Annotated in this window: 48 protein-coding genes, 1 tRNA gene and 1 pseudogene; 28 read left to right on the plus strand and 22 right to left on the minus strand. The window is 60.4% G+C overall.

Going from position 1 to position 50,433, the window contains the following annotated elements; translation table 11 throughout:
• From ACIQWP_RS29930 to ACIQWP_RS29945, 4 genes and pseudogenes are all read right to left on the minus strand, one after another.
• A pseudogene (locus tag ACIQWP_RS29930) lies at positions 1-93 on the minus strand (electron transfer flavoprotein subunit beta/FixA family protein); the annotation flags it as partial.
• A 196-nt stretch (positions 94-289) separates the two neighbouring features.
• The gene (locus tag ACIQWP_RS29935) at positions 290-868 is read right to left on the minus strand and encodes a cob(I)yrinic acid a,c-diamide adenosyltransferase (protein ID WP_402795634.1); all 579 of its coding nucleotides are present in this window, start codon (positions 866-868) and stop codon (positions 290-292) included.
• Positions 869-1,003: 135 nt separating this feature from the next.
• Positions 1,004-1,207, minus strand: coding sequence for a twin transmembrane helix small protein (locus ACIQWP_RS29940; RefSeq protein ID WP_047630776.1), 204 nt, complete (start codon positions 1,205-1,207; stop codon positions 1,004-1,006).
• Positions 1,208-1,330: 123 nt separating this feature from the next.
• Positions 1,331-2,164, minus strand: coding sequence for an SDR family oxidoreductase (locus ACIQWP_RS29945; protein WP_402795637.1), 834 nt, complete (start codon positions 2,162-2,164; stop codon positions 1,331-1,333).
• 98 nt (positions 2,165-2,262) lie between these two features.
• On the opposite strand from ACIQWP_RS29945, the gene ACIQWP_RS29950 reads away from it, so the two are divergent.
• Positions 2,263-3,213 (plus strand): YihY/virulence factor BrkB family protein, encoded by a 951-nt coding sequence (locus tag ACIQWP_RS29950; RefSeq protein WP_402795640.1) that lies wholly within the window; start codon positions 2,263-2,265, stop codon positions 3,211-3,213.
• Here the strand turns inward: ACIQWP_RS29950 and gluQRS are convergent.
• Positions 3,178-4,059, minus strand: a complete 882-nt coding sequence (gluQRS, locus tag ACIQWP_RS29955; RefSeq protein WP_402795642.1) for a tRNA glutamyl-Q(34) synthetase GluQRS — start codon at positions 4,057-4,059, stop codon at positions 3,178-3,180. The two genes, ACIQWP_RS29950 and gluQRS, sit on opposite strands and share 36 nt — an antisense overlap.
• Positions 4,060-4,102: 43 nt before the next feature.
• Between gluQRS and ACIQWP_RS29960 the strand changes: the two genes are divergently transcribed.
• From ACIQWP_RS29960 to ACIQWP_RS29970, 3 genes are all read left to right on the plus strand, one after another.
• Positions 4,103-4,747: a DNA-3-methyladenine glycosylase family protein gene (locus tag ACIQWP_RS29960; RefSeq protein ID WP_402795645.1), complete on the plus strand. Its 645-nt coding sequence runs from the start codon at positions 4,103-4,105 to the stop codon at positions 4,745-4,747.
• A 111-nt stretch (positions 4,748-4,858) separates the two neighbouring features.
• Complete coding sequence (locus ACIQWP_RS29965) at positions 4,859-5,416, plus strand: HNH endonuclease (RefSeq protein WP_015341304.1); 558 nt, start codon at positions 4,859-4,861, stop codon at positions 5,414-5,416.
• Between the two features lie 356 nt (positions 5,417-5,772).
• Entirely contained in the window at positions 5,773-7,554 is a 1,782-nt protein-coding gene (locus tag ACIQWP_RS29970) for a methyl-accepting chemotaxis protein (RefSeq protein ID WP_402795647.1), read from the plus strand.
• Positions 7,555-7,667: 113 nt separating this feature from the next.
• On the opposite strand, the gene ACIQWP_RS29975 is transcribed toward ACIQWP_RS29970, so the two are convergent.
• The 8 genes from ACIQWP_RS29975 to ACIQWP_RS30010 form a co-directional block, all read right to left on the minus strand.
• On the minus strand, positions 7,668-8,180 hold the full coding sequence (locus tag ACIQWP_RS29975; protein ID WP_402795649.1) for a disulfide bond formation protein B: 513 nt from the start codon (positions 8,178-8,180) through the stop codon (positions 7,668-7,670).
• Positions 8,181-8,196: 16 nt separating this feature from the next.
• The gene (locus ACIQWP_RS29980) at positions 8,197-8,790 is read right to left on the minus strand and encodes a YqaA family protein (RefSeq protein WP_402795652.1); all 594 of its coding nucleotides are present in this window, start codon (positions 8,788-8,790) and stop codon (positions 8,197-8,199) included.
• 187 nt (positions 8,791-8,977) lie between these two features.
• Positions 8,978-9,388: a hypothetical protein gene (locus tag ACIQWP_RS29985; RefSeq protein ID WP_402795654.1), complete on the minus strand. Its 411-nt coding sequence runs from the start codon at positions 9,386-9,388 to the stop codon at positions 8,978-8,980.
• Between the two features lie 287 nt (positions 9,389-9,675).
• Positions 9,676-10,671: an OmpA family protein gene (locus tag ACIQWP_RS29990; RefSeq protein ID WP_402795657.1), complete on the minus strand. Its 996-nt coding sequence runs from the start codon at positions 10,669-10,671 to the stop codon at positions 9,676-9,678.
• Between the two features lie 240 nt (positions 10,672-10,911).
• Positions 10,912-11,268 (minus strand): DUF6693 family protein, encoded by a 357-nt coding sequence (locus ACIQWP_RS29995; RefSeq protein WP_402795659.1) that lies wholly within the window; start codon positions 11,266-11,268, stop codon positions 10,912-10,914.
• Positions 11,269-11,600: 332 nt separating this feature from the next.
• On the minus strand, positions 11,601-12,083 hold the full coding sequence (locus ACIQWP_RS30000; RefSeq protein WP_402795661.1) for a hypothetical protein: 483 nt from the start codon (positions 12,081-12,083) through the stop codon (positions 11,601-11,603).
• A 219-nt stretch (positions 12,084-12,302) separates the two neighbouring features.
• Positions 12,303-12,387: transfer RNA gene (locus ACIQWP_RS30005), tRNA-Leu, on the minus strand.
• A gap of 144 nt (positions 12,388-12,531) precedes the next feature.
• A complete protein-coding gene (locus ACIQWP_RS30010) occupies positions 12,532-13,830 on the minus strand; it encodes an MFS transporter (RefSeq protein ID WP_402795665.1) in 1,299 nt (432 codons plus the stop codon).
• A 235-nt stretch (positions 13,831-14,065) separates the two neighbouring features.
• Here ACIQWP_RS30010 and ACIQWP_RS30015 point away from each other — a divergent pair, with 235 nt between their 5' ends.
• Positions 14,066-14,653, plus strand: coding sequence for a TetR/AcrR family transcriptional regulator (locus ACIQWP_RS30015; protein ID WP_402795667.1), 588 nt, complete (start codon positions 14,066-14,068; stop codon positions 14,651-14,653).
• A 103-nt stretch (positions 14,654-14,756) separates the two neighbouring features.
• Here ACIQWP_RS30015 and ACIQWP_RS30020 read toward each other — a convergent pair whose 3' ends face one another.
• The gene (locus ACIQWP_RS30020) at positions 14,757-15,551 is read right to left on the minus strand and encodes a class I SAM-dependent methyltransferase (protein ID WP_402795669.1); all 795 of its coding nucleotides are present in this window, start codon (positions 15,549-15,551) and stop codon (positions 14,757-14,759) included.
• 319 nt (positions 15,552-15,870) lie between these two features.
• Positions 15,871-16,851, minus strand: coding sequence for an aldo/keto reductase (locus tag ACIQWP_RS30025; protein WP_402795672.1), 981 nt, complete (start codon positions 16,849-16,851; stop codon positions 15,871-15,873).
• 246 nt (positions 16,852-17,097) lie between these two features.
• Here ACIQWP_RS30025 and lepB point away from each other — a divergent pair, with 246 nt between their 5' ends.
• Positions 17,098-18,042: a signal peptidase I gene (gene lepB / locus ACIQWP_RS30030; RefSeq protein ID WP_402795675.1), complete on the plus strand. Its 945-nt coding sequence runs from the start codon at positions 17,098-17,100 to the stop codon at positions 18,040-18,042.
• Between the two features lie 102 nt (positions 18,043-18,144).
• Positions 18,145-19,794 (plus strand): AMP-binding protein, encoded by a 1,650-nt coding sequence (locus ACIQWP_RS30035; protein WP_402795677.1) that lies wholly within the window; start codon positions 18,145-18,147, stop codon positions 19,792-19,794.
• On the opposite strand, the gene ACIQWP_RS30040 is transcribed toward ACIQWP_RS30035, so the two are convergent.
• The gene (locus tag ACIQWP_RS30040; RefSeq protein ID WP_402795680.1) at positions 19,781-21,052 is read right to left on the minus strand and encodes a GNAT family N-acetyltransferase; all 1,272 of its coding nucleotides are present in this window, start codon (positions 21,050-21,052) and stop codon (positions 19,781-19,783) included. The genes ACIQWP_RS30035 and ACIQWP_RS30040 overlap by 14 nt on opposite strands.
• Before the next feature lie 2 nt (positions 21,053-21,054).
• Positions 21,055-22,470 (minus strand): polysaccharide biosynthesis C-terminal domain-containing protein, encoded by a 1,416-nt coding sequence (locus ACIQWP_RS30045; RefSeq protein WP_402795682.1) that lies wholly within the window; start codon positions 22,468-22,470, stop codon positions 21,055-21,057.
• A 250-nt stretch (positions 22,471-22,720) separates the two neighbouring features.
• Between ACIQWP_RS30045 and ACIQWP_RS30050 the strand changes: the two genes are divergently transcribed.
• Positions 22,721-23,350, plus strand: coding sequence for a glutathione S-transferase family protein (locus ACIQWP_RS30050; protein ID WP_402795685.1), 630 nt, complete (start codon positions 22,721-22,723; stop codon positions 23,348-23,350).
• A gap of 113 nt (positions 23,351-23,463) precedes the next feature.
• On the opposite strand, the gene secA is transcribed toward ACIQWP_RS30050, so the two are convergent.
• A complete protein-coding gene (secA, locus tag ACIQWP_RS30055) occupies positions 23,464-26,184 on the minus strand; it encodes a preprotein translocase subunit SecA (protein WP_402795688.1) in 2,721 nt (906 codons plus the stop codon).
• A gap of 244 nt (positions 26,185-26,428) precedes the next feature.
• On the opposite strand from secA, the gene ACIQWP_RS30060 reads away from it, so the two are divergent.
• The 4 genes from ACIQWP_RS30060 (at position 26,429) to mutT (ending at position 29,966) form a co-directional block, all read left to right on the plus strand.
• Positions 26,429-27,352: a peptidylprolyl isomerase gene (locus ACIQWP_RS30060; protein ID WP_402795690.1), complete on the plus strand. Its 924-nt coding sequence runs from the start codon at positions 26,429-26,431 to the stop codon at positions 27,350-27,352.
• Between the two features lie 172 nt (positions 27,353-27,524).
• Positions 27,525-28,766, plus strand: coding sequence for a bifunctional glutamate N-acetyltransferase/amino-acid acetyltransferase ArgJ (argJ, locus tag ACIQWP_RS30065; protein ID WP_402795693.1), 1,242 nt, complete (start codon positions 27,525-27,527; stop codon positions 28,764-28,766).
• Entirely contained in the window at positions 28,747-29,556 is an 810-nt protein-coding gene (locus ACIQWP_RS30070; protein WP_402795696.1) for a GNAT family N-acetyltransferase, read from the plus strand. Before argJ ends, ACIQWP_RS30070 begins: the two co-directional genes overlap by 20 nt.
• On the plus strand, positions 29,553-29,966 hold the full coding sequence (mutT, locus tag ACIQWP_RS30075) for an 8-oxo-dGTP diphosphatase MutT (protein WP_402795699.1): 414 nt from the start codon (positions 29,553-29,555) through the stop codon (positions 29,964-29,966). Before ACIQWP_RS30070 ends, mutT begins: the two co-directional genes overlap by 4 nt.
• Before the next feature lie 57 nt (positions 29,967-30,023).
• On the opposite strand, the gene ACIQWP_RS30080 is transcribed toward mutT, so the two are convergent.
• Positions 30,024-30,350, minus strand: coding sequence for a hypothetical protein (locus ACIQWP_RS30080; protein WP_402795701.1), 327 nt, complete (start codon positions 30,348-30,350; stop codon positions 30,024-30,026).
• A 372-nt stretch (positions 30,351-30,722) separates the two neighbouring features.
• Between ACIQWP_RS30080 and ACIQWP_RS30085 the strand changes: the two genes are divergently transcribed.
• Together ACIQWP_RS30085 and ACIQWP_RS30090 are read left to right on the plus strand one after the other, a co-directional pair.
• Positions 30,723-31,043: a hypothetical protein gene (locus ACIQWP_RS30085; protein WP_402795703.1), complete on the plus strand. Its 321-nt coding sequence runs from the start codon at positions 30,723-30,725 to the stop codon at positions 31,041-31,043.
• A gap of 88 nt (positions 31,044-31,131) precedes the next feature.
• Complete coding sequence (locus ACIQWP_RS30090; RefSeq protein WP_402795705.1) at positions 31,132-31,311, plus strand: Flp family type IVb pilin; 180 nt, start codon at positions 31,132-31,134, stop codon at positions 31,309-31,311.
• Between the two features lie 96 nt (positions 31,312-31,407).
• Here the strand turns inward: ACIQWP_RS30090 and ACIQWP_RS30095 are convergent, their stop codons facing one another.
• Positions 31,408-32,292 (minus strand): class I SAM-dependent methyltransferase, encoded by an 885-nt coding sequence (locus tag ACIQWP_RS30095; RefSeq protein ID WP_402795708.1) that lies wholly within the window; start codon positions 32,290-32,292, stop codon positions 31,408-31,410.
• A 196-nt stretch (positions 32,293-32,488) separates the two neighbouring features.
• Between ACIQWP_RS30095 and ACIQWP_RS30100 the strand changes: the two genes are divergently transcribed.
• Genes ACIQWP_RS30100 through ACIQWP_RS30120 form a run of 5 tightly spaced genes read left to right on the plus strand, consistent with a single transcriptional unit; the run spans position 32,489 to position 35,446 of the window.
• Positions 32,489-33,265, plus strand: a complete 777-nt coding sequence (locus ACIQWP_RS30100) for a ComF family protein (protein ID WP_402795711.1) — start codon at positions 32,489-32,491, stop codon at positions 33,263-33,265.
• Between the two features lie 29 nt (positions 33,266-33,294).
• Positions 33,295-33,552: a glutaredoxin 3 gene (gene grxC / locus ACIQWP_RS30105; protein WP_075857084.1), complete on the plus strand. Its 258-nt coding sequence runs from the start codon at positions 33,295-33,297 to the stop codon at positions 33,550-33,552.
• 24 nt (positions 33,553-33,576) lie between these two features.
• Complete coding sequence (locus ACIQWP_RS30110) at positions 33,577-34,434, plus strand: carbon-nitrogen hydrolase family protein (RefSeq protein WP_402795715.1); 858 nt, start codon at positions 33,577-33,579, stop codon at positions 34,432-34,434.
• Positions 34,431-34,859: a DUF1178 family protein gene (locus ACIQWP_RS30115; RefSeq protein ID WP_402795718.1), complete on the plus strand. Its 429-nt coding sequence runs from the start codon at positions 34,431-34,433 to the stop codon at positions 34,857-34,859. Before ACIQWP_RS30110 ends, ACIQWP_RS30115 begins: the two co-directional genes overlap by 4 nt.
• Entirely contained in the window at positions 34,859-35,446 is a 588-nt protein-coding gene (locus ACIQWP_RS30120; RefSeq protein WP_402795720.1) for a DUF3291 domain-containing protein, read from the plus strand. The genes ACIQWP_RS30115 and ACIQWP_RS30120 overlap by 1 nt, the downstream gene beginning before the upstream one ends.
• A 21-nt stretch (positions 35,447-35,467) precedes the next feature.
• Here the strand turns inward: ACIQWP_RS30120 and ubiG are convergent, their stop codons facing one another.
• Entirely contained in the window at positions 35,468-36,220 is a 753-nt protein-coding gene (gene ubiG, locus ACIQWP_RS30125) for a bifunctional 2-polyprenyl-6-hydroxyphenol methylase/3-demethylubiquinol 3-O-methyltransferase UbiG (RefSeq protein WP_402795723.1), read from the minus strand.
• Positions 36,221-36,480: 260 nt separating this feature from the next.
• Between ubiG and ACIQWP_RS30130 the strand changes: the two genes are divergently transcribed.
• The 9 genes from ACIQWP_RS30130 (at position 36,481) to ACIQWP_RS30170 (ending at position 48,028) form a co-directional block, all read left to right on the plus strand.
• A complete protein-coding gene (locus ACIQWP_RS30130; protein WP_402795726.1) occupies positions 36,481-37,107 on the plus strand; it encodes a hypothetical protein in 627 nt (208 codons plus the stop codon).
• Between the two features lie 172 nt (positions 37,108-37,279).
• Positions 37,280-38,554 carry an aspartate kinase gene (locus tag ACIQWP_RS30135; protein WP_402795729.1) on the plus strand — a complete coding sequence of 425 codons (1,275 nt, stop codon included), beginning with the start codon at positions 37,280-37,282 and terminating at the stop codon, positions 38,552-38,554.
• 100 nt (positions 38,555-38,654) lie between these two features.
• Positions 38,655-40,922 carry a phosphoenolpyruvate--protein phosphotransferase gene (gene ptsP / locus ACIQWP_RS30140; protein WP_402795731.1) on the plus strand — a complete coding sequence of 756 codons (2,268 nt, stop codon included), beginning with the start codon at positions 38,655-38,657 and terminating at the stop codon, positions 40,920-40,922.
• A 90-nt stretch (positions 40,923-41,012) separates the two neighbouring features.
• Positions 41,013-42,092, plus strand: a complete 1,080-nt coding sequence (gene prfA / locus ACIQWP_RS30145; RefSeq protein ID WP_402795733.1) for a peptide chain release factor 1 — start codon at positions 41,013-41,015, stop codon at positions 42,090-42,092.
• A complete protein-coding gene (gene prmC / locus ACIQWP_RS30150) occupies positions 42,089-42,964 on the plus strand; it encodes a peptide chain release factor N(5)-glutamine methyltransferase (protein WP_402795736.1) in 876 nt (291 codons plus the stop codon). The genes prfA and prmC overlap by 4 nt, the downstream gene beginning before the upstream one ends.
• A 345-nt stretch (positions 42,965-43,309) precedes the next feature.
• Positions 43,310-44,011 carry a DUF4167 domain-containing protein gene (locus tag ACIQWP_RS30155; RefSeq protein ID WP_402795738.1) on the plus strand — a complete coding sequence of 234 codons (702 nt, stop codon included), beginning with the start codon at positions 43,310-43,312 and terminating at the stop codon, positions 44,009-44,011.
• Between the two features lie 219 nt (positions 44,012-44,230).
• Positions 44,231-44,560: an HIT family protein gene (locus tag ACIQWP_RS30160; RefSeq protein ID WP_402795741.1), complete on the plus strand. Its 330-nt coding sequence runs from the start codon at positions 44,231-44,233 to the stop codon at positions 44,558-44,560.
• 232 nt (positions 44,561-44,792) lie between these two features.
• Entirely contained in the window at positions 44,793-47,393 is a 2,601-nt protein-coding gene (clpB, locus tag ACIQWP_RS30165) for an ATP-dependent chaperone ClpB (protein WP_402795744.1), read from the plus strand.
• 128 nt (positions 47,394-47,521) lie between these two features.
• Entirely contained in the window at positions 47,522-48,028 is a 507-nt protein-coding gene (locus ACIQWP_RS30170; protein WP_402795746.1) for an AAA family ATPase, read from the plus strand.
• Between the two features lie 43 nt (positions 48,029-48,071).
• On the opposite strand, the gene ACIQWP_RS30175 is transcribed toward ACIQWP_RS30170, so the two are convergent.
• Complete coding sequence (locus tag ACIQWP_RS30175; RefSeq protein WP_402795749.1) at positions 48,072-50,012, minus strand: M23 family metallopeptidase; 1,941 nt, start codon at positions 50,010-50,012, stop codon at positions 48,072-48,074.
• Positions 50,013-50,433: the final 421 nt, after the last annotated feature.

Here is a 50,433-nt window from a genome sequence, read left to right on the forward strand (position 1 = left end):
CACGTTCGAAAGCTCAACGCCAGAACCATCCGGCTTCACGCGGATCTTCACGTTGTAGTCAACTACCCGCTTAACTGGCACGAGAATCTTCATGGAATCCTTCCTTCAACATGACCGCCCGAGAACATGCGCTGCTTAGCGCCATTCCATTTGTCGAATGGCGACATGGATACGCGTTTTTCCCCCAATTACAACGCTTCCGGGCCGCCTAGATGCGAATTGCTTGAAAGGCATAAATAACGTTTACGTCAACGTCAATAACCTTGCCTCGGATAAGTGAAATGCGCTGCTATCGATTCTTGCCGGGGACCCAGAGCACATCGGCGCGCCCGCGGTCATTGGCATGGCGCGCGGCGACAAAGAGGAAATCGGAGAGCCGGTTAATGTATTTCAGCGCCGCCGGGCTGACGCGTTCGCCCTTACTGCGCGACAGCGCCACCATCAGGCGCTCGGCGCGGCGCGCAATCGTGCGGGCGAGATGCAGATGGGCGGAAGCCGGGCTGCCGGCCGGAAGCACGAAGGACCTCAGCGGCTCGAGATCGGCGTTGAGCCGGTCGATAGCGTGTTCGAGGCGTTCGACCTGGTGATCGATGATGCGCAGGGGTTCGTAGGCCGGTGGCTCATCCGTTTCAGGGGTCGAGAGATCGGCGCCGAGATCGAAGAGATCGTTCTGGATGCGCATCAGCATGGCATCGAGATCGGCCATCCCGGCCAAGTGCAGCCGGGCGACGCCGATGGCGGAATTGGTTTCGTCGACGGTGCCGTAGCTTTCGACGCGCAGGTCGTGTTTCAGCCGCCTTGGGCCGGCGGCAAGGCCCGTGGTGCCGTCATCGCCGGTCTTGGTATAGATCTTGTTGAGCTTGACCATCGAGTTCCTGTGGCTAGAGCCTTTCGCTTTCCTTAGGATCGCGAAACGCTCTTTCCCTTTGTTTTACGCAATCCCGGACGGAAAACCGCTGCGCACTTTTCCTGGAATTGCTCTACTTCCTAAAATCATCCGGCTCTAGGCCGGGCGGCCGCCGCCCGTCAGCCAGAGCGTCAGCATGATCAAGATGACCGCCACTGCCTGCAGCAGGACGCGCAGCTGCATCAGCCGGTTCGAAAGGTTCGGATTGTCGCCTTTCATCATGTTCAGCAAGCCGCGAACGAGTACGATCGCGACGAGGCCCATGACAATGATGGCGGCAACATAAGTAACGGTCGACATGGCTCCTCCATCCTTGTCTCTAGAGCAGTTCAGTCTTTCCTGGGATCTCTGAGCCGCTCAGTCTCATTCATTCTTCGGCAATTCCCGGACGGAAAAGCGCTACGCACTTTTCCTAGGATTGCTTTAGTCCAGCCGGCGCATCAGACGATAGAAAAGGTTAGCCGGCAATAGCCTCTTCAAGAGCACACCCTGCTTGGCGGGCGTCGTTACCAGATAATGTGGGCGCGGATTTCTCACGTTCAAAGCCGATTTTAGCACATCATAGACCGCTTCTGGTCCCAATTTATGTTTACTGATCGGGCCCGATCCATCAAGCCGCCTGAGCTGCCTGCGATATTCGACCGCATGCGCCGAGCCTTCGAGGTCGATATGCTCGTTGATCTTGGCGAGCGCATTGGCGGTAAACTTGGTTGCAATCGGGCCGGGCTCGATGAGGCTCACGTGGATGCCGCTGTCCTGCAGCTCCATCCTGAGCGTGATCGTCAACCCCTCGATCGCGAATTTGGAGGCCGTGTAGGCGCCGCGGAAGCGATAGGGGACGAGCCCGAGGATGGACGAGCAATTGACGATGCGGCCATGTCCCTGCTTGCGCATGAGTGGAATGATCTGGCGCGTCAGCTCGTGCCAGCCGAAGAAATTTGTCTCGAACTGCTCGCGCAGCACATCGGTTGAGAGGTCTTCGACGGCGCCCGGCTGGCCGTAAGCGCCGTTGTTGAACAGGGCGTCGATTCTGTCGCCAGTGCGTTCGCGCAGCGTTGCCACGACGGCGGAAATCGTCTCCGGCCGCGTGTAATCCAAGAGCAGCGCTTCGATGCCGTCGGCTTCAAGCGAGGCGAGGTCCTGCTCCTTGCGGACGGTTGCAAAAACGCGCCATCCGTCAGCCTTCAACGCCCGGGCGCAGTAGGCGCCGATTCCGGACGAGCAACCAGTCAGCAGGATAATGCGTTGTTCCGTCATAGGATGTTTCCTGTACAAACAGAAACTCGTTTCCCATATTCGGGGACCCGATACAATCGACAACCGGCGGATGAAGGCCGACGTCAAGCGGAGATGGAATGCCGACAGTCCTGCGGACGGTTTACAAGGTGATTTACGACGCGGTGTTTCATTTCGTCGAGGACGACGGGTTTGCCATGGCAAGCCACGTGGCGCTTTCGACGTTGCTGGCGGTATTCCCCTTTCTGATCTTCGGCACGGCGCTCGCAAGCTTTCTCGGTGCCAGCCAATTCTCGTCCACGGCCGTGCATCTGATCTTCGATACCTGGCCGGAGGCGATCGCCAAGCCTTTGGCGGATCAGGTCGTACAGGTGCTGACGATCCCGCGCGGGGGGCTTTTGACGATCTCGGTGCTGGCCGCCGCCTACTTTGCCTCGAACGGCGTCGAGGCACTGCGGATATCGCTGAACCGAGCCTATCGCGTGCTGGAGACGCGGCCCTGGTATTTCAATCGTCTCGCCAGCCTCGGCTATGTGCTGATCGCCGTACTGATCTTCGCTATCCTCAGCATCCTGCTCGTCGCGGTGCCCCTGGCGCTCAACTACACCAGGCAGTGGTTGCCGGCGCTCGCCGATATCCTCGAGATTGTCTTCAGCTGGCGAATCTATGGCACGATTTTTCTGCTGCTGGCCGGGCTGATGATCCTGCATCTGTGGCTGGCGGCCGGGCGACGACGGTTGTTGGATGTTATTCCGGGCGTGGTGCTGACGCTGGTCTTCTGGTCGGTCGGCGCGTTGCTCTTTGCCTACTATCTGTCGACCTTCGCCAACTATACCGCCACCTATGCCGGTCTGGCCTCCGTGATGATCGTGCTGATCTTCCTCTACATGCTGGCGGTGATCTTCATCATGGGGGCGGAGATCAACGCGGCGCTGATGAAATTCCGCGTGCGGCGGCTGTTGTTCGGCAAGGCGGCAAGCCGTCCTGCTGCCGAAGCGCCGGCGGAAAAACAATCTTCCGAATCAAGGGGCGAATCAGAGGCCGATGCGGCGGCGAAGCTCCGCCGGTGACAGGCCTCGACTGCGCCATTCGGCAATGCCGGTGTCGCCCAGGCTCTTCGATAGCTTCCTGCCGTCGCTGCCGAGCAGGAGGCGGTGGTGATGGTAGAGCGGCTCCGGCAGGTCGAGCAGCGTCTGCAGCAGGCGATGGATCGACGTGGTGTGGAAAAGGTCGAGCCCGCGCACGATATGGGTGATGCCTTGCACGGCGTCGTCGACGACGACAGAAAGATGGTAGCTTGAGGGCGCATCGGAGCGCGACAGCACGACATCGCCCCAGGCGGCGGCATAGGCCGGAATGGTGCCCGTCTCGCCGTCACCGCTTTCCCGCCAGTGGAGCGGTCCGCCCGCGGCAGCCAGCGCCCTTTCCATGTCGAGACGCCAGGCGTGTTTCATGCCTGATGCCAGCCGCCGCCGTCGTTCGGCATCGCTTCGTTCGCGATCGTCGAAGGGATAGAGCGGCGTGCCGTCCGGGTCGCGCGGCCATGACTTGCCATCCGCCTCGAAGGCGGCGACGCGAGCCTTGACCTCGCCGCGCGTCAGGAAGGCGGGGTAGACGAGGCCGCGCTCGATCAGCGCCTGCAAGGCGGCTTGATAGGCCGGAAAATGCTCGGACTGCCGGCGCACCGGCTCGTGCCAGCTGAGGCCAAGCCAGGAAAGATCGGTGTAGATGCCCGTTTCGAAATCGGGTGTACAGCGGGTCTGGTCTATGTCTTCGATGCGCAGCAGGAAATCGCCGCCGGTTCTTGCCGCCATGTCGTGATTGAGGATCGCCGACAGCGCATGGCCGAGATGTAGCGGGCCGTTGGGGCTCGGAGCAAAGCGGAATTTCGGCTTTTGACGGGGAATCTCGATCATGCTTTCTTCTGCCACGAATTTGAACCGGGGACTACGAGACGTCATGCAGATCATTCGCGACGGACGCGATATCGAACGGGGACTGGCCGTATTGTTGGAGATCGATCCGCGCCTGCGGCCGGTTGCCGCAGAGGCGGGTGTCTTGCCCTTGCGGCTGCGCGAGCCGGGCTTCGAGGGGCTTGCCCACATCATCGTTTCGCAGGTCGTCTCCCGCGCCAGCGCCGATGCAATCTGGGGTAAGATGATCGCCGGGATGGGAGATGTGACCGCCGAGGGCTATGCCGGCCTGCAGCCGGAGGCATGGCGTACATTCGGCCTGTCGCGAATCAAGCACGACACTTTGGCGCGTGTGGCCGAAGCCGTTGCCGGCGGCAGCCTCGATCTGCACGCGCTCAGCGCCGAATCACCTGACAAGGCGCTTGCCGAGCTGACTGGAATCAAGGGAATCGGGCCATGGACGGCCGAGGTCTACCTGATGTTCTGCGGCGGTCACGCAGATGTGTTTCCGGCCGGCGACGTGGCGCTGCAGGCAGCCGTCGGCATGGCTTTCGGCCATGAAGTCAGGCCCTTGGCCAAGGCAGTTGCCCGGGAAGCCGCGGTTTGGGCGCCCTGGCGCTCGGTCGCGGCCCGGCTTTTCTGGGCCTATTATGCGGTGAAAACACGCCGCGATGCGCTGCCTATCGTTTAATCGGCTGCCTCCCCGAAATTGCCTTTATGCACTGAATTTATTGGACTTCACAATCCTGTAACAACCGGCCTAATATACAGGTGCAGATGCCGAATCGATCAGGAGGGTTCCTTGACGATTGCAGTCTCCCCGCAGTCCCTGCCGGCGCTCGTCCTGAACGCTGACTACAGACCGCTGAGTTACTATCCCTTGTCGCTCTGGTCCTGGCAGGACGCGATCAAGGCGGTTTTTCTTGACCGTGTGAACATCATCGCAGAATACGATCAGTGCGTGTCCTCACCGAGCTTCTCGATGCGGCTGCCGAGTGTCGTATGCCTGAAGACATATGTGCAGCCGTCCCGCAATCCCGCCTTTACCCGCTTCAACGTCTTCCTGCGCGACAAGTTCGAGTGCCAATATTGCGGCTCCCATGACGACCTGACTTTCGACCATGTCATCCCGCGCGCCCATGGCGGCGAGACGACCTGGGAGAACGTGGTGGCCGCCTGTTCGCCGTGCAACTTACGCAAGGGCAGCAAGCTGCCGAAGCAGGCCGGCATGTTCCCGGCGCAGAAGCCATACCAGCCGACCGTGCAGGATCTGCACAATAACGGCCGCCTGTTCCCGCCGAACTATCTGCACGACAGCTGGCTCGACTATCTCTACTGGGATTCGGAACTGCAGCCTTAAGGGATTGCGGTTTCTTGCTGTCACGGTTCGCCGTAAGCGCGGCGCCCGTTTCTGCCCTTTCCAGGACATCTTTCCCATAAGGGAGGGATCGGCAAGCTGCGTACCCAGCCGCCCCAACCAACATCGCGCCTGTAGAGCCGACACCTGACAAGGACCGCCAGGAATTCTCGCGGGCCCCGGCGCGGCTCGCGGCCCGAGGGTGATTGGACCTGTGCTATTTCCAATGCCCGCTGGTTTCCGACGATGGTCTTCACCGCAGAATAGTTTGCTGCAGTGCAGGAAATGGGGCGAGAAATTAAAGACAATTTAAAGACCGATTGAGCAATCTCTGGCCTTCTTAAGCCGGGGCCCCTCGAATGCAAATCAGTTCTCTCTTTGGTGACGACTCAGCGGTCTTGAAAGCCTTCAGCCGTTCGCAGGCAATCATCTCGTTCAAGCCGGATGGAACGATCGTTGAAGCCAACGAAAACTTCTGCAAGGCAGTCGGCTATGGTCGCGAGGAGATCATCGGCAAGCATCACCGGATCTTCGTCGACCCGAAGGAAGCAGCATCCGCCGAGTATCGGGCCTTCTGGGCGCGACTGGCAAAGGGCGAATACGACCAGCGCCAGTACAGACGCCTGACCAAATCCGGAGACGAAATCTGGATCGAGGCCTCCTACAATCCCGTGGTCCGTGGTGGCAGGGTAGTGAAGATCGTCAAGATCGCCACGGATATCACGAATAGCAAGCGCGAGGCCTTGGACAGCAGAGGCAAGCTGAATGCGTTGTCGCGCGCCCAGGCGATTATCGAGTTTACGCCCGAGGGCAAGATTGTCGCGGCGAACCAGAATTTTCTCGACACGCTCGGCTATTCGCTGACGGACATCGTTGGAAAACATCATCGTATATTCTGCGAGAAGGAGTACGCGGCTTCCTCGGAATACGCACAATTCTGGCCGCGACTGGCGGCCGGCGAATTCTTCAGCGACGAATTCAAGCGTCTGACGAAAGATGGCAGCGCGGTCTATATCCAGGCGACCTACAACCCTATCCTCGACGCGGACGGTAAAGTCATGAAGGTCGTGAAATTCGCGACTGACGTGACCGGGCGGGTGCGTGCCTTGCAGGAAGTCGGCGCAGGTCTCGAGCGGCTTTCCGATTGCAACATCCGCATCACGATCGACAAGCCGTTTGTCCCGGAATTCGAGCATCTTCGGCACGACTTCAACGAATCGCTTGCGAAATTTCAGGAGACGCTGGAGCAGGTGCTGACACAGACGGCGATGCTTTCGGCAAAGAGCGGCGAAATGACCGATAGCGCCGGAGCCATTGCGCATCGTTCCGAACAGCAGGCGGCCGCCCTGGAGCAAACATCGGCGGCGCTGGAGCAGATCACCGTCACGGTGCGGCAGTCGACCGTCCGCACGACGGATGCCCGCAAGCTGGTGAGCGATGCGCGCAATGCCGCATCCCAATCGGTCAAGGTTGTCACCTCGACCGTGGAGGCAATGGATCGCATCGAGGCGGCATCCGGGGAGATTTCCAACATCATCGGTGTCATCGACGAAATCGCATTCCAGACGAACCTTCTTGCCTTGAACGCCGGCGTGGAAGCCGCCCGTGCCGGTGATGCCGGCAAGGGCTTTGCAGTCGTCGCCCAAGAGGTCCGGGAACTGGCCCAGCGCTCGGCGAAGGCGGCCAAGGAAATCTCCGGCCTGATCGGCAATTCAACCCGGGAAGTCAAAGAGGGCGTTCGTCTCGTAGGCGAAACCGGCGACGCGTTGCGTCATATCGAGGGCTTCGTGCAGTCGATCGACGTCAATGTCGAAGCCATCGCTCTCGCCTCGTCGGAGCAATCCACCAGTCTGGCTGAGATCAACGATGCGGTGAACTCGCTCGACCAGATGACCCAGCAAAATGCCGGGATGGTGAGCAGCATGAGTGCAAATGCCGATGCGCTTGCGACCGGCGCGGCGGAGCTGGAGCAACTTGTGAAGCGCTTCAAGCTTAACCGCCGCAAGTGGATACGCGAGCCTGGTTCAGATGCTGCACGGCGCGGCGCGGAAGCTCGCGGTTATGGAAAGAACAAGATCTATCTGCCTGTATCGGCGGGGAGCAGCGGGGCTGCTGCCGAGGATGTCGACGCTGCGGCCTAGTCGTGGATCTCGAACGACAATCTCCGCTTTTGCGGAGGAGGAACAATCTCCCCCTTGCGGGGGAGATCTAGCGAAAGCGCTGGAGCGGCATCAGCGTCGGGCCAAATCGAGAATCAGGCTGCCTTCTTTGCGCCGACAAAAGCAATCGCTGCGAGGATCACGCTGGCGATCACATTCCATCCGGCCATCGACAGGCCGAGGATGCGAAGGGCTGCTTCCGTGCAGGATGGGCCCTTGATGCTATTGAGCTGGCCGAGCAGGTCGCCGGCATTCTGCGTAACGCTGCTTGCCGTCGTCGAGCAGGTGGTCGGGCCTTCCCAGAAGTGCCATTCGACGCCGGCGTGATAGACGCCGATGCCGCCGCCGACCACCATCATCAGGCCGGCGATGATGAGGAGGCCGCGCGTGATCCAGGAGGGCAGGCCGGCGACCGCCGTCAGCACGGCGATGATGGCGACCGGGATGCCGTAATAATAGGGCTGGCGCTGATCCAGGCAGAGCGCGCAAGGGATATAGCCGCCAATATACTGGAAGCCGAGCGCCGAGCCGATGACGACGATCATGCCGAGCGTCAGCAGGGCGCCATAGCCGAGGCCGGCGCGGGAGGAAGGCGTAGTCGTGGACATGCTGGGGGCTCCTTGGTCAACTTGCCAGGGCAAAATGGAAGACGGCATAAAGGGCGATGAGGATGGCGGCGGCCGCCATGGTGAGCTGACCGAGGCGCTTCTCGATGAAATGGCGGATGGATTCGCCATAGCGGCGCAGCAGGAAGGCCAGGAAGAAGAAGCGGGCGCCGCGTGCGACGATAGCCGAGACGATAAACAGGCCGAGATCGATATGGGCGACACCGGAGAGGATCGTCACCACCTTGATCGGCGGCAGATGCGCCAGGCCTGACGTCACCAGCAGCAGCAGAACCCATTCATAGGTGATGCCGGCGCTCATCTGGTTGAAGGCGTCGAGCTTGCCGTAGAATTCCAGGATCGGTTTCGCAATGGTCTCAAAGGCGTAGTAGCCGAGCGCCCAGCCGGCGATGCCGCCGAGCACGGAGGCAACCGTCGCCGTCAGTGCATAGCGCCAGGCGCGCTCGGGTTTCGCGAGCGACATCGGCAGGAACAGCACGTCGGCCGGAACGAGGAAGACCGAGCTTTCGACGAAGGCGATAACAGCCAACCAGATTTCCGCCGATTTGCGGCCGGCAAGCGACATGGTCCAGTCGTAAAGTCTACGAAGCATGAGGGCCCCTTTTTGCTGCGTCGCAAACCTTTAGGGGGCAGGATTATGGCTGTAAATGGTCGCAGGCCGACGGAAGTCGCACAAAATCAAAATTTTTCGTGATGCGGGTTGGATTTGATGTCGGGAGACATGCTTCGCCGACTGGCTGTGTAATGCCGTGCCTCGACGGGTTGCCGGCAACTGAACCTCAGCCATGCGTCGCAGTCGATATAGACGGCAACATGATGTAGGGGTTGCTGGGATCGTAAGAAACCTTGGGTGTCCCCCTGTTTCCTGTGATCAAGTTCGGAAGCAGGTGCCCTTGAGATCCGAACATATAATCTCCTCCGGCACACAGATGCGCGAGAGCCCGATAATCGAAAAGCTTGAAACGATCGTCTGCCAGAAATGCGGCTTGCTTGTACTTGTCGCCGGTAAGCTTTCCATAACCCGAAGTTTTCAGAAATCGATTCCCGACGGCGGTATTGACCTTGGCGCCGTCACACATGGTGCCGATGATGCCGCCCAACTTATAGATTCTGAGGATCTCCGCGTCTGCGTCTGGCATAGGTTTCATGGCTTCCGACAGATACCAATTCGTCGACGGGTCATTGGTCATCGTTTTTCGCCAGAATGCGGGAATACTATCTGCAAGACAGCCCCAGGCTGAAAGGGCCAATACGAGACCAAAAACGAAGATACGCTTGACTATTCCGACCACACGACGCCTCCCCAGGATTGCAGGTGCCAGATATAGATCAACCTTTTATCGAAGGAAAGTACGGCACTGCGGATGCCTTCCGGGCCATCCATTCACACAGAGTTCGTAGTTGCGACAGACGCCGCAAGCCAAAGAAAAAGGCGGCCGCAGCCGCCTTTGCCTTTATCATGTGCCTTGAGCGCAACTTACTGCCGATGAAGCTCCACGCGGCGGTTCTTGGCTCGCCCATCTTCGGTGTCATTGGCTGCGACAGGCGATTGCAGGCCTTCGCCGCTCGCCTTCAGACGATCCTGCGAAACGCCATAGGTGCCGACCAGATCGGCCACGACCGCGTCAGCGCGTGCCTTCGACAGTTTCAGGTTGAAATCCGCGCCGCCGATGTTGTCGGTATAGCCGACCACTGAGAGTTTCTCGCTCGGCTGATCCTTGAGGAACTTGCCGATCTCGTCGAGGCTCGGACGCGAATCCGGCTTGATCACCGACTTGTTGAAGTCGAAGTGGATGCCGTAGAGCAGCACCTTGCCCGAGCTATCGAGCGCCTTGTTGATATCGGACGCGGTGACCAGAACCATCTGGTTTTTCAGCTCGCCGACCTGAAGGGAGTCGAGACGGACATAGACCTGGCCCTTGACCGCTTCGAATTCCGGCACATAGCCGTCCTCGAATTCAATGACATAGAGCGCGATGTAGGTCTTGACGCCGCCGTCTTCCTTCACGGCAGCTACATAGCGGGCTTCGTCGGGGCTATAGCCGAAAAGCTGACCGCCGGGGCCCTTTTCTCCAAAGACCTGCTCCAGCCTGTCGGTCTCTTCCTGCTTTGCCTGAAACAGTATCTTGTAGCCGGCGGACTGCAGGTCGTTCAGATAATTACGGAACACTTCGGCCGATGAAGGCCCGGCCGGGACGGAATAGACATTTTGCGTCAGGCGGCCTTCCAGGGCCTCCTTGCTGGCAAAATCCGACTTGTCTGGGTCGTCCTCGTTCTTGGTCCATTTTCCCGTCGGCAAAGTATATTCCGCGAAGTTGCGCCCATCGCATAGCTCGATCGACGACCCTTCAAAACGCTTGATGCCGGGAAGATCCTTGCAGCCCGCCTTATCGGCGGCAGAAGCAGAGGACGAAAAGGATAGCGCCGTCAACGCGATGGCCGCGAAGACTCCGCCCAGGAATTTCGATGTCATGGATACCCCCACAGATGACATGCCAACGTCGCATCGGCGACCCAAAAGCGCCGGTCAGCCGATGCAGCGGTTGCTTGATGAAAAGCTAAAATTCATTTCGCATTACGCGAAATAGAGCGCTCTGCAAATTTGGCGAGTGGGGCCTGAAACTATTTCGGAGCGGGTTACGCGGGGGTGCCTCCGGCGCTCATCGTTGATGCTTTCTACCCGGGTTCTGAAGCATCCCGAGGGGAGTTCGCGTCAATAATACTCGACGCGCGTTTCGTTTAGGACGACGCGGATCACGCGATAGGCATAGAGGAAGCTGGCAAGGCCGAGGGTCACGATAATCAGAAGGACCCAGAGAATGACGTGTCCTATCGAGTGGCCGACGTTGAAAGTGCAGTTGAGGCGGCCGATCGACCGGCCGGAGCCATCCAGCAGCTCGGTTTTGTTCAACACTGCGCGGTTGAGGTAGTAGGGGAAGACGATCAGCGCGAGGCCGAGCGTGACGATCGTCAATATGACCCAGAGGACGACGCTGCCGATCGATTCAGCCACGCTGAACGAGCATTTAAGTCGGCCGATGCGGGTGGAAGTGGTGGCAATCTCAGACAATTTATTTGCCTTTCAAAGATATTTGCGGTGCTTGGGTCTGGTTCCGTGAAGGCCAGAGCAATCGTATTCCAAAATGGTTGCGACTATGGCTTCCGGGTTTGTTGGAGCGAAATCAATAAATAATCTTACTTTGAGAGCTCTCACCGTCGATGATCGTTGTAGGATCAGGATTGACGCTGAGAAGAGATCCGATGGACAGCTGTTGATTATCGAGTGTCAACAATGATTGTAGGCCCCGCGGGATCGGAGCCGACCTTACGCGGCTTGCCAACGCATTGGAGACGGAGGAGGTTCATCCTCACCGCGATCTCTCCGGCACTGGCATAAATCAATCATTCAATCGGCGGACGAATGTCCCACTCGAAGTCATGATGGGCTTGGGCCCAAGTGGTGTTGTCGATCGGTGGAAGGATTTCGCGGGTCTGGCCGCCAGCCTTCTGAATAACGTCAAACACTTCTTGCGGCGTATTGCTGACGCGGATACCAAATTTTCCGATAAGGAAAGCCGATTGAACCCCGTCTCTTATCTCGCTTTTCATTAGCTGCAGCGGCCCAGAAGCAAGTTCTCCGGCAAAATACACCGGCCATTTGATGGCTGTGCTAAGGAAGCTGAGGGGCTTCGCCCTCTCGGCATTTGCCAAATCTCTCAATTCCTCAGCCGTCTCGATGGTGTACACAAAATCAAACTTGGTTTGAACTTTTCCCTTGGCTGGGGCATCGGTCGGCAATTCGATCGGCGGTATTCTTCGACGCACGAACAGGATATCCGAAACATTGATGACTTTAGGCCCGTGTGGATAGCCGTTGACTTCCATATGTTCAATTCCCCGTGGTTGATCTCGTTGCCCATGAATTGCAACCTAAGATTCTAAAGTTCTTGGGGAAAGTAAATAGCGATTTCGCAAATGATTGCGGCAGTCGTCGGTGCATCGAAAATTCTGCCCGCGATACTGTGCCTTAGCGCACTGTTGCCCAATCCCGGGATGCCTCAGGCGATCAAATATAAGCTAAAGTTTAGAGTATCTGCTTGATTGTGGTGCCCCATGCCGGAGTCGAACCAGCACTTCTTTCGAAACTCGATTTTGAGTCGAGCGCGTCTACCAATTCCGCCAATGGGGCAACGGGGTACTGACGAGGCGGCTGTCTAGCATGTGATCGGCTGATGGCGCAAGCCGGGGGCGGCAGATATTGCGAGTGTTTCCGCAGGGTTGCGGTTCGGCCCATGGCGCGGGTTGGCGCCATGGGTTTTTTGTCGCTTGCGGCTCAGTGAGCCATGGCCGGGCCTTTGGTGGTCGAGCCGGATTTTTGCAGGGTGATCGCCAGGATCGCGGCGAGCAGGCAGAAGGCGCCGGCGACGAAGAAGGCGGGTAGGTAGGTGTTGAGCTCCGTGCGGGTGAGGCCGGCGCCATAGGCGGCGGTGGCCGCACCCAGTTGGTGGCCGGCAAAGACCCAGCCGAAGACGAGGCCGGCCTTTTCGCGGCCAAAGCGGTCGGCGGCGATCTTGACGGTCGGCGGCACGGTGGCGATCCAGTCGAGGCCGTAGAAGACGGCGAAGATCGACAGGCCATAGAAGGTGAAGTCGCTGAAGGGCAGGTAGACCAGCGACAGGCCGCGCAGGCCGTAATACCAGAAGAGCAGCCAGCGATTGTCGAAGCGGTCGGAGAGCCAGCCGGAGCCGATCGTGCCGAAGAAGTCGAAGATGCCCATGACGGCAAGCACGCTGGCGGCCGCAACCGGCACGATGCCGAAATCGCCGCAGAGCGTGACGAAATGCGTCTGGATCAGGCCGTTGGTCGACAGGCCGCAGATGAAGAAGGTGGCAAAGAGGATCCAGAAGGTGGAGGTCGTCGATACTTCCCGCAGGATCGATATCGGCGAGGCGAGCGCGGCCTTCAGGTTCTTGGTGGCCGGGGGCGGCGGCGTGACGTGGATCTCGCCGACCAGCGGCAGGTTGACGTCCGAGGGGCGGTCCCGCATCAGAAGCAGCACGATGAGGGCTGCAACGACGATCATGCCGCAGACGAAGATTACGGTGGTGCGCCAGCCGTAACGCGTCGTCAGCTCGGCCATCAGCGGCAGGAAGACCAGCTGGCCAGTGGCGGAGCTGGCCGACAGCATGCCGATGACGAGGCCGCGGTGCTTGGTGAACCAGCGCGTCGAAACGGTCGCCGCCAGTACCATGGCGGTGAGGCCGGTGCCGAAGCCGACGATGATGCCCCAGCACAAAAGCAACTGCCAGACCTCAGTCATGAACAGCGAGCCGATGAAGCCGACGCTGATGGTGCCGAGCGCGAAGACGATGACCTTGCGAACGCCGAAATAATTCATGAAGGCGGCTGCGAAGGGGCCCATCAGACCGAAGAGCAACAGCCGGACGGCGAGCGCCGAGGAGATGGAGGAGGTGCTCCAGCCGAACTCATCCTCCAGCGGCTTGATGAGCACGCCGGGTGCGCCCATGGCGCCGGCCGTGACCAGCATGGTGAGGAAGGTGGCGCCGACGACGACCCATCCGTAATGGATATTGCGCCGGGCAAGCGTCGAAGCAAGAGCAGTGGAAACCATGAGGTGCGTTCCATAAAGTTTGCGTGTCTTGGCGTCCCGATCGAGAAGGCTTTAAAGGTGCTCGGTCGCGGCCGGCCAGAGGTACCGTATCCGCTTATAGCTCCCTGCCGCTCTCCCGGCTTGAACGTTTGTGTAAAGGTATTTACATGATTGTTATCATATTTGTTGCATATTGATGATGGTCATCATATAAATTGTCAATACAGATTTATTGATGCTGTGATGGAGTTTTTTGATGAGAGTGAGCCGGGAAAAATTCGCCGAAAACCGCGAGAAGATCCTTGCCGTGGCAGGAGAGCTCTTTCGCGAGAAGGGTTTTGACGGCATCGGCGTCGCTGACATCATGAAGGCGGCCGGCCTGACGCATGGCGGCTTCTACGGCCATTTCGAATCGAAGGACGAGCTGGCCTGCGAGGCGAGCAAGGCGCTGGTGGCGCGCTCGCTGGAGCGCTGGAAGGAAGTGGCGGCAAGCTCGGCGGAGCAGCCGCTCGAAGCGCTGCTCGCCCATTATCTCTCGCACCGCAACGTCGTCGAGCATGCGACAGGCTGCGTTTTCGCGGCGCTGACGCAGGAAGTCAGCCGCCATGGTCCGGAAATGCAGTCCACCTTCACCGGCGGGCTGATGGGGCTGGTGGAAGTGCTTGAGGAGATCGTTCCCGGCGAAACGGCGGAGGACCGCCGTCGCCGGGCCTTTGCCAGCCTCTCGGCCATGGTCGGCGCCGTCATCCTGGCGCGGGCGATGGACAATGCCGAACTGTCGCAGGAATTCCTGTCGGCGACCCGGCAGGAGCTGACGCCCCAGCCGGGTAACGAAAACGGCTGATCTAGAGCGGTTCAGTTCTTCATGGAATCTCTGAGCCGCTCTATCTCTTTGTTTTCACGCAACTCCGGACGGAAAACCGCTGCGCACCTTTCCTGGATTTGCTCTAGTCCCGGAATGCCAGCAGCCCGTTCGCCTCGACGATTTCCTTGAACTTGCCGTCCGGCGCGACAGCCAGCAGTTCCGCGCGAAGCGCCGCTTCGAAATCGGCTGCCTTGTCGCCGAGCGCCTGCGGCGAAGTCGACGACATCGAGAAGATGCGGCCGACGATCTCTTCGATATCCCTGGTATATTCCGTAACGATGCCGATGCGTTCGAGATTGCGGAAGGGCGAGGCCAGCAGCATGGCCTCGTGCGGTGCCCATTCCTTGCTCCTGCGCATCTGTCGCTCCGCACGGCGCTCGGGCGAATAGGTTTCCATCAGCGGCTCAAGGATACCGCGCCAGTTCGGTTCCGCCAGAACGCCCTTGTCGTGAAAGAGGACGACGGCGCCGCCCGGCTCGATCAGCTTATCAAGCGCTTGAAGCGTTGCCGGCCTGTCCATCCAGTGGAACGAGCGGCCCATGATGCACAGATGCAGCCTGCCGATATCGGCGCCGAGATCATAGGAGGAGCCCTGACGGATATTGATATCGACTCCGGCCTGCTTCGCGCCGGCCTCGACTTCGGCGAGCATTTCCGGCTCCGGGTCCATGGCGGTAACGGCCGCGCCTTGCAGCCGAGCGAAGGCGATGCCGAGCTGGCCGGGGCCGCAGCCGAGATCGAGCACATGATCGTCGCGCTTCAGGCCGCTGCGCTCGGCAACGCGGTCAATCAGCCTGTCCGGATAGGGGATGCGATAACGCAGGTAATAGGCCGCGGTCGATTGAAAGCGCCGCGCTTCGAAGGGGACTGTGATCATGAGACATCATCCTCGGGGGTAAGGAACCTCGCCCTGTTAAGCCTCAACTGTGACCGGTTCGTGAAGTCACTTTTGCGCGATTTGTGGTGAGGTCAGTTGCATGGGCTCAGAGTTCGGAATTGCCCCTCACCCTAGCCCTCTCCCCGCTCGCGGGGAGAGGGGACGATAGAGCAAAACACTCGCGTTCGCCGTGCGGATGGGACGCGGATTGGCCAGGAAAAGCCCCCTCTCCCCGCCAGCGGGGAGAGGGTTGGGGTGAGGGGCCAAGCACACAGGTGCGGCATCGTCGGCTATAGCTGACCAGCTCCAAAATCTCCGTTTACTTAAACCCGGCAATCCCGTGCGGGACATAGGGCGATTCCAGCGCCTCGATTTCCTCCGGCGTCAGTTTGACCTCCAGCGAGGCGACGGCGTCGGTGATGTGGCCGGGCTTGGAGGCGCCGATGATCGGCGCGGTGACGGCGCTCTTCTGCAGGAGCCAGGCGGTCGCGACCTGGGCGCGCGGGATGCCGCGTGCCTTGGCCACAGCGCCGACGGCATCGACGATCTTGCGGTCGGCTTCGAGCGCCTGGGTGTAGAGCGTCTTGCCGAATTCGTCGGATTGCGAACGGGCCGTCGCCTCGTCCCAGTCGCGGGTGAGCCGGCCGCGGGCAAGCGGGCTCCAGGGGATGACGGCGATCTTCTGGTCCTCGCAGAAGGGCAGCATTTCGCGCTCCTCCTCCCGGTAGAGCAGGTTCAGGTGGTCCTGCATGCTGACGAATTCCGTCCAGCCGTTGAGGCGTGAGGTGTAGATCGCCTTGGCGAACTGCCAGGCATACATGGAGGAGGCGCCGATGTAGCGTGCCTTGCCGGCCTTGACGACATCGTGCAGGGCTTCCATCGTCTCCTCGATCGGCGTCGTATAGTCCCAGCGATGGATCTGGTAGAGGTCGACATAGTCGGTGCCGAGGCGGCGCAGGCTGTTGTCGATCTCGTCGAAGATCGCCTTGCGCGACAGGCCGGCGCCGTTCGGACCGGGACGCATGCGGTTGAAGACCTTGGTGGCGAGCACGATATCGTCGCGGCGGGCGAAATCCTTGATAGCGCGGCCGACGATTTCCTCCGACGAGCCGTTGGAATAGGTGTTGGCCGTGTCGAGGAAGTTGATACCGGCCTCGATCGCCTGCCGCAGCAGCGGGCGGGCACCCTCTTCGTTCAAGGACCAGCTGTGCGTGCCCCTGTTGGATTCGCCATAGGTCATGCAACCCAGGCAGATGCGTGAGACTTCAAGACCGGTCCTGCCGAGCTTTACGTATTCCATCGCTATTCTCCGTCTTGTCATGGATATCCGGTGGGCAAGGGCTTCCGCCTCGCTTGGGAAGGGGAATGATATTGTATCACAAAGAGATTTGCAGGGCAGGGCTTTGCCGATAGCTCAGTAATTCCCGGTTACTCGAAAGGCTGCCGCGGATCGACGCGAGTCTAGCTTGGGGATTGTCATATCTCGACAATTCAAATGCAGTTACTGGTTGTGTAACGATGGCGCCTCATCAATTTGAGGCTTTCGATGCGTTTTTTCCACTTTTTCCGCGACCGCCGTCCGCTCGCCGCCGCTGTCATCGGCCTGCTTCTGGGACCTGCCATCGTCATGGCCTATCTCGGCCGGGGACGCATGGCGATCGCCTACCTGTTGGTTACCAACCTTGTCGGCTTTCTCGTAATCCTTGCCATGCCTCAATTAGCGCTGGCTGAGGCTGCCGGTTTGGCGATCGTTCCTTTCAATTTGATCGGCTGCGTACATGGCTATTGGTTGGCGCGAGGAGGGGCCGTTACCTGGCAACATCGCTGGTTCTCGCGTTGGTACAATATAGCGTTGATTTTCTGGCTTTTGCCCATCGCCACCGCATTCTCCATTCGCGCATTCATTGTCCAACCGTTTTCGATCCCCTCCAGTTCGATGATGCCTACGTTGATGCCCGGCAACTACGCTTTCGTGACGAAGTTCAACTATGGCTACGGCCGTTACTCCTTCCCGTTCCGGCCCAATTGGCTACCGCCGAAATTATTCGGGCCGAAGCCCCAGCGGGGCGATGTTGTCATGCTCGCACCTCCGGCCACGCCGAATGTGGACTATGCGAAGCGTATCATCGGGTTGCCCGGTGACCGCGTCCAGATGAAAGGCGGAATTGTTTTCATCAATGGACAGGCGGTGCCGCGCGATGCCGAGGGTACCATCGTGTCGAATTATAGTTTGGACCGTGGCGAATTCCCCGTTTTCGGCGAAGTACTGGACAATGGGGTTCACTATCGGACCTTGGACCAATCGCCAAACTCGCCGGGCGACAATACGAGCGAGTATTCAGTGCCTGAAGGCTATTATTTCGTCTTGGGTGACAATCGCGACAATTCCAACGATAGCCGCTTCGATATCGGCCTTGTGCCTGAGGCGAATATTTACGGCAAGTTTTGGCTGGTATTTCGCTCCGAAGAAGGGTGGTCCTTCGTGCATTAGATGGCTGCGGCTGGAAAGGGTGGGGACTGGCAGTTTCAAATGTTTCCTTGAACCCCAGGGGCGACAGGTGTTAGCTGCACCGCACAATTTTTGGAATTCTGCATGAAATTGCCCCCGCGTGATACTTATGAAGCCCTCTATCGCGACTTTCGTTGGGAGATTCCGGCGAAATTCAACATAGGACATGCTGTTTGCGATGCCTGGACCGAGCGCGAGCCCGATCGGGTCTGCCTCCAGCACTTCAATCCCGACGGCAATCACTTTTCCATGACCTATGGCGAGTTGCGGGATCGTTCCGCTTCTCTTGCCAATGCGCTTGTCGCTCTCGGCGTGCGTCGCGGAGATCGGGTGGCGTTGTTGCTGCCGCAGAGCTTCGAGACTGTCGTGGCGCATGTGGCGATCTACAAGATGGGAGCGATCGCGCTGCCGCTGGCATTGCTGTTCGGTGCCGAGGCGCTCGAATACCGACTGCAGGCGTCGGGAGCGTCGGGAATCGTCACCAACCGGTTCGGCCTCGAGCGGCTGCGCCCGATCAGGGACCGACTGCCCGAGCTGACGCAGGTGATCAGCATCGACGGCGCGGAAGAGGGCGTCGCCGGCTTTGCCGATCTGGTGGTGGCGCATCCGCCGCTGTTTGAAGTGGCGGAGACCGGTCCGGACGATCCGGCTTTGATGATCTTCACTTCGGGCACTACCGGGCCGCCCAAGGGCGCGTTGCACGGCCACCGCGTCCTGCCGGGCCATATTCCTGGCATGCAGTTTGCCCATGAAGGCTTTCCGCAGGCCGGCGACCGGCTCTGGACGCCGTCGGACTGGGCCTGGGCGGGCGGCCTTCTCAATGCGCTGCTGCCGAGCCTGATGCTCGGTGTTCCCGTCGTGTCGTCTCCAGCGCAGAAGTTCGATCCGCACACGGCCTTCCGCATCATGGCCGAAATGGAGGTGCGCAATGCCTTCATCCCGCCGACGGCGCTGCGGCTGTTGAAGGCCGTCGACAATCCGCGGGCGCGCTATGACCTCAAGCTCCGCACGATCGGTTCGGCCGGCGAGGCGCTCGGCCGCGAGACTTTCGAATGGGCGCGGTCGGCGCTTGGCGTCAGCGTCAACGAATTCTTCGGCCAGACGGAGTGCAATTTCGTGCTCTCCTCCAGCGCCGCCTTTGGCGTCAGTCGCGGCGGCGCGACGGGCAAGCCGGTGCCGGGTCATCAGGTCGCGATCGTCGATGCCGATGGTGTCGAGGTTCCTGTGGGCGAGAGCGGGCAGATCGCAATCAAGCGGCCCGACCCGGTGATGTTTCTCGGCTATTGGCAGAACGAGGCGGCGACCGAAGCAAAATTTGCCAATGACTGGCTGCTGACCGGCGATATCGGCCGGCAGGATGCGGATGGCTATATTTCCTTTGTCGGCCGCGACGACGACGTCATCACCTCGTCGGGCTATCGCATCGGCCCGAGCGAGATCGAGGATTGCCTCGGCGGCCATCCCGCGGTGCAGCTGGCCGCGGCGGTGGGCAAGCCGGATGCGATCAGGACGGAAATCGTCAAGGCCTATGTCGTGCTGGTGCCCGGTCGTGACCCGAGCGAAGCATTGGCCGTCGAAATCCGCGAATGGGTGAAGACCCGGCTTTCCATGCACGAATATCCGCGCGAGATCGAATTCGTCGATGCGTTGCCGCTGACGACCTCGGGCAAGGTGATCCGCCGCCTGCTGCGTGAACGGGCGATTGCCGAGGGTCTAGGGTCTAGCGCTTCGTAAGCGACAGGATCTTTTCGCGCAGCAGCTTCGCCATGTTGCGGGTGCTGCGATACATGTGCAGCTGCGTGGTCACCTGGCGGACGTCGCGGTCGCCGTTCGGCGTCAGGCCGATGATGAGCGTGCCCATATCCTCGCGTTCATGCCAGAAACGGCTCATGATCGGATGATCCGGCACGGCGCAGGAATCGGAGCGGACGACGTTGGCGTCGTCGAGATGCCATTCCGTCAGTTCGCCCATCAGCAGCTTGCCCGGCGAATAGCGGGCATAGGCTTCGTCATAGGCCGTTTTCCAGGTATAGGCCTCGCCACCCATGACAAGCACGATCATCGAGGCGATGACCTTGCCGTTGACATCGATGGAGTGGATACGCACCGCGTCGATGGCTGCAAGGTTGGAAATCGCCTCACGGGCGAAGGCGGCATGATGGCGATCGGTGACGAGCGCCGAACGCTTCTTGCCCTTCCAGCCGCTTGCTTCCAGCGCCAGGAATTCTTCCATGCGCATGTGAACATCGCGAGGCTGACGCGCGACGCTGTAAGTCACCTCGCCCTGGCTTTCCAGCAGCCGCCATTGCCGGCGCATTTCGCGCAAGTGCGCGTTGGAGATCGTCCGCTTGAGATAGGTCAGCGCGTCGTCGTTGCTCTGAAGCATCGGGCGCTGGAACGGGTTGGCGACGGCAATCGGCAGGTTCCGCCCGATGGCGATGACCTTGGCCATCTGAACGAAATGGCCGTTGAGGCGGACGTCCGGCAGCACGAGCGTGGTCGGCAGGTGCAGTTCCGGTCGGGAGAGCGCTTCGAAGAGATTGTCGAGCGTTTCGCCGGCATCCTCGGCGTCGAGCAGCGGCGTGCCGAGCGGGCCGAAGGAGTTCGACCAGACGCGGATGATCGAAGGGCCGATCGCAAAGCCCGGCTTGTCGACGGTGAAGGGCATCAGCAGGCGCATGCGGCTGCGGGTGCTGTTGATGTCGCGCATCAGCGCCAGACGCACCTGGCGATCCTCGAGCCGAGGCATGGCGGGCGCCAGGAAGCGGCCGGAAAAGAAGACATTCGGCTCCATGGCGCGATTGGACAGGAAGTCCAGCTCGTCCTGCAGCTCATAGCCAAGCTTGCCGGGATAGAGGCAGAGTTCGCGGCCGGTGCGGCCGACCTCGACCCGGGCTTCGGCTTTGGGCGTTTCGAAGTGCAGCGCCGCGAGCGTATGCGTCAGGGCGTTCACTTGGCTGTCGGTGGTTTCGGTGTAGGGAGGACGTGCCATGATCAGAAGGCCCTCGTTGCCGCGGGCGCCGCCGGGCGTCGCATAAGGGCGAATAGAGTGATGCCGAGCGCTCGGCGGACGGCGATGTGCAGGAGCAGGGCCTCGATCGCCATGGCGGTTGCGCCGGCAATGGCCGCTCCTTCGATGCCGAGATGCGGAATGAGGGCGACGTTCAGGCCGATATTGACGACGAGGGTAGCCGCGTAGAGATAGACGCAGAGCATCTGCTTGTCCGCCATGGTCAGGAGCACTTCGGCGGGACCGACCAGCGCTCTTGCAAGAATACCGGCAAGCAGGATCGCCATCACGATCTGGCCCTCGACGAAGGCCGCGCCGAACAACGAGAGCAGAAGTTGCCCCGCCGCCAGCAACACGAGGCCGAGGGCAAGCGCCGGAAAGAAGGACCAGCGTGTCGCTTCGGTCGCAAAGGCTGCGAGCTTGCTTCGATCGCCTTCCGCCAGGATGGCGGCGAAGCGCGGGCCGATGGCTGCCCTCACGGCGAAGGAGACGAAGAGCACCAGAGCCATCGTCTTGGCGGCGGCGAAATAGACGGCGACCTCATCCGGATCGAGGAAAATGCCGACGACGACGACGTCCGAATTGGTGAGCAGATAACCCACGCCTTCGACCAGGAAGATCGGCAGGGCAACGGCCGTCCAGGCGTTGAATTCGATAGCTTTCGGGCCGCTCGGATAATGGCGGCGCAGGCGGAGCGTCACCGCGAGATATTGCAGCAGGACGCTGGTGAAGGCGCCGGCGAGGGCCGAGGCCATGGCTGTGACGGCATCGCGCGGTGCGCCGGCGAGGATTGCAGCCACCATGAAGAGCAATATCAGCGTCGGGCGGATCAGGAAGGTCGGGCTCAAGGCCATGATCGGCCAGTGCTTGGCGCGAGCCGTGCCGTCCAGAACATCCCCCAGCGAAATCATCGGCACCGCAATTAGGCCAAGGAAGATCGGCATGACATAATAGTGCTCGACCATGTCGCGGAAGATGAAGAGCAGCAGTGCTCCGATCAGCGCCAATGTGCCCGAGACGGCAACCACGAACAGGCGCGCCGTGGCGTTCAAGCCGCGAATGGCATCATGATTGCCGCTGGCGTCATACTGCGGCAGGAAGCGGATGATGGCGGTCGGGAAGCCGAGGCAGGCGAGATTGCCGAAGAGGATCATCAGCACCCAGACGAAAACGAAGACGCCGTAATCGAACCGACCTATCAGGCGGGCAAGGATGATCTGCGAGAGAAAGGCGAGAGCAGCGCCTGCGACGCGGATCATGAAGGCCGTGAGCGCCATGCGCTGTGAGGCAGCTTTCTCGTCCTGACCGGTAAGAAGGGTGCCGATCTTGCGCAGATATGGCGATAGCGTGGCCCGCAATGCGGACGGCAACATTTTCTCCGCTGTTTGAAAGACCGCCATGATCGATACGCAATACTTTAAGTATGATCCCAACCTTGCGATAGTCTTGGCAGAGGAGAGTTAAGAATCGGTTCTTTCGATACCTAAAAGTGTGGGTTACGGATGCGACCGGTTGTCCGTTGAAGCGGCGCAAAAGCAACCACTGGGTGCGACGGGCTCGCGGCCATTCCGGGCGAAGAACGAATGCAGGAAACGGGTGGCGGATACCGGGCTGGCTTGTAGGGTAGATCGGCTGCCGGAGGAGGGTTTCATGCTCACGCTTTACGATTATCTGCCGTCACAGAACGGCTGGAAGGCCAGGGTTCTGTTCGGGTTGCTTGATATTCCGTACCGGACCCGCCTGGTGTCCATCTTCGAAGGCGAGGGGCGCACGGATGCCTTTCTCGATCTCAATCCGGCAGGCGGAATCCCTGTCCTCGAATTGGAGGATGGACGCACTATCGCCGAATCCAACGCAATCCTCGCCTATGTCGCCGAAGGCACGCGGTTTCTTCCGACGGATCGCTATCGCCGCGCCAAGGTCATGCAGTGGTTGTTCTTCGAGCAGTATCATGTCGAGCCCATCATCGGCACGCTGCGCTTCTGGACGCTGACGGGGCGGCTCGGGCTCAATGCCGTCATGGCCGAAGCCAAGCGCGCGGCCGGTCTTCGTGCCCTTGCCGCGCTGGAGCGCGGGTTGAAGAACACGCCGTTCCTCGTCGGCGAGGAGTTTTCGATCGCGGATATCGCCGTTTACGCCTACGCCCATGGAGCGGCGGATTGCGGCTTTGCTCTTGCCGATTATCCGGCGGTCACCGCTTGGTTCGATCGCGTGCTTGACGTCATCGGGCCTGGCCACCCGATCCATCTCTACAGCGAAGATCCGCATACCGCCGTCTGAGTGTGTCCGGAGTTTCCATCGATATCCACATCGGGCGGCGTTCTAGGCTCCTACAGACAAAAAATGCCGCCAAACGGCGGCATCTTGTTCATCGTGCTATCGACTTGCGAGGCTTAGACGACTTCGCTGCTTTCGAAGGCGCCGTGGCAGTGCTTGTACTTCTTGCCCGAGCCGCAGGGGCAAGCCTCGTTGCGGCCGATGCGGCCCCAGGTGGCCGGGTTGCGCGGGTCGCGGCTTTCCGGGGACACGAAGCTTTCTCCGGCAATGTTGAGAGGCGCGAATTCGTCTTGACCCGTGGTGGCGTCGATATGACGGCCCTGCATCGGCGGCGTTTCAGGCTCGACCGGCTGCTGCACGAGTTCGACGCGCGAGAGCTGGGCGGTGACGGCCTGGCGAAGATTGTTCAGCAGCGACTGGAACAGCTCGAAAGCCTCGGCCTTGTATTCCTGCAGCGGATCGCGCTGGGCGTAGCCGCGGAAGCCGATGACCGAACGCAGGTGGTCGAGGTTGACGATGTGCTCGCGCCAGAGATTGTCCAGCGTCTGCAGCACGATGGAGCGCTCGACATAGGTCATGATCTCGGGGCCGAAACGCTCGGCCTTCTCGGCTGCTGCCTTTTCGGCCGCTTCCATCAGGCGGGCGCGGATGTCGTCTTCGGCGATGCCTTCTTCCTTGACCCAGTCATGCACCGGCATGTCGAGATCGAAGTAGTTGGCGACACCAGTCTTCAGGCCGTCGGCATCCCATTGTTCGGCATAGGCGCGTTCGGGGATATGCTTGGTGACGAGATCCTCGATGACGTCGTGGCGCATATCGCCGACGAATTCGGAGAGGTCCTTTGATTCCATCAGCTCGACGCGCTGGTCGAAGATGACCTTGCGCTGATCATTCAGCACGTCGTCATATTTCAGAACGTTCTTGCGGATGTCGAAGTTGCGGGCTTCGACCTTCTTCTGCGCACGTTCCACCGCCTTGTTGATCCAGGGATGGACGATGGCCTCGCCTTCCTTGAGGCCAAGCTTCTGCAGCATGCCGTCCATGCGGTCTGAGCCGAAGATACGCATCAGGTCGTCCTGGAGCGACAGATAGAATTTCGAGCGGCCGGGGTCGCCCTGGCGGCCTGAACGGCCGCGCAGCTGGTTGTCGATACGGCGGCTTTCGTGGCGCTCGGATGCGATGACGTAAAGTCCGCCGGCGGTGATCGATTGCTGCTTGAGCTGCTTGATCTCCTCGGCGATGCGGGCGATCGCAGCGTCGCGCTCCGTACCGGGCTCGACTTCGTGCAGATCGCGTTCGACGCGCATTTCGAGGTTGCCGCCGAGCTGGATGTCGGTACCGCGGCCAGCCATGTTGGTGGCGATCGTCACGGCGCCGGGAACGCCGGCCTGGGCGACGATGTAGGCTTCCTGCTCGTGGTAGCGGGCGTTCAGAACCTGGAAATTGGTGAAGCCCCGCTTGCGCATGAGATCGGCGAGAAGTTCGGACTTCTCGATCGACGTCGTGCCGACCAGCACGGGCTGGCCGCGCTTGTGCGCGTCGAGAATCTCGGTGATGATGGCGTTATACTTCTCGGCATGCGTACGATAGACCTCGTCGTCCTCGTCGATACGCTGGATCGGCAGGTTGGTCGGCACTTCGATCACGTCGAGGCCGTAGATGTTGCCGAATTCTTCCGCTTCCGTCGATGCCGTACCGGTCATGCCCGCGAGCTTCTCGTACATGCGGAAATAGTTCTGGAAGGTGATCTGCGCCAGGGTCTGGTTTTCCGGCTGGATCTGCACCCGTTCCTTGGCTTCAAGCGCCTGGTGCTGGCCGTCCGAATAGCGGCGGCCCGGCATCATGCGGCCGGTAAATTCGTCGATGATGACGACTTCGTCGTTGCGGACGATATAGTCCTTGTCGCGCTGGAAGAGTTTGTGAGCCTTCAATGCGTTGTTGACGTGGTGGACGATCGCGACGTTCTCGATGTCGTAAAGCGATTCACCCTTCAACAGGCCGGCTTCGTTCAGCATGTTTTCCAGCTTCTCGGTGCCCTCTTCGGAGAAGTTGGCCGAGCGCTGCTTTTCATCGATTTCGTAGTCTTCCTTCGCCAGGCGGGGAATGAAGGCGTCGATGGTGATATAGAGATCGGAACGGTCGTCGAGCGGACCGGAGATGATCAGCGGCGTGCGCGCTTCGTCGACGAGGATCGAGTCCACTTCATCGACGATCGCGAAACTGTGGCCGCGCTGAACCATCTGGGCGCGTTCATATTTCATGTTGTCGCGCAGGTAGTCGAAGCCAAGTTCGTTGTTGGTGCCGTAGGTGATGTCGCAGGCATAGGCGTCGTGCCGCTGTTCGTCCGACAGTCCGTGGATAATGACACCCGTCGTCAGGCCGAGGAAGCTGTACAGGCGGCCCATGGTACCGCTGTCGCGCTGCGCCAGGTAGTCGTTGACCGTGACGACATGCACGCCCTTGCCGGCCAGCGCGTTCAGATAGACCGGCAGCGTTGCGACGAGGGTCTTGCCTTCGCCGGTCTTCATTTCAGCGATGGCGTTGGAATGAAGGATCATGCCGCCGACGAGCTGCACGTCAAAAGGTCGCATGCCGAGAACGCGGCGCGACGCTTCACGGGCGACCGCAAAGGCTGGCACAAGAAGATCGTCCAGCGTCTTGCCGTCGGCGAGCTGCTGGCGGAACTCAACCGTCTTGGCGGCCAGGGCTTCATCGGACAGCGCGCGCATCTCTTGCTCGAGCGCGTTGATTGCGGCTACTTGCGGCTGGAACGATTTGACCCGGCGGTCGTTGGACGAGCCGAACAACTTGCGGGCAATTCCACCTAGGCTGACCATGTGACTGGTCCTTTCTGAGATTTCATCCTGCCGTTTCCTGCCTTATCCATTCCCAAAAAAACGGGAGTATAGCACAAAACGGCCGGAAACTGTTCTGGACGCGAGGTTGCGTGACAGATAAGAGGGGGGTCGATTGATGTCAACGGGATTTGGCCGATACACAAAGGCCACATTCTCCTGCTGAAGGCTTTTTTACGCCGGATTCACGTCTTCGAGCCGGTCGAGACCACCGAAGGGTTATTTTATGTTGAAGTATAACAAACTTGCTGCGGTTGCTTTCGCAACAATCGTTACCTTCCAGGCTCCGGTCTTCGCGGCCGATGCCAAGGACCCCGTCGTCGCCAAGGTCGGCGATGTCGAAATCCATCAATCCGAACTCGATCTGGCGATCGCCAATCTCGATCCGCAGCTCGGCCAGCTTCCGGACGACCAGAAGAAGGTGGCGGCACTTTCCGCATCGATCGACGTGAAGCTGCTGTCGCAGCAGGCCGCCGCCGAGAAGCTCGACCAGACGCCGGATTTCCAGGCTCACATGGCCTATCTGCGTGACCGCGAGCTGCACAACGCCTTCTTCAAGGCTCACGTTGCCGACAAGATCACGGATGACGAGGTCAAGGCCCGCTACGACAAGGAAGTCGCAGCGCTTCCGAAGCAGGAAGAGGTTCACGCTCGCCACATCCTGGTAAAGACCGAGGACGAAGCCAAGGCTGTTATCAAGGAACTCGATGCGGGCAAGGATTTCGCCGCACTCGCCAAGGAAAAGTCGACCGACCCGAACAAGGCGGACGGCGGCGATCTCGGCTATTTCGGCCATGGCCGCATGGTCAAGGAATTCGAAGACGCGGCTTTCGCGCTTCCGGTCGGCACCTACACCAAGACGCCGGTCAAGACCGATTTCGGCTGGCACGTCATCAAGGTCGAAGACAAGCGCAATGCTCCTCCTCCGCCGTTCGACCAGGTCAAGGACCAGGTTCGTCAGCTCGTCATGCGCGACAAGTATCTTGAGCTCCTGAACAAGGCCAAGACGGACACCAAGGTCGTCATCAACGACCCGGCGCTCAGCAAGGCCTACGACGATGCGCAGAAGCAGCAGGACGCGGCACCGGCCGATGACGCCATCGCTCCTGCCGATGGTGCGGCAGCGCCCGACGCTCAGCCGCAGCAGTAAGAAGTCGCAAGCAGAATCATCAGGGCCCGGGTTTTCCGGGCCTTTCACTGGAGCCGGATGATTTTAGGTCGTATCGACCTAAAATCTGAATCCGCTCCAGAATCAAAGAAGCAGAGCATGATGCCGAAAGCCGCCTACGCTTTTCGGCATCATGCTCGTCTAGGTGGGTCTCATGTCCGGTTCCGTCTCTCCGCTCGCTCCCAAATCTTTCGTCTCCATGCCGGCTTTGCGCGGCGTGCGTATGACCACGGCATCCGCCGGCATCAAGTACAAGAACCGGACCGACGTCCTGCTGATGGTCTTCGACAAGCCGGCGGCCGTTGCCGGCGTCTTCACGCGTTCGAAGTGCCCTTCGGCTCCCGTCGACTTTTGCCGTCAGAATCTGGCGCATGGCAGTGCGCGCGCCGTCGTCGTCAATTCCGGCAACGCCAATGCCTTCACCGGCTTGAAGGGCCGTCAGGCGACGGAACTGACCGCCAAGTCGGCGGCTGCGGCCGTTGGCTGTGGTGAGAATGAAGTCTATCTCGCCTCGACCGGCGTCATCGGCGAGCCGCTCGATGCCACCAAGTTTGCCGGCGTGCTCGACACGATGGCCAAGGATGCCGTCAACGATTTCTGGTTCGAAGCCGCCAAGGCGATCATGACCACGGATACCTATCCGAAGGTCGCGACCCGCACCGCCGAGATTGGCGGCGTCAAGGTTACCATCAACGGCATTGCCAAGGGTGCGGGCATGATCGCACCCGACATGGCGACGATGCTTTCCTTCGTCGTCACCGATGCCGATATCTCGTCTGCCGCTCTGCAGTCGCTGCTTTCCGAAGGCGTCGGCCCGAGCTTCAATTCGATGACTGTCGATAGCGACACGTCGACCTCGGACACACTGATGCTGTTTGCCACCGGCGCCGCTGCTGCTGACGGGCAAGCGCATATCGATCGCGCCGACGATCCGAAGCTTGCCGCTTTCCGCGCAGCACTTAACGAGCTGCTGAAGGATCTCGCCATTCAGGTCGTTCGCGACGGCGAAGGCGCCACCAAGATGCTCGAAATCACCGTCACCGGTGCCGAAAGCGACGCGGCTGCCAAGCGCATCGCGCTTTCGATCGCCAATTCGCCGCTGGTGAAGACTGCGGCGGCGGGCGAAGACGCCAATTGGGGCCGTGTGGTGATGGCAGTCGGCAAGGCCGGCGAAATGGCCGATCGCGACAAGCTCGCCATCTGGTTCGGCGATGTCCGCGTTGCCGTCAACGGCGAGCGCGACGCCTCCTATTCGGAGGACGCCGCCTCGAACGTGATGAAACGGCAGGATATTCCGGTGAAGGTCGATCTCGGCCTTGGCCAAGGCCGTGCAACGGTATGGACCTGTGACCTCACCAAGGAATATGTTGCCATCAATGGCGACTATCGGAGCTGATATCCAACTGATGCATGCGCAGTCCACGATAAACAAGCTGCCCCTAGTGCGCAGGCTCGAAGCCGTTGGCTTCCGGGCCTGGCCCGCCTCGTCGGTGCAATATGATGGCAGCTGGCAGATCCGGCTAACGGCGGGTCATCCGTCGAAGCGGCTGAATTCGGTCGTGCCGCTCGATCCCTCCGATCATCGCGATCTCGAAATCCGCCTGACGAAGGCGCAGCGCAAGTTCGAGGCCTATGGCAGGCCGATGGTGGTGCGCGAGACGCCGCTCGCCTCGCGGAAGCTCATCGATCTTCTGCGCGAGCGCGGCTGGACGTGCTTCGACGAGACGATCGTCATGACCGCCGATCTCATCGATCTTGAGTTGCCGGATATGCTGGATCACCTGCCGAGCCATGATGTCGGCCGCTTTGTGGATGCCAGCCTTGTCGTCGAAGGGGCCGATCCGGCTTTGAAGCCGGCACTGGCCGAAGTGGTCAGCAGCATCAAGCCACCCTCCGGTCTCTTCGTGATCGAGAATGACGATGCCGGGCCTGTGGCGACGACGCTATGCGTTCAGGACAATGATCTTGCCGGGGTGATGTCGGTTGCGGTTTCGGCGCAGCATCGGCGCAAAGGGTTGGGTGCGGAAATCTTGACCTCGGCATTGCGCTGGGCGCGGATGCGCAGCGCCAAGATGGCCTGGCTCCAGGTCAATGCCACCAATGCGCCCGCTCTGACGCTTTATGCCCGTTTCGGCTTCCGCGAGGCGTATCGCTATTGCTATTGGCAGCCGCCGGGGGCTGCATGAGCGAAGCTGGCCGCAAGATCGTCCTCGTCGCAGCCTGCGCGCTGATCGATGCCGATGGCCGCATTCTTCTGGCGCAACGGCCTGAAGGCAAGTCGCTTGCCGGCCTCTGGGAATTTCCCGGCGGCAAAGTCGAAGCTGGCGAAACGCCGGAGGAGACATTGGTGCGCGAGCTTGAGGAAGAGCTCGGCATCCAGACGAAGGTCGCCTGTCTCGCGCCGCTGACCTTTGCCAGCCATACTTATGAAACCTTCCATCTGCTGATGCCGCTTTATATCTGCCGGCGCTATGAAGGAATCCCGCATGGTCGGGAAGGGCAGGCGATCAAATGGGTGCGGCCGCAGGCGCTGCGCGACTACCCGATGCCGCCGGCCGACGAGCCGCTGATCCCGTTCCTGCAGGATTTGCTTTAGCGCCAGCAGTCGTTCCAGCTGCTGACGACTACGCTCCTTGTCGGGGCGCGTCTCGTCTCAGATATCTTTAAATCGGAAGTTCGACTTGGTGAGCTGATCGAGGCTGTTCGCCTCCGAGGCTCTAGGCGTGTGCTCCGACTTCGCGATTTTTCGGACCAGCTCGGTCAGCAACTCGGTCTGTCTGGCCGAGTTTCTGGTCATTGTTTCCAGATGCTGAAGCATCAAGCCGAAGGCACTGATCAAGGCTCCAGCCAAGATAATACCGAATACAGGCGGAAAGTCGGAGATCAACGGGTTGTTGCGGCCGACCACGATAACAACGACGAGAATGAGCAAACCTACAGCGATGATAAAGCTGCCGGCTATCTTCAGAAGTGTTGCCATGTCGTCTCGCGAAATTGGAGTTCATTAGGTCCGCTGATCTATGGATATAGTATATGCAATTTTAAATTGCAAATCCGTCAGGACTCTTTCTTATGGCTGCGCTTTGGAGGCGAGTTTTGATGTGCGGCGACGAAAACGGATTTTTGTAAATCTTGCCGTATCCGATCGGTGCGTCCAACGACGACACATGGCAAGTATGGTTAACGAGAATTAGCCATTTGAAATCAGTCCGATAGTCCGAATCACGCACTGTCCCGGAATTTTACGTCTCATTAATTTGCATGTGGATATTAAGGGATCGTTTATGACCTTCTGGCATTCAATGCTCTCAATCAAGCGGGTTGTTGGGTGCGTTAAAGAAGGCTTGACATAATGGACGACGATTTCTGGAAAGCTGTTCAAGAAAAAGAGCAGTCCTATTCCACGTCGCGCAGGACGGGCGCGTTGAATATCGCTTTGCTGTTCGGCACGGCGGCGGTCGCGCTTTCGCTTATTCTCACGCCGATGCTCTCCGACAAATCGAAGTCTCGCGTGCTTGCAAGTGCGCCTGATATTGACAATATGACTACCGGGTCGATCCCGCAGACCGAAAACGGCAAGCGGTATACGATCCGTCGTAGCGTGCTGCAGCATGATGAGCCGGGTTCGGTCTGCATCGTTCAGGGTTATGGCGCTGACAGTGGCTGCCAGTAGTGCATGAGCATAGCCTACCGGATGCCATGACGAGCATCGGATTCACGAGATGTTGATGTCCAATGCTGGGGCTAGGAGCTTTGAGCGTATGCGTTCCGTACGGCGTTTTTTCAATGACAAGACCGGTGCCACGGTCATCGAATACGGTCTCATCGCCGCCTTGATGTCGGCTGCGATCATCAGCGGCCTCGGCGCCTTCGGCGGCAGCCTGACGGGCACGTTCAACGCGCTGACCAACACGATCCAGAATTCGCCCGCGCAGAATTGACCTGGTCGATGGAGCGGACCGGACTTGTCCGTTCCATTTCCTTGCCTCTACGCAATGTTGGGCGCAAAACCGCCGCGCACTTTTCCCGGAAGTGCTCTATTGCTTCAGCTTGTGCTCTTCGACCTTGAGCGCATCGGCGAGCCGCGCCTTGGCCGAACCCGGCTGCAATGGTTTTTGCTGGCTTTCGTGCGGCGTCCAGCCAGATACGTAGATGATCGAGAATGTCGCCCTGATCCGTCCGTCCGGATCGGAATAGCGTTCGGCATAAAGTTCCGCCGCGCGCAGGAAGAAGGCACGCGTCAGCGGCTTGCGGCTACGGTCGACGAGCGGATTGGCCATGCCCATGGCGCGCAGGTCGCGCATCAGGGCAAACAGATTGTCATAGCGTACCGTATAGGTTTCGGCATCGATGACGGGCAGGGTAAAGCCCGCGCGTTGCAGGAGGCCGCCGACATCGCGCACGTCGGCAAAGGGGATGACGCGCGGGCTGGCGCCGCCGGTCAGCTCGATTTCCGTTGCGAGCAGCACATCGCGCAGTTCCTGCAGGGTTCCGGAGCCGGGAATTGCCGCGAGGAAGAGGCCGTCGGCCTTGAGCGCGCGACGGATCTGGATGAAGAGGCCGGGCGTGTCGTTGGTGACATGCAGGCTGAGCGGCGAGAGCACGAGATTGACCGATTCCGCCTGCAGCGGCAGCTCCTCCGGCGACGCTGCGATAAGGGTCTCGCCGGGGGCGGCAAAGCCCATCTCGCTTTCGACCCTTTTCAAGTGGCCGATCTTGCCGGTTGCCAGAGCCAGACGCGCGGCGATGCCCGTCGCGCCATGCAGCTCGACCGCCTCATCGAAATGGCGTTCGGTGACGCCAAGCCGTTCGGCCAGCTCGCCGGCGGCAATATCGAGCAGGAAGGCCGCTTTGGGATCGCCTTGTCTCAGCGCCCGGCGCTTGCGGGCTGAAAGCAGCGATTGGTCGAACACGATTTCCATGACGGTTTCCTGCTATCTCATCAATTCAGCGAGGCGTGGCGGGCACGCGCGTTTTCCCTTCGCAAAGCCTGCGGGAAAAAGCTAGAGCCGTTCAGCGTTGCGAGAAGCGCTGAACTATTCTCCAGCCTTTTACTCTCACGCAATTCCGGACGGAAAACCGCTATACACTTTTCCTGGAATTGCTAGTCTCAATCATATGGGGATGATGGGACGCGAAATCAGCTTGTCTATGCTGGGTGCCGGGCTGAAAAGGCCCTGGGTCGCGCTCGCCGATCTCGTCTATCCGCCGGCCTGCCCGGGCTGCGGGGTTTCGGTCGGAGCGCATCGGGGGCTTTGCCCGACATGCTGGTCTGGCATTCGGTTCATCGAGCGGCCCTATTGCGAGGTTCTGGGAAGCCCGTTTTCCCATGATCTCGGCGCCGGCATTCTGTGTGCCGAAGCGATCGCTGATCCGCCCGTTTTCGACCGTTTGCGTTCGGCCGCCATTCACGACGGTATCGTGCGGGATCTCGTCCTCAGCCTGAAATATCGCGATCGCACCGACCTGGCGCCGATGATGGCCGGCTGGATGCTGCGTGCCAGCGACGGCATGGTCGCAGCCTGCGATGCAATCATTCCGGTGCCGCTGCACCGGGCGCGGCTGTTTTCGCGCAAGTATAACCAGGCGGCCGAACTCGCCCGCCACATCGCCCGCCTTTCGGGCAAGCCGCTGCTCGCCGCGACGCTCCTGCGCATCAAGCGCACGAGCCGGCAGGTCGGTCTCGGCGCCAAGGCGCGGCAGGACAACGTGCGTGGGGCGTTCGCGCTTTCCGAGCAGCGGGCCGCGGATGTTTTCGGCCGGCGCATCGTGTTGGTCGATGACGTCTATACCACGGGTGCGACGGTTGCCGCGGCCACGCGCGCCCTGAAGAAAGCCGGTGCTGCCGATGTCACGGTTTTGACCTTTGCAAGGGTCGTCGGCCATCTTATATGACGATTAACGTCAGTTTTCCGGAGTGGATCATGGCATCCGTCGTTATTTATACGCGTGAGTTCTGCGGCTATTGCGCCCGTGCGAAATCCCTACTCGAATCCAAGGGTGTCGACTACGTCGAGCACAATGCGACCTATTCGCCTGACATGCGGCAGGAGATGATCGCCAAGGCGAACGGCGCTTCGACCTTTCCGCAGATCTTCATCAACGGCGAGCATGTCGGCGGCTGCGACGATATCCATGCACTGGACCGAGCCGGCAAGCTCGACCCGATGCTGGCTGCCTGACCTGTCTTTGAGAGGGAAAAACCGATGAGCTTCAAGGCTGCCGCCATCCAGATGTGTTCCGGCGTCGATCCGGTGAAGAACGCGGCCGACATGGCACGCCTGGTGCGCGATGCCGCCGCGCAGGGTGCCATCTATGTGCAGACGCCTGAAATGACGGGCGCGGTGCAGAAGGATCGTCCCAGCCTGCGCGCCGTGCTGCGCGACGAGTCGGGCGACATCATCGTCAAGACGGCCTCCGAGCTGGCAAAGGAACTTGGTATCTACCTGCATATCGGCTCGACGGCCATTGCGCTCGATGACGGCAAGATCGCCAATCGCGGCTTCCTCTTCGGTCCCGATGGCAAGCTCATCAATCGCTATGACAAGATCCATATGTTCGACGTCGATCTCGACAATGGCGAGAGCTGGCGCGAGAGCGCCGCCTACCGGCCCGGATCGGAGGCGCGCATTGCGTCGCTGCCCTTTGCCGAGCTCGGTTTTTCCATCTGCTACGATGTGCGCTTTCCGCAGCTCTTCCGCGCTCAGGCCGTTGCCGGCGCCGAAGTAATGACGGTGCCTGCCGCCTTCACAAAGCAGACCGGCGAGGCGCATTGGGAAATCCTGCTACGCGCCCGCGCCATCGAAAACGGCATGTTCGTCATTGCCGCCGCCCAGGCCGGCAAGCATGAGGACGGCCGCGAGACCTTCGGTCATTCGATGATCATCGATCCCTGGGGCAAGGTGCTGGCATCGGCCGGCGGCATGGGCGAGGCTGTTGTCATCGCCGAGATCGATATCGCGGCGGTGAAGTCAGCCCATGACAAAATTCCAAACCTGAAGAATGCGCGTGAATTTTCGCTGGAGAAGATCGCGTCGCCGGCGGCTGGAGGCGTCGCTGCTTGATCCGTTATTCGCTGAGCTGTGACAATGCCCATGAATTCGAGGGCTGGTTTTCGGAAAGTGCCGATTTCGATCGCCAGGTCGAAAGCGGTTTCCTCACCTGTCCCGTCTGCAATTCGGCTGCGATCTCCAAGCTGCTGATGGCGCCTTCCGTTTCGACGGCGCGCAAGAAGGATGAGATGCAGACGCTTGCCATGGACACGGCCCGCAAGGAAGTGATGGTCAAGCTCAAGGAAGCGGTCGAGGCCATCAAGGCCAATGCCGAGGATGTCGGCGTGAAATTTCCCGAGGAAGCGCGCAAGATCCATTACGGCGAGGCGGATGCACGCGGGATCATCGGCAAGGCGACGCCTGACGAGGCGCAGGCGCTCGTCGATGAAGGCATCGAGATCGCCGCTATCCCGGTGCTACCAGACGATATCAACTGATGTCGGCCAGAGCTGGCAAGCATCTCGCCATGTATAATTTCGGGCTGCATGTCGCGGCCTATGAAAGCCCTGAGGTCGAAGGGTTCCGGCTGCGCGAAGCGGCGAATTTCGCGGCGGCTTCACGTGCGCATGGTTTCATCGGCCGCTCTGGCTATGCAGGCGAGCCGGGCACTGTCTGTTGGGGCGAACAGGTCTTTCCGCGCTTCATCGAAGGCAGCGGCTTTCGGACGGCGCCGTCGTCGCTGTCGCTTTGGGCCGATATCGAATCGCTGATGGCATTCAGCTATAGCGGCGTGCATGCCGACGCGCTGAAACATGGGCGGCATTGGAATGTCAGGCAGAGCTGGCCGCCCTTGGTCCTCTGGTGGGTGGATGCCGGGGCTGTTCCGGAATGGCGAGATGGCGTCGAGCGGCTGGAACACCTTCACGATTGTGGCGCCAGCCCGGTCGCCTTCTCTTTCAAGCAGCCTTATGGGCCTGATGATCGGCCCAAGGAGATTGACCGCCTTCGCATCAAGGACATCGCAGCGCTGAATGCCGCAAAGCAAGGCGAGTTGCTGGCGCATGTCATGACATTGAAGGTTTGAGGGTGGTTTGCCTGATGGCGATCAGCTCAAACTCGCCCGCTTGGCCAGCAGCATGTAGTTGACGTCCATATCCTTCGAAAGATTCCAGCGGTCCTGCAGCGGCGAATAGAAGACGCCGGTGCGGGCGACGATGTCGAGGCCGCTTGCGGCAAGCGGCTTTTCGATCTCGTCCGGACGCACGAGCTTTTCATATTGATGAGTGCCGCGCGGCAGCCAGCGCAGGACGTTTTCCGCCGCGAAAATGGCAAGGGCCGCCGCCTTCATGGTGCGGTTGATGGTCGCAACGAACATCAGGCCGCCGGGACGCACCATCTTCGCGCATGTGGAGAGGAAAAACTCGACATCGGCGACATGCTCGACCACTTCCATGTTCAGCACGATATCAAAGGTCTCGCCGGCCTCGGCCAGTTGCTCGGCGGTGACGGCGCGATAGTCGACGGGAACGCCGGAAGCCCTGGCGTGCGTCGAGGCGATGCCGATATTCTTTTCGGATGGATCGGCACCGATGACAGAGGCGCCCATACGTGCCATCGGCTCCGAAAGCAGGCCGCCGCCACAGCCGATATCGAGTACGCGCAGGCCTTCCAGCGGCCGGCTGCTCCTGGGGTCGCGACCGAAGTTCTCGCTGGCATGATCGCGGATATAGGCAAGGCGCACCGGGTTGAACTTGTGCAACGGCTTGAACTTGCCGGTCGGGCTCCACCATTCGGCCGCCATGGCGGAGAAACGGTCCACTTCGCTCTGGTCGATCGTGCTCTTTGCCGTTTCGCTCATGGCTCACTCCGTGATTTGCGCCGTGCCGTGGTTCGGTCGGGCGCAAGCAACAATATTTCTCCCTGTGAAGTCGGACGATCGTTGAACGATGTCAAGGGCTGCGGTCGTCGATCAATTGTTGGGTATCCCGATTACGACGCGCAAATTGCGGTGCGGAGGTTGACATGGCGGTATCTTATGGCCGATCTATCGCCGGGCTGTGAAATGGACTTTCAAAACCGGGAGCGATTGCGATCGACCGGCGTGCAGAGGAGTTCCTCATGAGACCACTCCGTCTCGCGACGGCTATCGCCATTGGCTGGCTTGCGGCCAGCAATGCAAATGCCGGGGACGGCAAGGGGTTTCGCCTGATGATCGACGGGGTCATCGTCGGTATCAATCCCGGCGATGCGCTTGAAATCACCTTGAAGGATGGCCGCAAGGTCCCGGTGGAGCTGCAGCGCAGCGAAACGGTGACCTTCACCGGCGGCAAGTTCTCCTTCGATCATGACGGCAAGTTCACGGTCGCAAAGACGGATCTCGGCGACGGCGTGCAGCAATATGCGCTGATGACGCCGATCGGCACAGGCATCATCATCCAGGTCTATAAGGGTCTCAATCCCTCCAGCTATACCGATGTCGTACTGCAGCAGATGGTGCAGGAGAGCATTTCCGGCGGCGCGAAGATCAGCAAGCGGGCAACTGAGCGCACATTGCCGAGCGGTAGCGTGCTCAAGGGCGTGAAGGCCGAGACGACCACCGACGACGATGTCATGGAGTATGAGATCGTTGCGACCGGCCGGCCGGATGGCGGCGTGCTCATCGCGACCTTCCTCAACAAGGAAAACATACCCAAGGAAGGTGTGATTCTCGACAAGCTCTGGTCGACCTTAAAAGTTGACTTTTAAGGTTTAGTTTTTGACGCCTCCGGCGCTCGGTGCTATTGCACCTGCCCGACAAACTCGCTAAGAGACGGCCCCATTGAGATCACGCTTTCCCGGCTACCGAACCGGAAGGGCGATTTTGCATGTCGGGCTTTCCGCATTTCGGCCGCCCGGCGCAGGGTACTGGTAGAGGCACATGGCACGCATCGTGATGAAATTCGGCGGAACCTCCGTCGCGGATCTGGACCGTATCAAGAACGTCGCACGCCATGTGAAACGCGAGGTCGATGCCGGCCACGAAGTGGCAGTCGTCGTTTCCGCCATGTCCGGCAAGACCAACGAGCTGGTCGGCTGGGTCCAGAACATGCCCAAGGTCACCGGTGCCGATCATTCGATCTACGACGCACGCGAATATGATGCGGTCGTCGCTTCGGGCGAACAGGTGACATCCGGTCTTTTGGCGATCGCGCTGCAGGCCATGGGTATCAACGCCCGCTCCTGGCAGGGCTGGCAGATCCCGATCCGTACCGATAACGCGCATGGCGCCGCACGCATCCTGGAGATCGAGGGCGAGGACATCATTCGCCGCATGGGCGAAGGTCAGGTCGCCGTCATCGCCGGCTTCCAGGGGCTCGGCCCGGACAATCGCCTCTCGACGCTCGGCCGCGGCGGCTCCGACACGTCGGCGGTAGCGATCGCCGCTGCCGTCAAGGCCGACCGCTGCGACATCTACACCGACGTCGATGGCGTCTATACGACCGATCCGCGCATCGAGCCCAAGGCACGCCGCCTGAAGAAGATCGCCTTCGAGGAAATGCTCGAAATGGCCTCTCTCGGCGCCAAGGTGCTGCAGGTGCGCTCGGTCGAACTGGCCATGGTCTTTAAGGTTCGCACCTTCGTGCGCTCCTCTTTCGAAGATCCCGATGCTCCGGGCATGGGCGATCTGCTCAACCCGCCCGGAACGCTGATTTGTGACGAGGATGAAATCGTGGAACAGGAAGTAGTCACCGGCATTGCCTATGCCAAGGATGAGGCCCAGATCTCGCTGCGCCGTCTTGCCGACCGGCCGGGCGTTTCCGCCGCGATCTTCGGGCCGCTCGCCGAAAACCACATCAATGTCGACATGATCGTCCAGAATATTTCCGAGGACGGTTCCAAGACCGACATGACCTTCACGGTTCCCTCGGGCGACGTCGAGAAGGCACTGCGCGTCCTCGGCGAAAACAAGGAAAAGATCGGTTACGACGTCGTCCAGAGCGAATCAGGTCTGGTCAAGGTTTCGGTCATCGGCATCGGCATGCGCTCGCATGCGGGCGTGGCCGCGACCGCTTTCCGGGCACTTGCCGAAAAAGGCATCAACATCAAGGCCATTACGACGTCAGAAATCAAGATTTCCATCCTGATCGACGGTCCTTATGCAGAACTCGCAGTCAGGACTTTGCATTCCTGCTACGGTCTCGATAAGAGTTGATTCAGGACTGCTGACGACGGACCGTGACGGAGGCGAGTTTCGGCCGGCCCTGACGTGGGCAAGACAGGCATGACATCTTGATTCGGGAGCTAGTGGCGCAATGAGAGACCTATCCGGCGGTCCACGCGTTCTGCTCAAGCGGCTACGCGAGTTGATGGCGGAGCCGCTGGAGCCGCAGGAGCGCCTTGACCGGATCGTCCGCCAGATTGCCGGCAACATGGTCGCCGAGGTGTGCTCGGTCTATGTGCTGCGCGCCGACGGCGTCCTCGAGCTTTATGCCACCGAGGGTCTGAAGAAAGAGGCCGTCCACCTTTCGCAATTGAAGATGGGGCAGGGCCTGGTCGGCACGATCGCGGCTTCCGCCCAGCCTCTCAACCTTTCGGATGCGCAGTCGCATCCTGCCTTCCGCTACCTGCCGGAAACCGGTGAAGAGATTTATCATTCCTTCCTCGGCGTGCCGATCCTGCGCACTGGCCGGTCGCTCGGCGTTCTGGTCGTTCAGAACAAGGCGAGCCGCAATTATCGCGAGGAAGAGCTGGAGGCGCTTGAAACGACGGCCATGGTGCTGGCCGAGATGATCGCCACCGGCGAGCTGAAGAAGATCACCAAGCCCGGCCTGGAGCTCGATCTCACGCGCTCGGTTACCATCGACGGCGATAGCTACAATGAAGGCATCGGCCTCGGCTATGTCGTGCTGCACGAGCCGCGCATCGTCGTCACCAATCTCTTGAACGAGGATGCCGACAAGGAAATCGGCCGGCTTGCCGAAGCGCTCGGCTCGCTGCGCATTTCGATCGACGACATGCTGTCGCGCCGCGACGTTTCGATGGAAGGCGAGCATCGCGAGGTGCTGGAAACCTACCGCATGTTCGCGCACGATCAGGGCTGGGTGCGCAAGCTCGAGGAAGCCGTCCGCAACGGCCTGACGGCCGAAGCTGCGGTCGAAAAGGTGCAGAGCGACACGAAGGCGCGCATGATGCGCCTGACCGATCCCTATCTGCGCGAGCGCATGCACGATTTCGAGGATCTGGCGAACCGGTTGCTCCGGCAGCTCATCGGCCATTCGGGCCGCACGAGCGCCGAAGGCTTCCCGAACGATGCGGTCATCTTCGCGCGTGCCATGGGCGCTGCCGAACTGCTCGATTATCCCCGCACCAATATCCGTGGCCTGGTGCTGGAAGAAGGTGCCGTCACGAGCCACGTCGTCATCGTCGCTCGCGCCATGGGTATTCCTGTCGTCGGGCAGGCGGCGGGTATCGTCGCGCTTGCAGAGAATGGCGATTCGGTCATCATCGATGGTGATGGCGGTCATGTTCATCTGCGGCCGATGGCAGATCATCAGAGATCCTACGAAGAAAAGGTGCGGTTCCGTGCCCGCCGGCAGGAACAGTTTCGGGCATTGCGGGCCGTTGAGTCGGTTACCAAGGATGGGCAGCGTATCTCGCTGTTGATGAATGCCGGCCTGCTTGTGGATTTGCCGCAGCTTGCCGAATCCGGCGCCGAGGGCATTGGCCTGTTCCGCACCGAGCTGCAGTTCATGATCGCCTCGACCATGCCGAAGGCGGAAGAGCAGGAAGCCTTCTATCGCAATGTGATGAAGCAGGCGGGCGGCCGTGTCGTCACCTTCAGGACACTCGATATCGGCGGCGACAAGGTCGTTCCCTATTTCCGCGCGCATGAGGAAGAAAATCCGGCGCTCGGCTGGCGCGCCATCCGCCTCTCGCTCGATCGGCCGGGCCTGCTGCGCACGCAGCTGAGGGCCATGCTGAAGGCCGCGGCCGACAACGAATTGAAGATGATGGTGCCGATGGTCACGGAAGTCTCCGAGATCAGGGCGGTGCGCGAGCTGCTGCAGAAGGAAGTGCAGCATCTCTCGCGCTTCGGGCACGGCCTGCCGCGCAAGCTGCAGTTCGGCGCGATGCTGGAGGTGCCGGCACTCCTGTGGCAGCTGGACGAGCTGATGGCGGCAGTCGATTTCGTCTCGGTCGGCTCCAACGACCTGTTCCAGTTCTCGATGGCGGTCGATCGCGGCAATGCCCGGGTCTCGGATCGCTTCGACCCGCTTGAGCGGCCGTTCCTGCGCATCCTGCGCGATATCGTGCGCGCCGGCGAGCGCAACAAGACGCCGGTGACCCTTTGCGGAGAGCTGGCCGGCAAGACGATTTCGGCAATGGCCCTGCTTGGCATCGGCTTCCGTTCGGTCTCCATGTCGCCGGCCTCGATCGGTCCGGTCAAGGCGATGCTGCTCGGCCTTGACCTCGAGGCCTTGTCTACGCTCATGGAGGAGGCGTTGGACGACCGACGACCGACGACTTCGATGCGGGAGATTCTTGCGGGCTTTGCCGAGAGCCATAATATTCCGCTTTAGCGCGTGATCGCGAAAAGCACGAAGCGGTTTCCGGGCAGGATCATGCGCAACACATCAAAGCAGAGATAATAAGAAGAATTGGAGTAGAGGGTGGCGAAGCTCCCGGTTGAAAAAATGCGCGAGTTGGAACGCCGTTTCGGCGAGATCGAGGCGCGCATGTCCGCCGGCCCGGCCGCGGATGTCTATGTGAAGCTTGCTTCCGAATATTCCGAACTGCAGCCGGTCGTCGTCAAGATCCGCGATTATGAACGCGCCATCGCCGAGGCCGCCGATCTCGAGACCATGCTCTCCGACAAATCCGTCGACCGCGACATGCGCGATCTGGCCGAGATGGAGCTGCCCGAGGTCAAGGAGCGCATCGAGACGCTGGAGAAGGACATCCAGATCGAGCTTTTGCCGAAGGATGCGGCCGACGAGAAGAGCGCCATCCTCGAAATCCGTGCGGGCACCGGCGGTTCCGAAGCGGCACTTTTCGCAGGCGATCTTTTCCGCATGTATGAGCGTTTTGCTGCCAGCAACGGCTGGAAGGTGGAAGTGCTTTCCGCCAGCGACGGCGAAGCGGGCGGCTTCAAGGAAATCATCGCCACCATCAGCGGCAAGGGCGTCTTCTCCCGGCTGAAGTTCGAATCCGGCGTCCATCGCGTGCAGCGCGTGCCGGAAACCGAGGGGAGCGGGCGCATCCACACATCGGCGGCAACCGTTGCCGTGCTGCCGGAAGCCGAGGAGATCGATATCGAGATCCGCGCCGAGGATATCCGCATCGACACCATGCGTTCGTCCGGCGCCGGCGGCCAGCACGTCAACACGACGGACTCGGCGGTGCGCATCACGCATCTTCCTTCGGGTATTGTGGTGACGAGTTCGGAAAAGTCGCAGCACCAGAACCGCGCCAAGGCGATGCAGGTCTTGCGGTCGCGCCTGTTCGACATGGAACGGCAGCGCGCCGACAGCGAACGTTCCGCCGACCGCAAGAGCCAGGTCGGGTCTGGCGACCGGTCGGAGCGCATCCGCACCTATAATTTCCCGCAGGGGCGCGTCACCGATCACCGCATCAACCTGACGCTCTACAAGCTCGACCGGATGATGATCGGCGAGATCGACGAAGTGGTCGATGCGCTTTTGGCGGATTACCAGGCGAGCCAGCTCGCCCAGCTCGGCGAACAGACATGAACGGCGGGCAGGGGCCAACCATATCCGGGCTCCTGCAGGAGGTGCGCGCCCGCTTTGTCGAGGCCGACCTCGACGATCCCGCCACGGAGGCGCGCATTCTTGTCGGCGGCCTTCTTGATCTTTCCTCCACCGGGCTCGTGACGCAGGGTTCCGAGATCGTATCCGCGGACGATGCGGCAACGGTGCGGGCGGCGATTGGCCGTCGGCTCAATCACGAGCCGGTTCACCGGATTCTTGGCGAGCGGGAATTCTATGGCCTTTCCCTCAAGCTCTCGGCGGCAACGCTCGAACCGCGGCCCGATACCGAAATTCTTGTCGATACGATGCTGCAGCACATGCGGCGCCTTGAATCGAAGCTTGGCAATATCCACATACTGGATCTAGGAACGGGAACGGGCGCCATCTGTTTGGCGCTGCTCCACGAGAGCCCGCAAGCGACGGGCGTTGGTTCCGACATTTCCAGCGAGGCGCTGGAAACCGCACGCGGCAACGCGGAGCGGAACGGTTTGGCGGCGCGATTTGATACTGCGCACGGAAGCTGGTTTGATGCCATCCACGAATGTTTTCACGTGATTGTCTCAAATCCGCCCTATATTGCGTCTAGTGTCATTTCCACTCTCGCTCCAGAAGTAAAGGATTTCGATCCTCCCGCGGCCCTTGACGGGGGCCTTGATGGGCTGGATGCATATAGGGCGATCGCAAGGGATGCTGCACGATTTCTACACCCGGACGGTATGATCGGAGTAGAGATCGGTTACGATCAGCGTGAAACGGTGACTTCGGTTTTTGAAGGAGCAGGATTTTCCCTCGTCGAGGCGGTTCGTGACTACGGCCAGAACGATCGGGTTCTTGTGTTTGAATTTCAACACTAAGGCGACATTTTGCAGCGGATTTGTGGGACCCTGTTGTTATCGCAAAGAAAAAGCTTGGATTTCCTGAGGAAGCAATATAGGTTGCGCTCACGCGTTGGGCGGCTGGGAATGGGCGAGACGATTCGCTTATCTTGGACAGCCTCGGGGAACCGCTCTTTGGTAAGAGTGTCAAAGGTTGAAGATAACCCAATGCGTGATCAGTTTAATCTGACGTAGTCGAGCGGCAGACCGGCGCCAAAGCGCAGTTTGCTTGCGGCACGCAAGCCTTGGTTTGGAACTGTCCGAACCGCGGCGGCAGGTGTCGCGTATAATTTTATCCCAACAAAGAATTCAGGTGAAGGATCTATGAGGCCAGGACAGCAGAACAAGCGCGGTCGGGGGCGTGGTAATAACAACAACGGCGGCGGCGGCGGTGGAAATAACAACAACAATTTCAACCGTAAGGGCTCGAACCCGCTGACCAGGACTTACGACAGCTCCGGTCCGGATGTGAAGATTCGCGGAACCGCACAGCATATCGCCGAGAAGTACTCGGCCTTGGCTCGTGATGCTCAAAGCTCCGGCGACCGCGTCATGGCTGAAAACTACCTGCAGCATGCCGAGCACTACAATCGGATCATTGCCAGCGCCCAGGCGCAGATGCAGGAGCGCTACCAGCGCGACGATCATCAGAACTACAACGACCGCGATACGGCCGAGCGCGATATCGACGATATGGATGCGCAGGAGATGGACGATCAGCCGCAGATGGCTCAGCCGGCTCGCCAGCAGCATGCCGCTCCGGCCGTTGCAGCTGCACCTGCTCCCGAGCCTGAAGCCATCAACGGTACAGGCCCGCAGCCGGTCATCGAAGGCATTCCGGCCGAAGTGGCGATCGAAGAGGAAAACCCGGCGGTCGCCGCCACCGAGCGCCAGCCGCGCCGTCGCAGTGCAGGCGGTAATCGCCCGCGCCGCCAGCCGCGCCGCAACGCTGCAGCCGAGGGCGAAGAGCAGGGCGAAGCCGGATCGGGCGAAGCGCCGGCAATGGCGGAAGCTGCTTCGGAGTAAGGCTTATGCGCCTTCGGGCGCAGACGCAGAAGATCGAAACGGCAACGGCAGTGCGAGATGCACTGCCGTTGCCGTTTTGCGATCAGCGTACTGTAAAAACGTGAACGACTGCATGTTCGTTTTCCTGACCTAGCTTTGAGGGTCGTCAGGCTGCCGAGAGGGAAATATTCGATGCTTTCGACCGGTAGGGCCGGCTGCCGTTTCTGTCAGGGGAACGGCTTGCTTGCAGATGCACCGTTGGGTGGGAATGACACGTTCTATATGCTGGCAAGCATCGATCCGGAGATGCCCCATGCCGTGATGATCATCCTGCGGCGGCACGCGGAGGACCCTTTCGATATATGGCCCGAGGAATGGGTCGAGCTCGGCGAGATGCTCGTCATGGCAAAGGCTCACCTCGCATCCTACGACCCCGACGGATTTACTCTTGGCTGGAATGTCGGGGCTGTCGCAGGACAGCACGTGTTTCACGTCCATTTGCATGTGGTGGCTCGCTTCGCCGGCGAACGCAACGCGGGCAAGGGAATTCGGGCCGTCATCCGGGGCTGATGTCCATGCGGCTCCAAGTTTCCGGCCATTGGACTGATGTGCCTTGTTGGGCAAAATCTCGCGCTTTTTTCGCGTTTTGCACCCTTTAAACTCTTCAAATACCCTCCCATATTCTCTCCAGTTGCCTTGCCGCAAATCTCAACAGCGGAAAGGCGGGCCTGCCTTTTCAGGGGGCTCAATCTCAATCATCGGTCTGTGCCTGTTTGGGCAGAGCGATTCATGGAGGTCTCAAATGAATATTGAAAAATACTCCGAGCGGGTGCGTGGTTTCCTGCAATCCGCCCAAACCTATGCGCTTGCGCAGGGCAATCAGCAGTTCACGCCCGAACATGTGCTGAAGGTGCTTCTGGACGACGATCAGGGCATGGCTGCCTCGTTGATCGAACGCGCCGGTGGCGATGCCAAGGCAGCGCGCCTTGCCAATGATGCCGCACTTGCCAAGCTGCCGAAGGTTTCCGGCGGTGATGGCCAGGTCTATCTCGCACAGCCACTCGCCAAGGTATTCGCCACGGCCGAAGAGGCCGCGAAGAAGGCCGGCGACAGCTTCGTGACCGTCGAGCGTCTCCTGCAAGCATTGGCGATGGAGTCGTCCGCTTCGACGTCTGCGACGCTGAAGAAGGCCGGCGTTACGCCCGTTGGGCTCAATCAGGTCATCAATGATATCCGCAAGGGCCGTACTGCCGACTCTTCCAATGCGGAGCAGGGCTTCGATTCCCTGAAGAAATATGCCCGTGACCTCACCGCCGAAGCGCGCGAAGGCAAGCTCGATCCGGTCATCGGTCGCGACGACGAAATCCGCCGCACCATTCAGGTCCTGTCCCGCCGCACCAAGAACAATCCGGTTCTCATCGGCGAGCCCGGCGTCGGCAAGACGGCGATCGTCGAAGGCCTGGCGTTGCGCATCGTCAATGGAGACGTTCCGGAATCACTGAAGGACAAGAAGCTGATGGCGCTCGATCTGGGCGCTCTGATTGCCGGTGCAAAATTCCGCGGCGAATTCGAGGAGCGGCTGAAGGCCGTGCTCAACGAGGTGCAGTCGGAAAACGGCGAGATCATCCTGTTCATCGACGAGATGCATACGCTGGTCGGCGCCGGCAAGGCCGATGGCGCCATGGATGCGTCCAACCTCCTGAAGCCGGCCCTTGCTCGCGGCGAGCTGCACTGCGTCGGCGCGACCACGCTCGATGAATATCGCAAGCATGTCGAGAAAGATCCGGCTCTTGCCCGCCGCTTCCAGCCCGTGATGGTCGAGGAGCCGACGGTTGAGGATACGATTTCGATCCTGCGTGGCCTGAAGGAAAAATACGAGCAGCATCACAAGGTGCGCATCGCCGATGCCGCGCTGGTGGCGGCTGCGACCTTGTCGAACCGCTATATCACCGATCGCTTCCTGCCTGATAAGGCCATCGACCTGATGGACGAGGCCGCAGCGCGCCTGCGTATGCAGGTGGATTCCAAGCCGGAGGAGCTCGACGAACTTGATCGTCGCATTATCCAGCTGAAGATCGAGCGCGAGGCGCTGAAGAAGGAAACCGACCAGGCCTCGGCTGACCGGCTGAAGAGGCTGGAGACAGATCTTGCTTCGCTGGAAGAGGAGGCCGATGCGCTGACCGCGCGCTGGCAGGCCGAAAAGCAGAAGCTGGGTCTTGCCGCCGACCTGAAGAAGCAGCTCGACGATGCCCGCAACGAGTTGGCGATCGCGCAGCGCAAGGGTGAATTCCAACGCGCCGGCGAGCTTGCCTATGGCGTCATCCCCAATCTGGAGAAGGAACTCCACGCCGCGGAGGAGCAGGACAGCGCCCGTGATTCCATGGTGCAGGAGGTCGTGACCGCCGACAATATCGCGCAGATCGTCTCCCGCTGGACCGGGATTCCGGTCGACAAGATGCTGGAAGGCGAGCGCGACAAGCTGCTCAGGATGGAAGACGAGCTGGCAAAGTGGGTCGTCGGTCAGGGCGACGCCGTTCAGGCCGTTTCCCGCGCCGTTCGCCGCTCGCGGGCCGGCCTGCAGGACCCGAACCGCCCGATCGGTTCGTTCATTTTCCTCGGCCCGACCGGTGTCGGCAAGACGGAGTTGACGAAGGCGCTTGCCCGCTTCCTCTTCGACGACGATACGGCGATGGTGCGCATCGATATGTCCGAGTACATGGAGAAGCACTCCGTGGCCCGGCTGATCGGCGCTCCTCCCGGCTATGTCGGCTATGAGGAAGGCGGCGCGCTGACCGAAGCCGTCCGCCGCCGGCCCTATCAGGTCGTGCTGTTCGACGAGATCGAAAAGGCGCATCCCGATGTCTTCAACATCCTGCTCCAGGTTCTGGATGACGGACGTCTGACGGACGGGCAGGGACGCACGGTCGACTTCCGCAATACCATGATCATCATGACCTCCAACCTGGGTGCCGAATATCTGACCCAGCTGAAGGATGGCGATGACAGCGATCTGGTGCGCGAGCAGGTGATGGATGTGGTCCGGTCGCATTTCCGGCCGGAATTCCTGAACCGCGTCGACGAGATTATCCTGTTCCATCGCCTGAAGCGCGACGAGATGGGCGCCATCGTCGATATCCAGCTGGAGCGGCTGTTGAAGCTGTTGTCGGAGCGCAAGATCACGCTCGAGCTTGACGATGACGCCCGCAACTGGCTGGCCAACAAGGGTTACGATCCGGTCTACGGCGCAAGGCCTTTGAAGCGGGTGATCCAGAAATATGTCCAGGACCCGCTCGCCGAGCAGATCCTTTCCGGGCAGATTCCGGATGGCTCCGCCGTCAAGGTCACCAGCGGTTCGGACCGGCTGCTGTTCCGTACGCGCCAGGCCGTGAACGAAGCGGCCTAAGCGGTTCTGGGTGAACAAACACAGATGGCGGTCTTCGGGCCGCCATTTTGCTATTGGCCGAAGCCATGAATGGTCTCACCGATGACGCGCGGACTTGTGATGCTTGAACGAAGCTTTGAGGAGGGAACATGCTGGTTATCCTGGGCGGTTTGCCCGGCAGCGGAAAGACCACGATCGCGCGCGCCCTGGCGCGGCAGCTGGACGGTGTGCATGTCCGTGTCGATACGATCGAGCAGGCCCTGCGAAATTCCGGGATGCTGAAGTCCGATGTCGGCCCCGCAGGCTACATGATTGCCTATGGGGTCGCCGGGGACAATCTCAAGCTCGGCAGAACCGTAGTTGCCGACACCGTAAACCCGATCCAGGTGACGCGAGAGGCCTGGCGACACGTCGCAGTGCGCGCTGGCGTATCGGCGGTCGAGGTCGAGATCATCTGTTCGGACAAGGCCGAGCATCGCCACCGGGTGGAAGCGAGGCAGGCGGATATCGACGGCCTGGTGAGCCCGACATGGGAACAAGTCGTCGTCCTGACCTATGAGGCCTGGGATACCAACCCCATCATGGTCGATACAGCCGGGGCGGCGATGGACGAGATCATTACGAAATTGGCCGACCGGCTGAAGTCTCTCCGGTGAAATCGCCGGTCACGGGCAAGCCAGGGTAAGGCCGCAGCGGCGGCTACTTGCTGGCGATCTGCTTCGTCTTGTCGTCGCTGAGCAGGGTATCGATGCGTTTGCGCTCTTCCTGGAATTTGGCGAGCGCATCGCCTTCCAGCGATTTGCCGCCGGGAAGGCGGATGCGTAGCGGATCGACCTTCGTGCCGTTGACGATTAGCTCGTAATGCAAGTGAGGGCCGGTCGCGAGGCCCGTCGAGCCGATGAAGCCGATCACTTGGCCCTGCACCACCTTTGCGCCCGGAACGATGCCCTTGGCGATGGCGCTCTGGTGATTGTAGGAGGAGACGTAGCCATTGGCATGGCGGATCAGCGTCTGGTTGCCGAAGCCGCCGGAATCCCAGCTGGCCTTTTCGACAATACCATTGCCGGCGGCGATGATCGGCGTGCCGCGGGGGGCTGCCCAATCGACGCCGGTATGCATGCGGGCAAAACCGAGGATCGGGTGGCGACGCATGCCGAAGCCGGATTTGAAGACGCCCGTGGGAACGGGATTGCGCAGCAGGAATTGCCGGATGCTCTTGCCGTTCTCGTCGAAGTAGTCGATCGAATGGTCGGTCGGATCTTCGAAGCGGTAGAAGCGCGTCACGTTATCGCCGAACCTGGCATTGACGTAGAGCAGTTCGGAATCGGCCGTCGCCTGTCCCTTGTCGTCGGTGACCGAGAAGAAGGCTTCCAGCGAATCCGCCGGCTTCAGCTGTGCCTGGAAATCGACGTTACTCGCGAGCAGCTTGACGATCTGCGCGATCATCTCCTTGGTCATGCCGTAGGAAAGGGCGGCGCGATAGATGCCGTCGTAGACGCTCGGCAGATCGCGCCCGGCCGCGACGGCGGGCGCGTCGTTGTCGAAAGCCGTCGAGATGGCATCGAGCATCGGCGGCGCGCTGCCGGCGACGAACTCGCCGTGGTCATTCTGCGCGATGGTCAGCAGATGTTTCGTGCCGCGATAGATGCTGGCGCGGATGATCTTGGCCTGTTCGCCCTTCTGCAGGATGCCGATGCGCAGTACGTCGCCGGCTGAGACGTCGGTCGAGCCGAAGAGCGGCTGGATCTTCGCGGAGACATCATCCGCATCGGCCTTGAGGTAGCCGGCTCCGGTCAGCGCCGTGGCAATCGGCATGTTCGCGCGGACGGGAATGATATCGTCGGCAAATTCTTCGGTCTGGGCAGTCACGGCTTCCGGAGCCGAGACCGACATGTTCTCCTCGACGATGCGGGCGGCAAGGCCCGCCGTCAGGTCGACGTCGGAATCGTCATTGGCGAAGCGACGCGGGTCGACATAATAGAGCGCCGAAAGCTGGGTGTTGCCGTCGGCCAGCACAGAGCCGTTGGAACGGACGTTCTCCTCGACCTCCTCAAGCGACATTGAGCCGGCAAGCTGAAAGGGAATATCCCTGGCAGGAAAGGGAACCGTTTTCAGGCTGACCTCGGATTCCACGTCCGAACCGTAGATGGCTCCGGTCTTGTTGGCCGGCGGCGGTATGTTCTCATCGGCGGAAAAGATTGCCAGCGGATCGAAGGGCGGATAGCTCTCATTGGCGATACGGTTGGTGGCGAGCGCAATCTTCACATGCGCGAAGGGCTGGCGCCGCACCACTTCCTTGTCGCCATCGCGCACAACAGTCGAAACTTCGAGAATATTGCGGTCGGACGGCTTCGAGGCGATCGCGGTGGAAATCAGTCGGCCGCCGCGGGTGACCTGATCGTCGGTGGCACTATGGTTGTCGATCGTGGCATAGGCTTCGGCCGGGATGGCCAGCTGCTGGCGGCCGTCGAGCGCGGCAAACAGCGCCACTCCCATCAGGATGCTTGATGTAAGGCCGGTCAGGAAGGTGCCGGAAAGCCAACGGAGCGAAACCTCGCGCCGATCCGGCGCCCGCCGGCCATCGGCCAGGATTGGCGGCTCGTTGCCGAGCGATCGGAGCATCATCTTGTCCGTCATCATGCCGATCGTGATCCGCTTCCTTCATGCGAGCCGCAGGCTGGAGGCGAAGATGTGCATATTTATGACAGGGGTGTCAAATCAACCGGCCGCTTTTTGCGGCATTCCACGTGTCGTTTCCCATGAATACCAGGGGGGCGCGACCGGGGTTTGCGCAGAAGGATGCTGCTTTATGGCCTGTTGCGGCAGCGCGCGACCCGGCCTGGCGTTCTCTTAAGGGATATCTGCTGGTGTTTTTGCAGCGCATTCACGATGATCACAGGGGTGTTCACAAAACTCTCATGAGAATCAATCAGTTATATGTTTTTCGATTTTTTTCAAAATAGGGCTGTTGACTTGGTTCGGAGGTAGGGTCTATAAGCCCGATCACTGAACGAGGGCGGCGGCGCTGCTGGCGACGAAGTCTTTCGCTCTAGTGTTTCCT

This window comes from Rhizobium sp. NPDC090279 (genome assembly GCF_044769665.1).
Lineage (GTDB): Bacteria > Pseudomonadota > Alphaproteobacteria > Rhizobiales > Rhizobiaceae > Rhizobium.

Coding starts and splice junctions, on each gene's coding strand:
- ACIQWP_RS29970 (WP_402795647.1), top strand. CDS start 5,773: ATGCAAATCAGTTCTCTCTTTGGTGACGACTCAGCGGTCTTGAAAGCC.
- ACIQWP_RS30175 (WP_402795749.1), bottom strand. CDS start 50,012: ATGATGACGGACAAGATGATGCTCCGATCGCTCGGCAACGAGCCGCCA.
- mutT (WP_402795699.1), top strand. CDS start 29,553: ATGAGCGAAGCTGGCCGCAAGATCGTCCTCGTCGCAGCCTGCGCGCTG.
- ACIQWP_RS30035 (WP_402795677.1), top strand. CDS start 18,145: ATGAAATTGCCCCCGCGTGATACTTATGAAGCCCTCTATCGCGACTTT.
- ACIQWP_RS30100 (WP_402795711.1), top strand. CDS start 32,489: ATGGGGATGATGGGACGCGAAATCAGCTTGTCTATGCTGGGTGCCGGG.
- ACIQWP_RS30025 (WP_402795672.1), bottom strand. CDS start 16,851: ATGGAATACGTAAAGCTCGGCAGGACCGGTCTTGAAGTCTCACGCATC.
- ACIQWP_RS30085 (WP_402795703.1), top strand. CDS start 30,723: ATGGACGACGATTTCTGGAAAGCTGTTCAAGAAAAAGAGCAGTCCTAT.
- ACIQWP_RS30010 (WP_402795665.1), bottom strand. CDS start 13,830: ATGGTTTCCACTGCTCTTGCTTCGACGCTTGCCCGGCGCAATATCCAT.
- ACIQWP_RS29940 (WP_047630776.1), bottom strand. CDS start 1,207: ATGTCGACCGTTACTTATGTTGCCGCCATCATTGTCATGGGCCTCGTC.
- ACIQWP_RS29975 (WP_402795649.1), bottom strand. CDS start 8,180: ATGTCCACGACTACGCCTTCCTCCCGCGCCGGCCTCGGCTATGGCGCC.
- ACIQWP_RS30090 (WP_402795705.1), top strand. CDS start 31,132: ATGCGTTCCGTACGGCGTTTTTTCAATGACAAGACCGGTGCCACGGTC.
- ACIQWP_RS29950 (WP_402795640.1), top strand. CDS start 2,263: ATGCCGACAGTCCTGCGGACGGTTTACAAGGTGATTTACGACGCGGTG.
- ACIQWP_RS29980 (WP_402795652.1), bottom strand. CDS start 8,790: ATGCTTCGTAGACTTTACGACTGGACCATGTCGCTTGCCGGCCGCAAA.
- ACIQWP_RS30040 (WP_402795680.1), bottom strand. CDS start 21,052: ATGGCACGTCCTCCCTACACCGAAACCACCGACAGCCAAGTGAACGCC.
- ACIQWP_RS30110 (WP_402795715.1), top strand. CDS start 33,577: ATGAGCTTCAAGGCTGCCGCCATCCAGATGTGTTCCGGCGTCGATCCG.
- ACIQWP_RS29960 (WP_402795645.1), top strand. CDS start 4,103: ATGCAGATCATTCGCGACGGACGCGATATCGAACGGGGACTGGCCGTA.
- secA (WP_402795688.1), bottom strand. CDS start 26,184: ATGGTCAGCCTAGGTGGAATTGCCCGCAAGTTGTTCGGCTCGTCCAAC.
- ACIQWP_RS30015 (WP_402795667.1), top strand. CDS start 14,066: ATGAGAGTGAGCCGGGAAAAATTCGCCGAAAACCGCGAGAAGATCCTT.
- gluQRS (WP_402795642.1), bottom strand. CDS start 4,059: ATGATCGAGATTCCCCGTCAAAAGCCGAAATTCCGCTTTGCTCCGAGC.
- ACIQWP_RS30130 (WP_402795726.1), top strand. CDS start 36,481: ATGAGACCACTCCGTCTCGCGACGGCTATCGCCATTGGCTGGCTTGCG.
- ptsP (WP_402795731.1), top strand. CDS start 38,655: ATGAGAGACCTATCCGGCGGTCCACGCGTTCTGCTCAAGCGGCTACGC.
- ACIQWP_RS30045 (WP_402795682.1), bottom strand. CDS start 22,470: ATGGCGGTCTTTCAAACAGCGGAGAAAATGTTGCCGTCCGCATTGCGG.
- prmC (WP_402795736.1), top strand. CDS start 42,089: ATGAACGGCGGGCAGGGGCCAACCATATCCGGGCTCCTGCAGGAGGTG.
- ACIQWP_RS29990 (WP_402795657.1), bottom strand. CDS start 10,671: ATGACATCGAAATTCCTGGGCGGAGTCTTCGCGGCCATCGCGTTGACG.
- argJ (WP_402795693.1), top strand. CDS start 27,525: ATGTCCGGTTCCGTCTCTCCGCTCGCTCCCAAATCTTTCGTCTCCATG.
- ACIQWP_RS29935 (WP_402795634.1), bottom strand. CDS start 868: ATGGTCAAGCTCAACAAGATCTATACCAAGACCGGCGATGACGGCACC.
- ACIQWP_RS30070 (WP_402795696.1), top strand. CDS start 28,747: ATGGCGACTATCGGAGCTGATATCCAACTGATGCATGCGCAGTCCACG.
- ACIQWP_RS30050 (WP_402795685.1), top strand. CDS start 22,721: ATGCTCACGCTTTACGATTATCTGCCGTCACAGAACGGCTGGAAGGCC.
- ACIQWP_RS30155 (WP_402795738.1), top strand. CDS start 43,310: ATGAGGCCAGGACAGCAGAACAAGCGCGGTCGGGGGCGTGGTAATAAC.
- ACIQWP_RS30135 (WP_402795729.1), top strand. CDS start 37,280: ATGGCACGCATCGTGATGAAATTCGGCGGAACCTCCGTCGCGGATCTG.
- grxC (WP_075857084.1), top strand. CDS start 33,295: ATGGCATCCGTCGTTATTTATACGCGTGAGTTCTGCGGCTATTGCGCC.
- clpB (WP_402795744.1), top strand. CDS start 44,793: ATGAATATTGAAAAATACTCCGAGCGGGTGCGTGGTTTCCTGCAATCC.
- ACIQWP_RS30000 (WP_402795661.1), bottom strand. CDS start 12,083: ATGGAAGTCAACGGCTATCCACACGGGCCTAAAGTCATCAATGTTTCG.
- ACIQWP_RS30060 (WP_402795690.1), top strand. CDS start 26,429: ATGTTGAAGTATAACAAACTTGCTGCGGTTGCTTTCGCAACAATCGTT.
- lepB (WP_402795675.1), top strand. CDS start 17,098: ATGCGTTTTTTCCACTTTTTCCGCGACCGCCGTCCGCTCGCCGCCGCT.
- ACIQWP_RS30095 (WP_402795708.1), bottom strand. CDS start 32,292: ATGGAAATCGTGTTCGACCAATCGCTGCTTTCAGCCCGCAAGCGCCGG.
- ubiG (WP_402795723.1), bottom strand. CDS start 36,220: ATGAGCGAAACGGCAAAGAGCACGATCGACCAGAGCGAAGTGGACCGT.
- ACIQWP_RS30120 (WP_402795720.1), top strand. CDS start 34,859: ATGTCGGCCAGAGCTGGCAAGCATCTCGCCATGTATAATTTCGGGCTG.
- ACIQWP_RS29985 (WP_402795654.1), bottom strand. CDS start 9,388: ATGACCAATGACCCGTCGACGAATTGGTATCTGTCGGAAGCCATGAAA.
- ACIQWP_RS30080 (WP_402795701.1), bottom strand. CDS start 30,350: ATGGCAACACTTCTGAAGATAGCCGGCAGCTTTATCATCGCTGTAGGT.
- ACIQWP_RS30020 (WP_402795669.1), bottom strand. CDS start 15,551: ATGATCACAGTCCCCTTCGAAGCGCGGCGCTTTCAATCGACCGCGGCC.
- ACIQWP_RS30170 (WP_402795746.1), top strand. CDS start 47,522: ATGCTGGTTATCCTGGGCGGTTTGCCCGGCAGCGGAAAGACCACGATC.
- ACIQWP_RS29945 (WP_402795637.1), bottom strand. CDS start 2,164: ATGACGGAACAACGCATTATCCTGCTGACTGGTTGCTCGTCCGGAATC.